Annotated in this window: 50 protein-coding genes and 4 tRNA genes; 27 read left to right on the top strand and 27 right to left on the bottom strand. The window is 39.5% G+C overall.

What is annotated here, in order from left to right; all coding sequences use genetic code 11:
* Window positions 1-96: 96 nt before the first annotated feature.
* From NI469_RS06895 to NI469_RS06905, 3 genes are all read left to right on the top strand, one after another.
* A complete protein-coding gene (locus tag NI469_RS06895) occupies window positions 97-447 on the top strand; it encodes a hypothetical protein (protein ID WP_253174707.1) in 351 nt (116 codons plus the stop codon).
* Window positions 437-595 carry a hypothetical protein gene (locus NI469_RS06900; protein WP_253100029.1) on the top strand — a complete coding sequence of 53 codons (159 nt, stop codon included), beginning with the start codon at window positions 437-439 and terminating at the stop codon, window positions 593-595. Before NI469_RS06895 ends, NI469_RS06900 begins: the two co-directional genes overlap by 11 nt.
* Window positions 596-757: 162 nt before the next feature.
* On the top strand, window positions 758-1,138 hold the full coding sequence (locus tag NI469_RS06905) for a hypothetical protein (RefSeq protein ID WP_253174708.1): 381 nt from the start codon (window positions 758-760) through the stop codon (window positions 1,136-1,138).
* Window positions 1,139-1,240: 102 nt separating this feature from the next.
* On the opposite strand, the gene tehB is transcribed toward NI469_RS06905, so the two are convergent.
* The 7 genes from tehB to NI469_RS06940 all read right to left on the bottom strand — a co-directional run bounded on the left by tehB (window position 1,241) and on the right by NI469_RS06940 (window position 5,270).
* Window positions 1,241-2,104: an SAM-dependent methyltransferase TehB gene (tehB, locus tag NI469_RS06910; RefSeq protein ID WP_253174709.1), complete on the bottom strand. Its 864-nt coding sequence runs from the start codon at window positions 2,102-2,104 to the stop codon at window positions 1,241-1,243.
* A 216-nt stretch (window positions 2,105-2,320) separates the two neighbouring features.
* Complete coding sequence (locus NI469_RS06915; RefSeq protein WP_004278649.1) at window positions 2,321-2,593, bottom strand: hypothetical protein; 273 nt, start codon at window positions 2,591-2,593, stop codon at window positions 2,321-2,323.
* Between the two features lie 109 nt (window positions 2,594-2,702).
* Window positions 2,703-3,452, bottom strand: a complete 750-nt coding sequence (locus NI469_RS06920; protein ID WP_253174710.1) for a hypothetical protein — start codon at window positions 3,450-3,452, stop codon at window positions 2,703-2,705.
* 226 nt (window positions 3,453-3,678) lie between these two features.
* The gene (locus tag NI469_RS06925) at window positions 3,679-4,176 is read right to left on the bottom strand and encodes a hypothetical protein (protein WP_253146706.1); all 498 of its coding nucleotides are present in this window, start codon (window positions 4,174-4,176) and stop codon (window positions 3,679-3,681) included.
* A gap of 224 nt (window positions 4,177-4,400) precedes the next feature.
* Window positions 4,401-4,476 (bottom strand) — tRNA-Phe (locus NI469_RS06930).
* Between the two features lie 137 nt (window positions 4,477-4,613).
* Window positions 4,614-4,689, bottom strand: a tRNA-Phe gene (locus NI469_RS06935).
* A 203-nt stretch (window positions 4,690-4,892) separates the two neighbouring features.
* Window positions 4,893-5,270, bottom strand: coding sequence for a GNAT family N-acetyltransferase (locus NI469_RS06940; protein ID WP_004278652.1), 378 nt, complete (start codon window positions 5,268-5,270; stop codon window positions 4,893-4,895).
* 96 nt (window positions 5,271-5,366) lie between these two features.
* Here NI469_RS06940 and hisB point away from each other — a divergent pair, with 96 nt between their 5' ends.
* From hisB to NI469_RS06975, 7 genes are all read left to right on the top strand, one after another.
* Entirely contained in the window at window positions 5,367-5,960 is a 594-nt protein-coding gene (gene hisB, locus NI469_RS06945) for an imidazoleglycerol-phosphate dehydratase HisB (protein WP_004729244.1), read from the top strand.
* Window positions 5,960-6,577 (top strand): imidazole glycerol phosphate synthase subunit HisH, encoded by a 618-nt coding sequence (gene hisH / locus NI469_RS06950; RefSeq protein ID WP_086044210.1) that lies wholly within the window; start codon window positions 5,960-5,962, stop codon window positions 6,575-6,577. The genes hisB and hisH overlap by 1 nt, the downstream gene beginning before the upstream one ends.
* Before the next feature lie 161 nt (window positions 6,578-6,738).
* Complete coding sequence (locus NI469_RS06955; RefSeq protein ID WP_005173134.1) at window positions 6,739-7,272, top strand: DUF805 domain-containing protein; 534 nt, start codon at window positions 6,739-6,741, stop codon at window positions 7,270-7,272.
* A gap of 103 nt (window positions 7,273-7,375) precedes the next feature.
* A complete protein-coding gene (locus tag NI469_RS06960; RefSeq protein ID WP_253174711.1) occupies window positions 7,376-8,035 on the top strand; it encodes a 3'-5' exonuclease in 660 nt (219 codons plus the stop codon).
* 8 nt (window positions 8,036-8,043) lie between these two features.
* Window positions 8,044-8,208, top strand: a complete 165-nt coding sequence (locus NI469_RS06965) for a hypothetical protein (RefSeq protein WP_253174712.1) — start codon at window positions 8,044-8,046, stop codon at window positions 8,206-8,208.
* A gap of 145 nt (window positions 8,209-8,353) precedes the next feature.
* Window positions 8,354-9,088 (top strand): 1-(5-phosphoribosyl)-5-[(5-phosphoribosylamino)methylideneamino]imidazole-4-carboxamide isomerase, encoded by a 735-nt coding sequence (gene hisA, locus NI469_RS06970; RefSeq protein WP_180180839.1) that lies wholly within the window; start codon window positions 8,354-8,356, stop codon window positions 9,086-9,088.
* Window positions 9,089-9,153: 65 nt separating this feature from the next.
* Window positions 9,154-10,083 (top strand): DMT family transporter, encoded by a 930-nt coding sequence (locus NI469_RS06975; RefSeq protein ID WP_253174713.1) that lies wholly within the window; start codon window positions 9,154-9,156, stop codon window positions 10,081-10,083.
* Between the two features lie 59 nt (window positions 10,084-10,142).
* On the opposite strand, the gene NI469_RS06980 is transcribed toward NI469_RS06975, so the two are convergent.
* The 3 genes from NI469_RS06980 to NI469_RS06990 are packed head-to-tail and all read right to left on the bottom strand — an operon-like array spanning window position 10,143 to window position 12,160.
* On the bottom strand, window positions 10,143-10,538 hold the full coding sequence (locus tag NI469_RS06980) for a DUF4870 family protein (RefSeq protein WP_044111390.1): 396 nt from the start codon (window positions 10,536-10,538) through the stop codon (window positions 10,143-10,145).
* Window positions 10,539-10,558: 20 nt separating this feature from the next.
* A complete protein-coding gene (locus NI469_RS06985) occupies window positions 10,559-11,185 on the bottom strand; it encodes a DUF1294 domain-containing protein (RefSeq protein WP_180180837.1) in 627 nt (208 codons plus the stop codon).
* 27 nt (window positions 11,186-11,212) lie between these two features.
* A complete protein-coding gene (locus NI469_RS06990) occupies window positions 11,213-12,160 on the bottom strand; it encodes a homoserine kinase (RefSeq protein ID WP_253174714.1) in 948 nt (315 codons plus the stop codon).
* 113 nt (window positions 12,161-12,273) lie between these two features.
* Between NI469_RS06990 and hisF the strand changes: the two genes are divergently transcribed.
* On the top strand, window positions 12,274-13,032 hold the full coding sequence (gene hisF / locus NI469_RS06995) for an imidazole glycerol phosphate synthase subunit HisF (RefSeq protein WP_004647284.1): 759 nt from the start codon (window positions 12,274-12,276) through the stop codon (window positions 13,030-13,032).
* 286 nt (window positions 13,033-13,318) lie between these two features.
* On the opposite strand, the gene NI469_RS07000 is transcribed toward hisF, so the two are convergent.
* Complete coding sequence (locus NI469_RS07000; RefSeq protein WP_243474898.1) at window positions 13,319-13,975, bottom strand: sterol desaturase family protein; 657 nt, start codon at window positions 13,973-13,975, stop codon at window positions 13,319-13,321.
* A gap of 108 nt (window positions 13,976-14,083) precedes the next feature.
* Here NI469_RS07000 and NI469_RS07005 point away from each other — a divergent pair, with 108 nt between their 5' ends.
* Window positions 14,084-15,094, top strand: coding sequence for an AraC family transcriptional regulator (locus NI469_RS07005; RefSeq protein ID WP_005250402.1), 1,011 nt, complete (start codon window positions 14,084-14,086; stop codon window positions 15,092-15,094).
* Between the two features lie 277 nt (window positions 15,095-15,371).
* Here NI469_RS07005 and NI469_RS07010 read toward each other — a convergent pair whose 3' ends face one another.
* Together NI469_RS07010 and NI469_RS07015 are read right to left on the bottom strand one after the other, a co-directional pair.
* Window positions 15,372-15,617, bottom strand: coding sequence for a hypothetical protein (locus NI469_RS07010; RefSeq protein WP_005105385.1), 246 nt, complete (start codon window positions 15,615-15,617; stop codon window positions 15,372-15,374).
* Between the two features lie 78 nt (window positions 15,618-15,695).
* Window positions 15,696-16,778, bottom strand: coding sequence for a DNA/RNA non-specific endonuclease (locus NI469_RS07015; protein ID WP_253174715.1), 1,083 nt, complete (start codon window positions 16,776-16,778; stop codon window positions 15,696-15,698).
* A 264-nt stretch (window positions 16,779-17,042) separates the two neighbouring features.
* Between NI469_RS07015 and NI469_RS07020 the strand changes: the two genes are divergently transcribed.
* Complete coding sequence (locus NI469_RS07020; RefSeq protein ID WP_253174716.1) at window positions 17,043-17,693, top strand: hypothetical protein; 651 nt, start codon at window positions 17,043-17,045, stop codon at window positions 17,691-17,693.
* Window positions 17,694-17,774: 81 nt separating this feature from the next.
* On the opposite strand, the gene NI469_RS07025 is transcribed toward NI469_RS07020, so the two are convergent.
* The gene (locus tag NI469_RS07025; RefSeq protein ID WP_253174717.1) at window positions 17,775-19,655 is read right to left on the bottom strand and encodes a potassium transporter Kup; all 1,881 of its coding nucleotides are present in this window, start codon (window positions 19,653-19,655) and stop codon (window positions 17,775-17,777) included.
* Window positions 19,656-19,776: 121 nt separating this feature from the next.
* On the opposite strand from NI469_RS07025, the gene NI469_RS07030 reads away from it, so the two are divergent.
* From NI469_RS07030 to NI469_RS07040, 3 genes are all read left to right on the top strand, one after another.
* A tRNA-Ser gene (locus tag NI469_RS07030) sits at window positions 19,777-19,867 on the top strand.
* Between the two features lie 460 nt (window positions 19,868-20,327).
* Window positions 20,328-20,555 (top strand): hypothetical protein, encoded by a 228-nt coding sequence (locus NI469_RS07035; protein WP_004647282.1) that lies wholly within the window; start codon window positions 20,328-20,330, stop codon window positions 20,553-20,555.
* A 204-nt stretch (window positions 20,556-20,759) separates the two neighbouring features.
* Window positions 20,760-20,835: transfer RNA gene (locus NI469_RS07040), tRNA-Thr, on the top strand.
* Between the two features lie 76 nt (window positions 20,836-20,911).
* On the opposite strand, the gene NI469_RS07045 is transcribed toward NI469_RS07040, so the two are convergent.
* From NI469_RS07045 to ahpC, 3 genes are all read right to left on the bottom strand, one after another.
* Window positions 20,912-21,760, bottom strand: a complete 849-nt coding sequence (locus tag NI469_RS07045) for an SAM-dependent methyltransferase (protein ID WP_253174718.1) — start codon at window positions 21,758-21,760, stop codon at window positions 20,912-20,914.
* Window positions 21,761-21,763: 3 nt separating this feature from the next.
* On the bottom strand, window positions 21,764-23,071 hold the full coding sequence (locus tag NI469_RS07050) for an FAD-dependent oxidoreductase (RefSeq protein WP_253174719.1): 1,308 nt from the start codon (window positions 23,069-23,071) through the stop codon (window positions 21,764-21,766).
* 621 nt (window positions 23,072-23,692) lie between these two features.
* A complete protein-coding gene (gene ahpC, locus NI469_RS07055; protein ID WP_004647278.1) occupies window positions 23,693-24,256 on the bottom strand; it encodes an alkyl hydroperoxide reductase subunit C in 564 nt (187 codons plus the stop codon).
* A 329-nt stretch (window positions 24,257-24,585) separates the two neighbouring features.
* Between ahpC and NI469_RS07060 the strand changes: the two genes are divergently transcribed.
* Window positions 24,586-25,964, top strand: a protein-coding gene (locus tag NI469_RS07060) for an IS3 family transposase (RefSeq protein ID WP_420909174.1) whose coding sequence is annotated in 2 segments (ribosomal slippage) — window positions 24,586-25,060 and window positions 25,060-25,964 — 1,380 coding nt in all. Because the reading frame shifts where the segments join, the coding sequence is not laid out codon by codon here.
* A gap of 74 nt (window positions 25,965-26,038) precedes the next feature.
* On the opposite strand, the gene ssb (NI469_RS07065) is transcribed toward NI469_RS07060, so the two are convergent.
* Window positions 26,039-26,617, bottom strand: a complete 579-nt coding sequence (gene ssb, locus NI469_RS07065) for a single-stranded DNA-binding protein (RefSeq protein WP_253174721.1) — start codon at window positions 26,615-26,617, stop codon at window positions 26,039-26,041.
* A 183-nt stretch (window positions 26,618-26,800) separates the two neighbouring features.
* On the opposite strand from ssb (NI469_RS07065), the gene NI469_RS07070 reads away from it, so the two are divergent.
* From NI469_RS07070 to NI469_RS07080, 3 genes are all read left to right on the top strand, one after another.
* Window positions 26,801-27,088 (top strand): hypothetical protein, encoded by a 288-nt coding sequence (locus tag NI469_RS07070; RefSeq protein WP_180074839.1) that lies wholly within the window; start codon window positions 26,801-26,803, stop codon window positions 27,086-27,088.
* Between the two features lie 517 nt (window positions 27,089-27,605).
* Window positions 27,606-30,566 (top strand): P-loop NTPase family protein, encoded by a 2,961-nt coding sequence (locus NI469_RS07075; protein WP_253174722.1) that lies wholly within the window; start codon window positions 27,606-27,608, stop codon window positions 30,564-30,566.
* Window positions 30,556-33,126, top strand: a complete 2,571-nt coding sequence (locus tag NI469_RS07080) for a DUF7017 domain-containing protein (protein ID WP_253174723.1) — start codon at window positions 30,556-30,558, stop codon at window positions 33,124-33,126. The genes NI469_RS07075 and NI469_RS07080 overlap by 11 nt, the downstream gene beginning before the upstream one ends.
* Window positions 33,127-33,280: 154 nt before the next feature.
* Here the strand turns inward: NI469_RS07080 and NI469_RS07085 are convergent.
* Together NI469_RS07085 and NI469_RS07090 are read right to left on the bottom strand one after the other, a co-directional pair.
* Window positions 33,281-34,356, bottom strand: a protein-coding gene (locus NI469_RS07085; protein WP_253174724.1) for an IS3 family transposase whose coding sequence is annotated in 2 segments (ribosomal slippage) — window positions 33,281-34,104 and window positions 34,104-34,356 — 1,077 coding nt in all. Because the reading frame shifts where the segments join, the coding sequence is not laid out codon by codon here.
* Between the two features lie 56 nt (window positions 34,357-34,412).
* Window positions 34,413-34,940 (bottom strand): HAD family hydrolase, encoded by a 528-nt coding sequence (locus NI469_RS07090; protein WP_253174725.1) that lies wholly within the window; start codon window positions 34,938-34,940, stop codon window positions 34,413-34,415.
* Between the two features lie 162 nt (window positions 34,941-35,102).
* Here NI469_RS07090 and NI469_RS07095 point away from each other — a divergent pair, with 162 nt between their 5' ends.
* Genes NI469_RS07095 through NI469_RS07120 form a run of 6 tightly spaced genes read left to right on the top strand, consistent with a single transcriptional unit; the run spans window position 35,103 to window position 44,161 of the window.
* Entirely contained in the window at window positions 35,103-36,602 is a 1,500-nt protein-coding gene (locus NI469_RS07095; protein ID WP_253174726.1) for a type I restriction-modification system subunit M, read from the top strand.
* On the top strand, window positions 36,599-37,777 hold the full coding sequence (locus tag NI469_RS15920) for a restriction endonuclease subunit S (protein WP_253174727.1): 1,179 nt from the start codon (window positions 36,599-36,601) through the stop codon (window positions 37,775-37,777). The genes NI469_RS07095 and NI469_RS15920 overlap by 4 nt, the downstream gene beginning before the upstream one ends.
* Before the next feature lie 14 nt (window positions 37,778-37,791).
* Entirely contained in the window at window positions 37,792-38,541 is a 750-nt protein-coding gene (locus NI469_RS07105) for a DUF4850 domain-containing protein (protein ID WP_253174728.1), read from the top strand.
* 54 nt (window positions 38,542-38,595) lie between these two features.
* A complete protein-coding gene (locus tag NI469_RS07110; protein WP_253174729.1) occupies window positions 38,596-42,039 on the top strand; it encodes a DEAD/DEAH box helicase family protein in 3,444 nt (1,147 codons plus the stop codon).
* Between the two features lie 16 nt (window positions 42,040-42,055).
* A complete protein-coding gene (locus NI469_RS07115) occupies window positions 42,056-43,108 on the top strand; it encodes a restriction endonuclease (protein WP_151839328.1) in 1,053 nt (350 codons plus the stop codon).
* Between the two features lie 33 nt (window positions 43,109-43,141).
* Window positions 43,142-44,161 carry a hypothetical protein gene (locus tag NI469_RS07120; protein WP_151839329.1) on the top strand — a complete coding sequence of 340 codons (1,020 nt, stop codon included), beginning with the start codon at window positions 43,142-43,144 and terminating at the stop codon, window positions 44,159-44,161.
* 313 nt (window positions 44,162-44,474) lie between these two features.
* On the opposite strand, the gene ssb (NI469_RS07125) is transcribed toward NI469_RS07120, so the two are convergent.
* The 7 genes from ssb (NI469_RS07125) to NI469_RS07155 form a co-directional block, all read right to left on the bottom strand.
* On the bottom strand, window positions 44,475-45,062 hold the full coding sequence (ssb, locus tag NI469_RS07125) for a single-stranded DNA-binding protein (RefSeq protein ID WP_253174730.1): 588 nt from the start codon (window positions 45,060-45,062) through the stop codon (window positions 44,475-44,477).
* Window positions 45,063-45,128: 66 nt separating this feature from the next.
* Complete coding sequence (locus tag NI469_RS07130) at window positions 45,129-45,737, bottom strand: hypothetical protein (protein ID WP_253174731.1); 609 nt, start codon at window positions 45,735-45,737, stop codon at window positions 45,129-45,131.
* Between the two features lie 66 nt (window positions 45,738-45,803).
* The gene (locus NI469_RS07135) at window positions 45,804-47,621 is read right to left on the bottom strand and encodes a site-specific integrase (protein WP_228152246.1); all 1,818 of its coding nucleotides are present in this window, start codon (window positions 47,619-47,621) and stop codon (window positions 45,804-45,806) included.
* Between the two features lie 9 nt (window positions 47,622-47,630).
* The gene (locus tag NI469_RS07140; RefSeq protein WP_104498141.1) at window positions 47,631-49,703 is read right to left on the bottom strand and encodes a site-specific integrase; all 2,073 of its coding nucleotides are present in this window, start codon (window positions 49,701-49,703) and stop codon (window positions 47,631-47,633) included.
* Window positions 49,696-50,820: a tyrosine-type recombinase/integrase gene (locus NI469_RS07145; RefSeq protein ID WP_104498142.1), complete on the bottom strand. Its 1,125-nt coding sequence runs from the start codon at window positions 50,818-50,820 to the stop codon at window positions 49,696-49,698. Before NI469_RS07145 ends, NI469_RS07140 begins: the two co-directional genes overlap by 8 nt.
* Window positions 50,821-51,012: 192 nt before the next feature.
* Window positions 51,013-52,377 (bottom strand): MFS transporter, encoded by a 1,365-nt coding sequence (locus NI469_RS07150; protein ID WP_035340698.1) that lies wholly within the window; start codon window positions 52,375-52,377, stop codon window positions 51,013-51,015.
* 153 nt (window positions 52,378-52,530) lie between these two features.
* Window positions 52,531-53,619, bottom strand: coding sequence for a DUF475 domain-containing protein (locus tag NI469_RS07155; protein ID WP_004729211.1), 1,089 nt, complete (start codon window positions 53,617-53,619; stop codon window positions 52,531-52,533).
* A 222-nt stretch (window positions 53,620-53,841) separates the two neighbouring features.
* Here NI469_RS07155 and tenA point away from each other — a divergent pair, with 222 nt between their 5' ends.
* Window positions 53,842-54,513 (top strand): thiaminase II, encoded by a 672-nt coding sequence (gene tenA, locus NI469_RS07160; protein ID WP_004729210.1) that lies wholly within the window; start codon window positions 53,842-53,844, stop codon window positions 54,511-54,513.
* Window positions 54,514-54,670: the final 157 nt, after the last annotated feature.

The following is a 54,670-nucleotide window of genomic DNA, read 5'->3' on the forward strand; positions in this document are numbered from 1 at the left end:
CATCCAAGGATTATCTCTTGAATTAAATAATTTTGCTGATTAATTTAAGATCAAATAAATTGTACGTTTTTTGATTTATGACGGAAGTCTAATGTTTTGAACTCAAAAACAAGTTGTATTAAACGTAGTATTGAATCAAGAACATTAATAATTGTAGAAAATGCAACAGCAGAACTTAATAAGAATTCTAGTTCTAGATGTTATATAAATGGGATGACTCCACTCAATGAAAGCGGCTCACAAATATGCTTCCCTATTTTACACCCTATTACGAATGAGGTAATTTATGTATTAACTGTTTCATGCAATAAGCAAAATTCATTTAAAAATGAAGATTTTGAATTCTATCAATGGCTTTTAGGTGTTTTCACTCAAAGACTATTATTAGAAATATCCCTAGAAATTTTGAAAAATAATTTTCAACGAGAAAACAGTCATGCAGCATAAAAATGAATTAGAAAATAAATCTCAAAAATCAACAAAGCCTGAAGAAACAGCTATGCAACAATTAGAGATTCAAAATTTAAAGAAAAGAATAGAGGAACTTAATAAAATTTTAGAACAGTTCTCTAAAAATAATGCTAAATCTAAATAACTAATATAGCTATAATCTTTGAAAATAAAAATTAATTTAGCTTTGTTATCCCTTTGTAATTTCAGTTGAAAAATCAACCAATAAAATCCTATTTATGAAGCACTTAATTTTTATAAATGTATGATCAAGCCTCTTTTTTCCTATTTCCTTAAAAGAGTTTATATGAACATGCTTAAAACAATGATCGCAACTGCAATCGTAGCGACTTCTGCATCTGCAATGGCAACTGAAGTTCAAGTTGCGCCAGCAACTGTTGTAACCAAAACAACCCAAACTGTTGCCAAAGAAGCTGCTGCACCTGTACAAGCGAAAGTTGAAGCGACTCAAGCGACTGTTACTGCAACTCAACAAGCGGCTGAAACTAAAGCTGAAGCAGTAAAAACAGAAGCGACGACTCAAGTAGAAACGGCTCAAGCTACAGCAGAACAACACGTTGAAGCTGCGAAAACTGAGGCAGTAGAAACCAAAGACGCGGCTGCTGAAAAAGCAGAAGTAAAAGCTGAGAAAAAAGGCTGGTTCTCTTGGTTTAAAAAAGCGGCTTAAGCTTTTTAAAAGCATAAAAAAAGATGTCAGCCTGACATCTTTTTTTGTTTTGGAGTGTCTTATTTAAGCTCAAGAATTTAAAAAAAATCCTCAATCTTTTATTTAAACCTTCTGCGCCAGCATCGTGGCAAAATGCTGTTTAATCCGCTGGCCCTGCTCATCGACACGGTATAGCTCACCGATATCTTCATTGTATTTCACAATATTCCAGCCCTCATAATACCCTCGCAACTCCCCCGGCTGAAAAGCAAATGGAAAATCGGCTTGTGCCGGAATATCTGGCGTATCCATGGCACAGACAATCAGGTTATAGCCACCCGGCACAGTCGCCTGCTGCATCTGTGCAATCAGCGGTGGAATGGTTTTCGCCTCAAGGAACATCATCACCACGGTACAGTAGATAAAGTCATATTGGCCTGCAATACTGGTATCCGTGTTAAGGTCGCGGCGCTGCACCTGCACATGATCAATCTGTTCCGTCTGTACAATCTGTCTTAAAGTCTGCAAACTGTTTTCGTTGACATCCCAAGCATCGACATTAAAGCCGTTCTGGCTTAAATAAAGCGCATTACGCCCTGTACCGCAGCCGACGTCCAGCGCACGACCACCTTTTAAATAGGGCATGGCGGCCAGCACTTCAGAATGGGGAGGATTCAACTGATATTTCTTGATGAAGTAATCCTCAGGCCGGCAGTAAAAACGCAGCTGGCATTCGACATCTTCACTGGCAGAGACAATTTTGTGCCAGGCCTCAGGCTCAATAAATGGCGGTTGCTGCTCTGGTGTAAACACATGCTCGGATTGCACTGCACCAGATTCTTCCAGCATGGCAAAATGCAGCTCACCTTTTAATACTGTCAATTTCGCCCAGGTACCCGCTTTGGTATTGTGCTGATTCTTGAAGTCCTGAGGAATGCTCTGCTGGGTCCAGACTGGAAGTTCCTTATAACATCTCAACTGTTGCATAATTTTTTGCCCTCCATATCATCCATGCTCCGCCTGTCATTCTTTTGGCAGCGGTAATTAATTCAGCATAGCCTGTTCAAATCGAAATTGGAATCAGCGCCTGTTCGCGCTGTGCCGATGCAACAGCAAGATCAATACCAGTTTTTTATCAAAATAAAAAAGCTGCCTCTCTTGAGACAGCTCGGTTATCTATCAACGAGGAATATGACGATTCGATTAATGCAGCAGTTCCGACTTTAGCCAGTTGATATATTTATCCTGATCCATAAAATCCGGTGCGCTCCCCAGATCCAGACTGAAATACTGCTGATTGAACTGAATCACAATCTGTTCGGTATAGTGCCAGTCCTCGATCAGCGTGAAATATTGATCCAAGAACAACCGGTTCTTGTCCCCGTTATTCATCCTTTGTAATTTTGGACATGTTTTATTTGCGACAAACTCACCGTACACCTGCTGAATATCAGCAAAAACCTGAATTGTTTGCATGACTCACCTGCTTAAATGTTATGTCGTGATCTGTGCGACCCTTTCAATTTAGCAAGCGAGTTTGAACAGCAGATGACAGTCCTATGGCAATCCTGTCATCTCAGTCAGGCTACAACTTGTTTTCAACCGCTTTCTGGTTAGCGCTCGCCACTCGTTCCGTCTGTTTATTCAGGTGCAGCATTTCTTTATACAGCGCATTAAACTCTTGCACGGCTTTATCGTCATAGAACATAAAGGTGTTATTTTTCTTTTGCCATTTATGCTTTTTCAGTACTGCAAATAAGGCATCAGCCTTGGCCAGCGTCTGTTTTTCAATTTCAAAAATGACATGTGCATTACTATTTTGCTGACTGTCTTTCAGGGTCAGGCTCAGTTGCTGGCGATAACGGTTTTTAATATCCAGTTGTTGTGCCTTGTCGATCAGCTCGGCATCGCGCTGCTGGATTTTCTGCTGATAGCTGTTCACAATCTGATGGACTTGCTTGAGCATGGCTTCAGTTTCTTTATAGCCTTGTGCCTGATCCTTGGTCAAGCGGTCGATATTCAGAAAATTCTGCCAGTTGGCGGCTTTTAAGTCGCGTAGATACTGATTGCGTTCCTCGGCACTATCGCGCAATTGCCCCAGCATAAACTCAGCCATGATGGCATAGTCACCATCCAGACGGTCATCTTCAAGTTCAATCTGAATCGGTTTAGACCAGTCCTGTGCCTGCTGCGCAATGCTCTCGGTTTTTTCTTCGAGCACGGTTTCATATTCGAGCAGCTCGGCCTGATGTTTTTGCTGAACCGAATTCTGATAAAACAGCCCAATAAAAATTGCCAGTGTCACAGCGGCTACAATCATAAAAACACGCGGCATGTATACGCTCCAGCTCTGTCAGTCAGATCTTGTTGATTTACATCCACTATGCTTATTTTTTAAACACAATTCAAGGCATTTGATTTTTCCAATAATATGTCTAGCTTAGACAGAAATTGCTCCTCTCACAAAGCCATCCTTTCCCAGAACACTATTTTGTCGATCTCGTTGCATGACAGCTTGAATAAGCTTGTTAAACAAAATTATCTAGACCGACAGGCGCACATTATGGGGAATTAAATGGCAGGCTCAGATTCAGCCGGTTCGGATCGAATTGTTCCCGAACAATATTCACATTGGTGGCATCGCGGTTAATTCCAAAAGGTTGCAGCAGTACATATACCCCATTTCTTGGGTCTGAAGACTGCAAGCCCTGTGCGATGGCCAATACATATTCACGGAACACCACAGGCAGGCTATCCAGATCAGGGTCGGCAGGTGCACGCATCACATCAATATTCGCGACCACATCACCATCCACGCTATAGGCCTGAATTTCACGTTCAATTTTCATCAGGCGCATTTGCAGGGCCTTACGCTGGCTGTTCTGTTCCTGATAAGGCAACATTTTTTCAGTCACGGCGCGCAGTTCCGGTTCCGCCATGACGGTCAGAGTCGGCAAGACGACAGAATCAGCAGCAGGCGCAGCATGGCTTAATATCGGTAGGCTAAAAGCAGTACAGGCCGTAAGAAGGCCGAGTTTAATTGGTGTTAGGAGATTCATCATTTTCACCCTCGTTTGGAAAAGGGAAAGCATCAAAGCTAAATCTTACAAATAATGCCCGTGTCTATTGTTAAGTTTGATAAACGGTCAATCAGGAAGAAAAAAGCAGGAAACGTCGAAAAAGAAGAAGTTGAAACAACTGAAAAATAGAAAAGAATAATGTTGATCTGGCTTTGGTGCAGGCAAAAAAAATCCCCAAACCAAGTTTGAGGATTTTTTGAATATGGTGGCGAGACCCAGGATCGAACTGGGGACACACGGATTTTCAATCCGTTGCTCTACCTACTGAGCTATCACGCCGATGCGGTGTATTAAGCCGTATCTGGCCTCATTAGTCAATCAAAATTATGAAAAAAATATTTGAGTGGCTGATTTTTGGCCTAAAAAAAATCCCTGATGGGATCAGGGATTGAAAACTTTGAAATCGTTTTAAAATATGGTGGCGAGACCCAGGATCGAACTGGGGACACACGGATTTTCAATCCGTTGCTCTACCTACTGAGCTATCACGCCGATGTCGCGTATTAAACAGTTTCAGCTGTAAATCGTCAAGAGCAGACAGAATAATTTTTATCAAATGTTTACTTTTCCATCAACTCATGTCTATTTGAGTCATAAATCGAACAATGTTTACCAAAGACCTCAGCAATAAAACAGATTTAAGCGCTTATTTACATAAAAAAGCAGCCTAACGGCTGCTTGATATTGCTCTATTTTCAGATTTTTTCCAGATTGGCCAGACAACGATGAATGGCCCCACAGCCCGGCACAAAGTTTTTCACGCCTTTTTCTTCTTCCATGCGGCAAACTTCGCTCACCAGCCTTTCTGCAACGCCACGACCACGGTTGGCCGGATGTACGACGATATTTTCCAGAATCCGGCTTTCACCCTGTCCGGTGCACCAGATTGCCCCAATAATTTTGCTATTAAATTCTGCGCTATAAACTGAGGTATACTGTGCAAGGTTTTGCTCTAGTTGTTCCATGGCATCTGCCCCGTCACTAAATTCAGGGCTCGTGTCATACAGTCGCTCAAGCTGGCTGCGCACTTCGTCATTTTCTAAAGAAGTATAAGCATGTACGGTGATAGGCATTGATAAACCCTCCTGAGCAATCTAATATGCGGTGACTTCGTCACGGCGAAAATATTTTCTACATCAATCATTTTGACGTATTTGAGGAACGTGTCTATGACAGATCGTATCAGTGAAGTGGTAAGAAATACCAACGAAACCAAAATTCGAGTTCGTTTGAATCTCGATGGTACTGGTCAAGGCACCTTAAACACGGGTATTCCCTTTTTAGATCATATGATTGATCAAATCAAGCGTCATGGCCTGTTTGATATTGATATTCATTGTGATGGCGACCTGGAAATTGACGACCATCATACTGTGGAAGACTGCGGTATTACGCTGGGTCAGGCATTTGCACAGGCATTAGGCGATAAAAAAGGCCTGAAACGCTATGGTCATTTCTATGCGCCACTCGATGAGTCTTTAAGCCGTGTCGTGGTGGATCTGTCTGGTCGTCCGGGTCTGTTTATGGATATTCCATTTACCCGTGCCATGATCGGCCGTTTTGATGTGGATTTATTCTCTGAGTTTTTCCAGGGCTTTGTAAACCATTCCTTGATGACGGTGCATATCGACAACCTGAAAGGCAAAAACAGCCATCACCAGATCGAAAGCGTATTTAAAGCATTTGCGCGTGCGCTGCGTATGGCCTGTGAAGTGGATCCACGTGCTGCCAATACAGTAGCTTCAACCAAAGGTACACTGTAATGACCCGTATTGCCCTTCTTGATTATGGCATGGGAAATTTGCACTCTGCGGCAAAAGCATTAGAACATGTCGGTGCCACAGTTGATGTGACCAATGATCCAAAACTGATTGCGCAAGCAGACAAGATTGTCTTTCCGGGCGTAGGCGCGATGCGTGACTGCATGCAAGGTATGCACGAAGCCGGGATTGATGAAGTGGTACGCAATGCCGTATTTAACAAGCCGGTACTGGCCATTTGTGTGGGTATGCAAGCCTTGATGCAACATTCTGAAGAGAATGGTGGTACCGATGCACTGGGTATTTTCGAAGGTGCGGTCAAGCACTTTCCGGAAATGGCGGGCTTAAAAGTGCCACATATGGGCTGGAACCAGGTGCATCAGGCTGATCCAGAGCATCCGATGTGGAACAATATCGAACAGGATGCGCGTTTCTACTTTGTACATAGCTATTATGTAGAGCCACAAGATTCAGACCTGGTGGCAGCTACTTGTACCTATGGCATTGAATTCTGCACCGCGATTCATAAAGAAAACTTGTTCGCGACCCAGTTCCATCCGGAAAAGAGTCATACCGCCGGTTTGCAGTTATTGAAAAACTTTGTGGACTGGAAAATCTGATTTTCCTTTCGCCTAAAAAGCTCGCAGATTGCGGGCTTTTTTTATTCATTTAGATTAGTTCACTGCTAGTGATTCTGACTATTTTTTAGTCATTAAAATTGTTATGATGTTGAAGTAACTCATTATATTTAAAAATAATTAAACTCAGGGGAAATACAATAATGAATCCACACTATCCAAGCAATGAATCAGCTTTAAGCCCAAATGGTCGTTTTGGCCGCTTGTCTTATCTCGGCTGGAACATGCTAATGACCTTTTCGCTCCTGATCATCATTGGGATCATTGCAGCTTTTTCACCTGGCCTATTTATGGATAGCTCTGCCTTGGCAGGCTCATCCATGGTTGCAACTGTTCTCATCGGACTCGCTTACTTGGTCATGCTTTATTTTAGTTTTGTTTTTACTATTCGCCGTCTACATGACCGCAATCATACTGGATGGTTATCGCTGCTGATCTTGGTTCCGCTACTCAATCTGATTTTTATCCTTTATCTGATTTTTGCCAAAGGTGATGACAGAAGCAATCAATACGGCCCGCGACGTACCACCAAAGCTTGGGAAAAGGTGTTGGGATTGATTTATGTACTTATTTTTCCAATCGGTATTTTAGCCGCGATTGCAATCCCAGCTTATCAAGACTATGTGACGCGTGCTCAACAGGCACAGATGGAACAGAGTAGCTATCACACTGATTAATCCTATTTAAATTTTGTATAAAGCTCATTCTTTATGGGCTTTATTTTTGCCTAGAGCTGGAAAAGTGATTAAGCTGAACGCATTCATTTCATGATTAATGCGTATGGAACAGCGGCTGGAAATTTTACCAAGCAAGGAACAAATTCAGGCCTTTCCTGTATTTAAAAATCTTCCGATGCAACAGATTCAGGTGATTAATCGCCTGGAACAATGTCATGCCCTTGAACAGGAGCTAAAAAGCTGTGCAGTTCTGGGTTTCGATTCTGAATCCAAGCCCACCTTTAAAGTCAGTGAAGTCTCCACTGGGCCACATCTGATTCAGCTGGCGACTTTAGACAAAGCCTATTTATTTCAAATGAACCCAGCCATCTGGACATTTCTCGCGCCGATTTTTGCCAGTCGTGATCAGATCAAGGTCGGTTTTGGCCTGAAAAATGATGCGCACCTGTTCCGTAAAAAAGGAATTGAGCTGAATAGTGTGATTGAACTGTCCAAATGTTTTAAAGCTTTTGGTTTAAACAATCCGGTCGGATTAAAAAATGCCATGGCATTGTTGTTTCAACTGAATTTCCCCAAATCCAAACGGATTAGCACCTCGAACTGGGCCAACAAGAAGCTCAGCCCGGCACAAATTGACTATGCAGCCGCAGATGCCTATGCGCCCATGCTGGTATTTGAAGAATTACTGCGTCGGGATTTATTATCCAGAGAGATTCCCAATACTTCATTAAAATTAAGAATCCGCCCTTCATCGACGGCTTAATCGCTTGCATGGCCTGCTGGTACTGGCAACTTGATGTACGCATGAAAGCTGTAATGAGCGTGGTCGATGAGAGAGCTGTGACTTTAACAGGTCTTACAGCTTCGGTTATCGACCAGCTCAGTACACGACCCGTTGTGGAAAATCTGATCTCCATTCAAGAGATGGATCATTAAAACCATTAAAATAAATTACCTCACTGCTACCTATCTATAGATAGGTTTTCTTTATTCATACCGTTTAAGAGTTAGAAATTTCGACTTTATTTGCTAAGATGAATACACTCAAATTCATTCTAAAGATTAAGCAAGGAGCGAAAGCATGCTGATCATCCCTGCAATTGACCTGAAAGATGGCAAATGTGTCCGTTTAAAGCAAGGTCGTATGGAAGACGATACCGTATTTTCAGACGATCCGGTCGCAACAGCACAGCATTGGGTAAATGAAGGCGCTCGCCGCTTACATTTAGTAGATTTAAACGGTGCTTTCGCAGGTACACCAATCCATAAGCCAGTGGTTGAAGCCATTGTCCGATCTCAGCCTGATTTGCCGATCCAGATTGGTGGTGGTATCCGTTCTCTGGAAACCATCGAGCATTATCTGCAAGCTGGTGTTTCTTTTGTGATTATTGGCACCAAAGCAGTTCAGAATCCTGAATTTGTTGAAGAGGCATGTCAAAAATTTGCTGGTCACATTATTGTTGGGATTGATGCCATGAATGGCATGGTGGCAACAGATGGCTGGGCCAATGTGACTGATGTTAAAGCCACTGACCTGGCGAAACGTTTTGCCGATGCTGGCGTATCAAGCATTGTCTATACGGACATCGCACGTGATGGCATGATGCAGGGTGTGAATATTGAGCAAACCGTGAATCTGGCGCAATACTCAGGTTTACCTGTGATTGCATCTGGTGGTGTGACCAATCTGGATGACGTACGTAATCTGAAAGACCAACCGGGTATTTTGGGCGCAATTACCGGTCGTGCGATTTACGAAGGTACATTAAGCTTGCGTGAAGCACAGTTGTTGCTAGATGAGCAACAAGCGCTATAATTAAGCTTGCTGTAAAAGAGGTCTTCGGACCTCTTTTTTATTTTTTAATTTTCTGATCTCCTGGCATGTCTACACTTATTTCCAAAAATCATTCCGGCTGGATGGTGAAAGCGCCGCAACTCGCCCTGATCCTGATCACCATTATCTGGGGTGGCAGTTTTATTACTGTGCAATACGGGCTAAATTTTAGTAGTCCGATTATGTTTGTCGGCCTGCGTTTTGCTGCGGCAGCGCTTGCCGTCACCCTGATTTCACTGAAGTCGCTAAAAGGCATGAACCTGAAAGAGGTGTTCGCTGGCGCAGTGATTGGGATCATGATCGCCATCGGTTACGGCACCCAAACTGTGGGCTTGCAGACCATTAGCAGCAGTGAGTCGGCTTTTTTAACCGCCTTATATGTTCCACTGGTTCCGATCCTGCTCTGGCTCATGTTCCGTAAAAAACCGCATGTCATGACCTGGATCGGAGCGCTGTTTGCCTTTATCGGTCTGGTGTTTTTGACAGGCAATGGCTTTGCTGCAATTCAGCTCAGTTTCGGGCAAACCCTGACGTTGCTCGGTTCCATCGCGATTGCACTGGAGATTATTTTTATCAGCCATTTCGCCGAGCAGGTGAATGTACGCCGGGTCACGGTGCTGCAACTGATTTTTGCATCCCTGTTCTGCTTTATGATCGCGCCCGTGTTAGGTGAATCTCAGCTACCTGAATTTCACTGGCATCTGGCAGGGATTTTAGTCGGTTTAGGCATTGCCAGTGCCTTGATACAACTAGTGATGAACTGGGTGCAGCGCATGGTCGATCCATCACAGGCAGCAATTATCTATGCCGGCGAACCGGTATGGGCAGCCCTGTTTGGCCGTCTGGCCGGAGAACGGCTACCTGCACTCGCGCTAGTCGGTGGATTGATGGTGGTGCTTGGCGTGATTGCCAGTGAATGGAAACCAAAGTTTTTAAGAAAAGAACCCACAGAAGAATTAAAGCAAGATCTTTCTTAATTCCGCTAAATCCCCCTTAAAAAAGGGGGATTTTTTTCTCTAAGGAAATACGGCTAAAATTATTTGCTATACATCGGTCTATTGTCATTTAAGCGCATGATGCCGCGAATCGCCCGATACACAATCCAGATCCAGGCCAAAACCACCACCACTAAACAGAACGCCGATGCGCCAAATGCGACCCCTGCAAACAGGTTAGGATCTTCGCCGGTAAAGAACAAAAAGAAAAATGGAATAAAGGCGACGATATTCCAGAACAGATACCACCAGAAACTGCGGATCTGCCAGGTAAAATGGCTTTCAAAGATGGAACCGCGCACATCGCGCCGTTTCACATAGTTAATGATTAGCGCCACGAGAGCCAGCAGGCCAGCACTAAAAATGGCCACAATATATAAAATGTACAGTGCAAAAGTCAGTGTACGGTTTGAGTCTTTATCAATGGAATAGTTCACGTCCCCTCCTGGTACTTCCCCTAGATATTTAAACTATTCAACGGGGAAATCAGCCATATAATCAAAATGATGTTAAAGGCTATGGTACAAAAATATATCTGCCGGAAAGGTTGTTTTTGTGTTTTATGCCGTAATTTCTGCTGTGCCAGCCAGGCTGCCGGCCAGCCGCCTAAGAAAGCCACCACATGCAGAGTGTTTTCCGGAATACGGCGATTACCCAGCTGTGCCGCTTCCTTATCTTGCGCATAGAGCCAGTAGCTGAGCGCATTCATCAGGCTGACCAGCAACAACACCAGTCCACTCAGTAAACTACCCAAGGTCAAAGCCACCAGAAAAAGAATATAGAGCACACAGGCAATCTGCATCGGCTGTAATTTCTGTGTCTGCTGTGGCTTGGACGGTTTGAATTTTGCTTGCAGGCTTTTGGCTTGTACTGCTTTCAAGTACATCACTTGTTGCGCACGATAACGGCCGCGTTCATCCAGAATCACCAGATAATCCAGCGCACAGCCCACGATTGGACGTGGGCCAGGCTTGGCAAAGTCCTTGATATGCAGAAATACGCGATCTTTGGCCGGATCACTGGGCTGGATAAAACCATAGCCTTGGTCATCAAACCATTCCACTAAGCGTCCCTGATCGCGCATATTCCCTATCCCTGTTGATTTGATTGTTTAAGCGGTGACGAATTTTAAGCGTTCAATCAGCATATTACGCATTTCGTCCGGATTTTTTTGCAAAATATCTTCGCCAGTACGGCCTAATGCTGCATTACGCTGAGCCACCTGCAGACGCATCATCCAGAACCGTCCTGCTGCCATAGCCAGATACAATTCCAGACAAGCGCGTTCATCACTGGTTAAAGAACGAATCGTTTCATAGGCATTTAAAAAGGCAATCGCTTTTTCTTCGTTTAAGATTACGTCAGGATATTCGGTACAGAAGTCATTTAACGTAATGGCGATATCAAACAACCACTCATCTTTATTCAGCTCATAAAAATCCAGAATGCCATTCAGCTGATCGCCATCAAATAAGGTATTGTCACGGAACAGATCCGAATGAATGAAACCACGTGGACGATCCGGATATACCGCCGTCAACGCCTCATATAAACCTAATAATTTACCGAGCAAGACTTTATCTGCCGGACTTAAACTTGGTTTAATCTCTTGAGAAACGGCCAGCCAATAGGCATGATCACGCACAAAATTACGTTCTAATTTAAAGTCTTTGAGTGCCACATGCATTTTCGCCTGAGCCACTGCAATCGCTTCAACCTGCGCGACGGTAGATGGCATCGGATGTTCACCCATCAGGCGTGGTGCAATCTGTGCCGGTTTATCTTTAATGCTGTGAATGGCCTTGCCTGAATGCGATAAAGGCACCGGAACAGCCAACCCGGCCTGACCCAGATGTTCCAGAACCGGAACCAGTTCACCTGCCGCCTGCTCATCCATATCTTCAAATACCGTCAGCACATATTGCTGGTCTTCGCAGACTAAAAAGTAGTTGGTATTTTGAATACCGCCTTGAATGGGAATCAGATCAATCGCCTTTAAACCATAAGGCGCTGCAAAATCCTGAACTTCCTTTAAAGTCAAAGTGGTATAGACCGACATAGAAAACCTGCGAAAAAACTTACATAATTTTGCTAGAATACCGTTTCCATCTGCCAAGGTGTAGCGCTTGCGTGGGTGAGTTTCATAATCGGCTGTAATAATTGGAAAAATTTATGCTAGCTAAACGTATTATTCCTTGTCTGGACGTGGATAACGGCCGTGTGGTCAAGGGTGTCCAGTTCCTTGATATTCGTGATGCGGGTGACCCGGTCGAAGTGGCACGCCGTTATAATGAACAAGGTGCCGATGAAATTACTTTCCTTGATATTACCGCTACACATCATGGACGCGATACCACTTACCGTACCGTAGAACGCATGGCCGAATCGGTTTTTGTACCCCTGACTGTCGGTGGTGGTGTCCGTAAAGTCGAAGATATCCGTCTATTACTCAATGCCGGTGCAGACAAAGTCAGCATCAACTCGGCTGCGATTTATAATCCTGAGTTTGTGCAGGAAGCATCTCAACGCTTTGGCGCGCAGTGTATCGTGGTTGCAATTGATGCCAAAAAAACCGGTGACCATAAATGGGAAATTTTCACCCACGGTGGCCGTAAAGAAACCGGGATTGATGCGATTGAATGGGCTGTGAAAATGGCTGACTTCGGCGCAGGTGAATTACTGATTACTTCGATGGATGCCGATGGCACCAAAGCCGGTTACGACATTGCCCTGATGCGTGCCATCAATGACCGCGTCACGGTACCGACGATTGCTTCTGGTGGTGTGGGTAATTTACAGCATTTGGCGGACGGCATTATCCATGGTGGTGCTGATGCAGTACTGGCAGCTTCAATTTTCCATTTTGGCCAGCACACCATTCCGGAAGCCAAAGCCTATATGGCAGCCCAAGGTATTGAAATGCGCCTTTAAGCCGTTTTAGATGATGATTTAATTAAAGAGTGTTTTTATAAACACTCTTTTTTTATGCCTTAAATAAAACAACACAGCAAATACGGGACAAAAAAAAGGAGTCTTTCGACTCCTTATAAAACCAAGATAAGACTACAGCACTTGGTATTCAAAATAACTCATTACACCCAGAAACATTATCAGTATGAGGCTTTGCTCACCGACAGGAGCAAATATAAGTGAAATCCACAGGACAATATTGACAATACAATCGTATTTTATTGACAAATCACGACAAAGCCCTATTTTACTCCATAACCTGCGTATTTAACTGCTTCATTACCGTATTTTTTGCAGTATTTTTTGTCATTTTAGAGGAAGCATCGGCCGATTTAACCGGAAAATATTGTTCTGCCCAGCGGTTGAGTTTTTTCGAGATCGGTGCAGGCAAGCTCAAACCTAAAGGATTCTGTTCCTGCAAATCTGCCGAGGAAATCACCCGGGTACCGAGCAGATAGTCAAACCAGGGCTTGGTGACGCACCAGTTGGCATCCTGATTGCTATTCATATGATGATCATAATGCCAGGGCAATTTCTTTTTGGCCCATTCTGGTTCCAGATGAGCCCGGCGATGTAAATAATAATAGTTGCCTGCACTATACAGGGCGGCCAGTGACATGCCTTTGGAGAAGGGATAAAAACTGAGTCCAAAGACGGTCGCAACGACTGCCAGTGAGGCAATTTCATTGCGGGTACGCCAGTTGTCCAATCCTTCTACATAGCCGAAATCGGAAAATTCCGTTTTTCGCACAATCCGGTGATGCTCCCAGTGTGAGCGCATACTCTCGGGTACCGGACTATAACGGCTCTTTCCCGGCCGGTGAACACCATGCAATACATATTTATGCGCAAACCATTCAAATCCATTTGCGACGACAAGTCCTGCCAGAAAACCTTTCCACATAATCTTTTACCTCTTGGTCTATTTTTAATATAGGCTAAATAAAAGACTAGATATTGACCAAAATATTCAATATGATTGACAAAATACGACAAAATAAAAGAATTAAAAATGCTGGTTCTAAAAAACTACGTAGGTTCAGTATACGGTGGTTTAGGACATTTACTTTTGGACTATTATCAGTTGAAACAGCTTGAAGTCCCTGAGAAATTATTGGCCATTCAAAATCTGGAACGCTTTGATTTCGCCCTGTGGCGTGATCTGTTAACAACACTTGATCAACAGCTACAGCGACCGGCTTTAGGCCTAGAAATCGCCCAGCTGGTTGAAGCTAAACACCTCGGTATTATTGGCTATCTGGCACTCTCAAGTGAGACCTTGGGTGAAGCCTTTATGCGCTATCATGATTATCATCGTCTGATTTATGATGGTGGCCCCCTTCAGCTGCAGTGGCAAGGCGATTATCTGTCGATTGGCTGGGTTGAAGTTCCCTTTCATCTGAATACCCAACTGACCGATGAAATCGCGATTGCGCTAATGACGGAATTCGTGAAAGCCAATGTTCAGAACCCGCACGGGGTTCAGTTATATGAAGTGCATTTCCAGCATGCAATGCCTAAAAATATTGCACTCTATGAGCAGTATTTCGGCTGTAAAGTCCGCTTTTCTCAAGCCAGAAATCAGGTATTGATGCATGTCAGTGAACTGTCCAGACCGCTGAAACAGGGCGACCAGACCTTGCAGAAACTGCTGATGCAACAGGCCAAAGCATTGCTAGAAAAATTTCCGCACTCCACCCTCATTGATCAGCAACTGCAACAGGCAATTCTGATTGGCCTGCAAAAAAACCTGTTCCAGATCGAGCATATTGCCGAGCAGATGAATTTTTCCGTGCGTCAGTTACAACGCCATTTGCAGAAACAGGGCAAAACCTATCAGCAATGTATGCAGGAAATCCGCTGCATGATGGCGATGCAATATCTGAAAGATCCGCACTTGAGTTTGCAGGAAACTGCCATGTTACTCGGTTATTCTGAACAGAGTGCGTTTCAGCGTGCCTTTAAGCAATGGACCCAACTAACGCCGCAGCAGTGGCGCCAACAGAATATGTCAGCTGCTTAAACCACCAGCATGTTGGTTTGATATACGGGCTTCAAGCAGCGTTCATGACTTAAATCCCTTCTCCCTATGACCTGATGATAAATATAAAAATAAGGGCTTAAAATATGGATAAATATCTTGCCGAATTACTCGGCACGTTCTGGCTGGTGTTTGGAGATATTGCGGGAGCAAAAAAATTAGGCTTTTCAATAAAAGCCATCTAAAAAGCCATGATTTCTAGATTCTATTTTTCTGCATGTTTTACATGGAACATGCAGATCATCGCGTTTAAAAACGCTTATAAAAATGGATTTTCAATTTCATCCAGGTCATCACGCTGAATTTTTTCTGGCAAGTCCTGCGTGTTTTCCAGTTGTTGTACCACATCATTCAGAAAAGCCTGCAAGGCTTTGGCCACTTTCAGTCCCTGCTGATCCTTGGTGATTTGCAAGTTGCCATACAGGCTGACGCAGTCCAGATCATTTTCCAAAGTCAGATCATGAATGGCATGGGATTCGCTGCCATTTTCAAATGCTTTAAACATATCCTCTTCACCTGTCTTTGTTATTTTCAATGAACGTCTGATGTCGATGCTACCCGAATCCCGGTTTTTTCAGCAAGCTTATTTCAACAGCTGCAAAATATATTGCAACAAGGCATCAATCAGCTGTTTCACAATGGCATCTTGCGTTGCATTGTCTATCGCACCGCCAGTCGCAGAGGAGGCCGAACTGCTTGAACCGGAAGACTTAAACTCGCGTTGTAATGCCTGCAGGTTTTCTTCAGAAACCTCTTCGGCACACTGACTTTCTGCATCCCAATTAGAGTATTCAATTTTCTGGTTGGCTTTTACGGCATTTCCAGTCAGTGGCAGCTTATAGGTATTGCGTTTCTGTTCTTCGGTAAGCTGCGGGAACAGGTTAATTCCAAGCTGTTCTTCCAGATAGCAGACACTGACAATACGCACTTTCAGTGAATTGTCATTCGGTGCATAGTAAGCACCAATAGCACCGGTTTTCGGCATATAAACCGCCTTATAGACCGCGGTTGGCACAATCACGCCATTGCCAATGGTTTTCAGCTTCTTCCCGGCAAAGACCGGCCCGGTTACCACATAAACATCCTGTTTCTGCTTGGTCACAATGGCACGAGTGGCTTCTTCCAGCTCACGCCAGACTTGCTGATTATTCTTGGGCGCTTGCGGCACCATATTGGCCAATGAAAAACTGTCAGACTGCGCAGCCTTGTTAGGCATATCCGCATTCGGCGCCATATGACCGCGGTCATAACCTGAACCGCGATAATCCGCCAATGTGGCACGATGCTTCGCACTGACCCGATCTTCTTCATGAAAATTATCTTCACGGGGAATTTTCTGGCTTAAGCGTGCTGGCGTTAAGGCTTCTGCAACCCAAAGTGGCGTTTTAGATACCCCGGAATAACCGACATTAAAGCCATTAAAACACAGCGAATAACTGTCTTTTTTCAGGCTGTCTTTCATCAAATATGGCGGCACATCCCGATAAAACTGGTTCAGACAGGCAGAATCACTGGAAGAGGATAGTGACACCCACTGACTGATTTTTTCCTGACCAAAAGCGATGGCGAAGCTGCTCGAAGCCACCACGCCCAGAATGACTTTAATACTATTATCATTTAAAAACTGAGAAAAAGAGTTCTTGGATTTACGCTGCTTGTTGGCCATTCTTACACGTACTTTTTAGATCAATACAGATTTTGACCGAGCTTAACAAGCTGTATAAGTGAAGTATATCTTGGCCCTACCATTCGTTTACTAAATAAACAATAAGTATCTAAAACCCCGGCTAGTTGTAACAAACTGTCTAATTTTATTTCTTTTTAAATGAGGTTTCTCGGTGTTTGCGTAGCTTTGTTTAGCCCAGTGGATTGAGTATGTAAAGCTAACGGCCTATCTCAATTCGTAAAATTATTAGCAATGGTGTCAATCATGAATTCCAAACTCTCTAAAGCATTAGGTTTAGGATTATTCACAAGTGTGATCAGCGTAGCGGCATTTGCCGAGCCACCAGTTCAACCAGGTGAAACACTTGAAAGCTTGTCTAAAGCTAAAATTAGTACCAAGGTGAATGGTCAGGAAGCCTCTTTAGAAAGCTTGGTGAACTCTGGTCAGATTCGTCTGGTCGATCCGCGTGCAGCAGCACCGCAACCAGCCATGCCAAACACACAGGCACCAATGCCCAATGATCCAGCAATGACTCAGGCACCAAATTCAGGTACTGTTTCTCCTCAACCACCTGTCACAGAACCAGGTATGAATGAAGCAGAGGTGCCGGCCAATCTGGTTGAACCAGCCACTGAATCAGAAGTAGAAGCCAGCACGTCTATCACGATGCCTCAACAACCAACACCGGAAGAACAACAAGCAGCTGTACCAGCAATGTCTGAAGAGCAACAGCAAGCAGCTATTGCTTCAGAACAACCGATGCCTGAAGCACAGCAACAAGCGGCTGTGACTGAAGCAGATGTGAGCAATGAACAAACTGAAATTGCAGCTCAATCTGATGCAGAGCCAGTACTGATGGAAGAACCTTTGAATGCTGCACCTGAAGTGCCGGCTGCGGTAGAACTCGAACAATAATCTGAAACTCATTTATTTATTGTTTCTCTCATAAAAAAACCAGAGTGTGCCTCTGGTTTTTTTTTATGCTTTTTATTTTATTTACATCTGAATCTGGCTGCCCAGCTCGACCACACGGTTGGGTGGAATTTGATAGAAATCACTGACCGGACTGGTATTGCGCTGCATAGAAATAAACAGCTTTTCCCGCCACGGTACCATGCCCTCACCCACAGTATGCATAATCCGTTCACGTGAAATAAAGAAACTGATCTGCATCAGGTCATATTCAAAATCCCATTGCTCATAGGCCTGTTGTAAAGCTTCCGGAATATTCGGCTGATCCTTAAAACCATAATAGATAAACACCCGGTAAAAATGCTCACTCAGTTTTTCCAGTTCAATCCGCTCCTGCCTGTCAACAAAAGGAATATCCCGGGTAATCACCGTCAACATGATATTGCGTTCATGCAAGACCTTATTGTGCTTAATATTATGCAACATGGCATGCGGAACAATATTTGGTGTACCGGTCAGGAAAATGGCATCGCCTGGCACAAACTTGGTGCCTTCCCCCATCGAAATACTTTTAATAAACAGATCAATCGGCAAGGCATCCTGTTCCAGCCGGTTCAGTACCAACGCACGCCCGTCTTTCCAGGTCATGAGAATCGTAAACAGTACCGCACCAATCAGAATTGGCACCCAGCCACCCGAAGCGATTTTCAAGGACGTTGAGGCCACAAAGACTAAATCCAATGCCAGGAATGGTACAGCAAATAACGCTACTTTCCAGACCGGCCAACGCCAGAAGCCATAGGCCAGAATCGAGATCAAAATGGTGCCGCAGAGCATGGTCATGGTCACCGCAACGCCATAAGCACTGGCCAGATTGGCACTATTTTCAAACAGTAAAATCAGGATCAGCACCGAGATAAACAACATCCAGTTAATGAAAGGCAGATAAATCTGGCCACGCTCCAATGCAGAGGTATGCTTGACTGACAGGCGCGGCAAATAACGCAATTGAATGGCTTGATTGACCATAGAAAATACCCCAGTAATGACCGCCTGTGAGGCAATCACCGCCGCTGCAGTCGCCAGTCCAATCATAGGGAATAAGGCCCAGTCTGGCAGTAGCATATAGAAAGGATTCGCCAGGGCTTCAGGACTACGCAGCAACAAGGCGCCTTGCCCGGCATAATTCAGCAATAAACATGGCAAGACAATAATGAACCAGGCCAGCCGAATCGGTAGGCGGCCAAAATGCCCCATATCGGCATAAATCGCTTCACCACCGGTCATGGTCAGAATCACTGCCCCCATGGTCAGAAAAGCCACATAAGGCTGATCGACCACAAAATGATAGGCCCAGTAGGGATTCACCATCCAGAGTACAAATGGGGTCTGGATAATGCTCCACAAACCAAAACCGCCAATGGACAAAAACCAGAGCATGGTTAAAGGCCCAAAAAACTTGCCCATAGTGGCTGTGCCGTGTCGCTGTACCATAAACAGTCCGGCCAGAATCCCGATGGATAAAGGCACCAGCCACTGATTGAAAATGGGCGTGGCAATACTCAGGCCTTCAATGGCTGAGAGCACGGAGATTGCCGGGGTAATAATCCCGTCACCGAAAAATAGCGATGCGCCGACAAAACCCAAAGCGATCAGGAATATTTTCTTTTGATCAGAGATTCGTGTGGTACGCAGGTTTAATGCCAGTAGTGACATGATCCCGCCTTCGCCGTTGTTATCGGCACGCATGATCACCATGACGTATTTAAAGCTGATGGTAAGCATCATGCACCAGAAAATCAGGGACAGGATGCCGAGTACAGAAGCTTCGCTAATGGCAAGGTGTGCGGTGAGGAAGCATTGGCGCAGTGCATAGAGCGGACTGGTACCAATATCTCCGAAAACCACCCCAAGCGCAGCCAGTGTAATCACCGGGAGAGCTGCCTTTTGTGCAGTGCTTTGCATATATTGTCTTCGTTTTTAACAAGCATTTTTGCGAATCATAGCACCGCATTAAAAGTTTTTCCGCAAATCAATTGTTTCAGCTTGGCACAGCTGGTTTTTTTCGCTATTATCCTCGGCCTATGGTGAGGTGTCCGAGTGGCTGAAGGAGCACGCCTGGAAAGTGTGTAAACGTTTATAGCGTTTCGAGGGTTCGAATCCCTCTCTCACCGCCAGAATTTAAAAACCCGAATCACATGATTCGGGTTTTTTTATATTTAATCTTATCCATTATCTAGCCAGCAAAAAAAATCATCTGCTTAGATCTTAAAATATTGTTATCCATCGTCTTAGGTAAATCATTGAATTGATATCAAGCCTCGTTCATAAAAACCTTTTGCAACACAACACTTACGCTTAATTCTATTTTTTAAAATTTTCATTTTTCATCAGCCAAAAAACTGATGAATTGTGCAGTTTCTGTACGCCATTCATTTCAGGTTTTTATTTATGTATTCAAACAAAAAAACTGGCATAGAAATAGCTTAATTTTATTGTCATCAAAGCTATGTTATGTTGCTTATAAATTAACTAAAAGGAGAATAAAAACCACAGGATAGAAAGAAATAACCAAGTAAACCGAGCCATTCAAATTTGAAGTTAAAAAATAGATACACTGCTATTCGGAGAGTGAACATGAATAACAGCGCAAACTATGCCAAACAGATTAAAAATGCAAAACGTGGCGGTTATACCCCAACCATTGCCAAGGACATCAATAAACATAAAATTCAAAAAGCCTTGAGACTCATCGAACAGTGGAGAAGCCTCGCTCAAGAACTCAAACCTCAAATGCAGTTTGATATGGCCTTTACTTTAGAGGAATGTGCACAAGAATTAGATCGCATCCTGAAAAACAGATAAACCTTATAACCGACTCATATCCAGAACCAATCCTGTGCTTTCACCCTCGCCCATATCTTCACATATGGGCGATTTCTTTGCGCATAGCCCAAAACAGAACTTTTCATCCATCGGGTCAAAATAAACAAATCCTGCCGAAACAGTTTAAACGGTTATTTTTTGGCTTGCGTGACCAAAAAAAATCTGTAAAATGCACTCCACCATGCCGGCATAGCTCAGTTGGTAGAGCAACTGACTTGTAATCAGTAGGTCCACAGTTCGAATCCGTGTGCCGGCACCATATCTTAGCCTCGCTTTTTAGTGAGGCTTTGATGTTTCTGGGTTTTGGTATTTTCAGCTGAGTCTTCTTGCACTTTCTAGTGCTTCGATTGTGCTGTTACTTGCACATATCTCACGATCCCTTCCTGATATAATTTTCGGCATAGTTTCGCTGTCATCTGAATTTTAAAATGATCCAGTTTTGAGCCTTGAGCCTGATCATCTGATGGTTTTGAATTCAAAGTCTGTTGCACATAATCAGCAAAGCCGGAAAATACTGGTTCGGACAGATCCTGAATCTGGATATTTTTAAATTCAAAACGATCCAGACAGGCATACAATGCCCCCACTGCCATTAAGTCTTTTAAATTCACATCGGCAGATTTCAATAAAAACTGATATTTACGCCGTTGTAATGCATTTAAATTTTCCCAGCGCTCGGACAACACCAGATGATGAAAACCAATCCGCGCATTTGAATTTAAAACACTGCGAACCTGCTCCAAGAATACAGGTACAGGGCTGTGATAGGCTGCATCTAGGCACAACACCACATCAAAATGCTGGGAAAACGGCAATTCTTTTAAACGCAAAAATGATGCCTGATAAATAGCATTCAGTTCTGGCAAATGCTGCTGAATATTAGCTACACAAGCAGCCTGTAGTTCGACACCAGCCAGATATTGCACCTGATAATGTTGCTGCCAGTACAGCAAGCTGGCGCCCTGACCGCAGCCTAGATCCAGCAGTTTATCTTTTGAATTTAAATTTACAGTTTGTGCAAGGTGATCGGCCAGCATAAGACAGGCAGCCGCATAATCCTGCTGACCTGCTTGCCAATACCCTAAATTGCTCCAGGGCAATTGCGCGTGATCGCCTAACACAGCGGCATCAATCGCATACTTGTGCTGGGGAAGACGCTGACGAATTGCCTGAAGCCATTGCATGGATTAATAACCCAGTTGCGGAGCCACCTCGACCACAGGTTTTAAACCTTGGAATGGTAAAGGTGCACCAAAAATTTCCGCAATTTTCATCGCTGAGGTCACTGCTGATTCCAGAATTGGCAAACCATCACATGACCATGAACCGCAGAAGAAGACTTTACGATTGGCATCCAGATGACGTTGCTGCAATTCCTTATTCAGTGCCACGGTATTGGCATCGACCACTGCACGCGTTAGCATCACCGATTTGATCACTTTTTTCGGATCAATGTCGGTCACCGGACGCCAGGTCTGAAATACGGCCGACTTGCCGACCAGAGAAGGTTCAATCGAGTTAAGCCACACGGTAAATTGCTGACGGGTAAATTTACGATCCATCATATAGCTGAGTACGGCCCAGTCTTTACGCTTTGGCGGCATCACGCTGGCATCGGTATGGATGACCAGTTCACCCTGTTCGAATTTGAATTTCTTCAATAATTCAATTTCACTGGCAAACTGTTCTGGATCCAGGAACTCCTCAATTTTGGTGGTCGGTGTCGCGACAATCACCCGGTCAAACAGTTTTGAATAACCGGCCGCATTTTCAACTTTGACCTGATCGCCCTGCTCTTGTACCAGTGTAATTGCTGAACCGTCTTCAATATGAATGCCTTCAATCAGCTTGTCGACCAGTGCCGGTGTACCGCCTTGCAGACGCAGTAAAGCATCACCATCGGTCAGTTGGCGCAGAAAAATTAACAACGGTTTAGCTGGCCATTCACCAATGGTTTTCGGATTGCAGGTACAGATGGTATATAGCACCGGCATCACCGCACCGTGCCAGAACACTTCTTCAATCTCGTTACGATTGATAAATTCTGCCAGGCTGATGTCCTGATTTTTTGATTTAAAGAATTTGGTCAATGCAACTTTTAACTGCAACAGGCCTTTGACCAGACGCCAGCCATATTGTTGCAGGCCTTTCCGGTTATTGATGATCGGGATATTGCCAATTCGGCTACGCGATGTGGTCAGCCAGGTTTCAGTTTTATCTTCAAATAACCAGCTGCAGGCCATATAGGTCCGCACCGGATAAGTTTTAATGCCCAGATGTGTGGCTAGACTCAGGGTGTTTTTCCACAGATAGGGGTTCATCACACGTAAAGGTGCGTCAATCAGGCCCCCTTCAAATTCAAGGCTATGACTGTCCATGCCGCGACCTGGAAGTGCTTCAAAAATCGTGATGTGATGCCCTGCGTCCTGGAGAATTCTGGCTGTAGCCAGTCCGGCCATGCCACTACCAATTACTGCGATATCCAAACTGATCATCCGTCATTGAAAAACTACAGAAATTATGTACCATGCGCCAATCAAACAGGTTATTAAAATCTTCCAGAATATATGTTTTTCGTAAAGGCCTTTTTGTTCAATTTCACCTGCTTTTTATTCATTTTTCTGCCTTAGTTAAAATTCCATCAAATCTAAGATTTTATTCATATTTTTATCTAAAAACTTGAAAATTCGCTTTAAAAACAAATAATTTAATTAACCATTTTTATAATCCTTGGTTGACAAATACTTTTTAAATACCTATGATTCGCAGCATAAGAAAACCATAAATTCATCCGGTTCCATTCAGATGCGTTTATGCGAAAATTGTTTAAAACGACAAGAAACTACAGCGCCTTATAAAATAAAAGCCTCTGCGAAAGCAGAGGCTTCTTTGTTTTCAGCCCTAGTTGATCATGCAGCATGGTACTGAGCTTACTTGATTGCCTCTAATATGCCGCTTAAAAAGCATAGAGTGCAATTCATCAATCCTCATTGTGTTCTCAAATCGGAATCAAACAGCATGATGTTTTTGTCTAGAATTCATAAATATCTAAACTAAAAAAATAAAAAATCCAGCAACTTGTGCTGGATTTTTTGCTTCAAAGCATTAGGTTTGAATTAGATTTTACCCACCAGGTCGATTGATGGAGCAAGTGTTGCTTCACCTTCTTTCCATTTTGCCGGACAAACTTCACCTGGGTGCGCATGTACATATTGTGCAGCTTTCACTTTACGAAGAAGCTCTTGTGCATCACGGCCGATACCACCCGCATTGATTTCAATGATCTGGATTTTACCTTCGGGATCAATTACGAAAGTACCACGATCTGCCAGACCTTCAGCTTCAATCAGTACTTCGAAGTTTTTAGACAATGTCCAGGTTGGATCACCAATCAATGGATACTGGATTTTACCAATCACGTCAGAGGTATCATGCCAAGCTTTATGGGTGAAATGAGTATCGGTAGACACGCCATAGATTTCTACACCCATTTTCTGGAATTCAGCATACTGATCAGCAAGATCGCCTAATTCAGTTGGACAAACAAAGGTAAAATCTGCAGGATAGAAAAACACCACTGACCATTTACCTTTCAGGTCTTGCTCAGAAACTTCAATGAACTGACCATTGTGGTAAGCAGTTGCATTGAATGGTTGGATTTCAGTATTGATTAAACTCATGAGATATTTCCTCTGGCTTATTTCTGGGATTGCTTATCTTGTGAAGCTAGAATACGAAAAATTTCGAAATAGGTAAAACCGCAAGTTTTTATAAAAATGATCGCTTTTTTAGATCATAAATTTCTATGAGTATTGTTCATCTTATTTATTTTCTCGATGTAGAGCTGTTCTGATCAAAATAACGCCATGCTTTAACACTTCTTAATATTTTAATAAATCATGGGCTTATATAAACTTAATACCAATCTTCAAGACATAAAAAACCCACCGTATTTAATCTGCACCCCGAAAGTTGGACACTCTTAGTCTAATTTGAAGGGTGCTTTTTAATGGCTAAATATTCTCAAGAATTCAAATTAAAAGTTGTTGAACATTACTTGTCTGGTCATGGTGACTCTGTGACAGGTCAACTTTTTAATGTTCATAGATCAGATGTTCAAAAGTGGAGTAAAGCATTTAAACTTTATGGTCTGGTAGGCTTAGAACGTAGAAGATCTAAAACAACTTTTACGGTTGAGTTTAAGTATCAAGTTGTCAAAGTAATACATGAAGAAGGCATTTCATTAAGAGAAGCTATGCAACGCTTTGATATTAATGAAACAAGCACGTTAAGAGATTGGTTGAAACAATATAAAGAAAATGGCATAGAGGGTTTGCAACCAAAGCCTAGAGGAAAACTTAACAGTATGCCGAAGCCTAAGATGCCCAAAGCTAAGACAATTAAAGCAGATCAGGATAAAACCCATGAGGAACTGCTTGAGGAGTTGGCATATCTACGTGCTGAAGTTGCTTTCCTAAAAAAGCGGAGAGCCTTGATTCAGAAGCAGAAAGAACAGGAAAAAGTCGAACAGCAACAGCTGCAAGATTCATATCTGAATTAAGGCAAAACTACCCACTAAAGCATGTGCTATGTGCAGCTAAGATGGCGCGTAGTACCTATTTCTATCATCAGAAGTCATCAAAACTCAATGATAAATACAGTGATTTAAAACAGCAAATCAAAGTGATCTATCATCAGCATAAAGGGCGTTATGGGTATCGCAGAATTACGCTTGCATTGAGAAATACAGGCTTGATCGTGAACCATAAGTGTGTACAGCGATTGATGATATCTATGAAGCTTAAATCACGTATTAGGGTTGTGAAATACCGTTCGTATAAAGGGCAAGTGGGTAAAATTGAAAACAATGTATTGCAGCGTCAATTCAAGGCTGAGCGACCTAATCAAAAATGGGTTACTGATGTGACTGAATTTAATATTCGGGGTGACAAGCTTTACTTATCTCCCGTCATGGACCTGTTTAACGGTGAAATCATTGCATTTCAAATGGAACGTAGACCAGTATTTGGACTGGTCAAAGATATGCTTAAAGAAGCTATAGAGACACTCAATATAAATGAGAAGCCAATGATCCATTCTGATCAAGGTTGGCAATATCAAATGAGATTTTACCAGAAACAATTAGCAGAACGAGGGCTCACCCAAAGTATGTCACGTAAGGGGAATTGTTTAGATAATGCTGCTATGGAGAGTTTCTTTGGAATACTTAAATCTGAATGTTTCTATGGAGAAGAATTTAAATCAGTTGATGAATTGGAGCAAAAAGTGAAAGAATATATTCACTATTATAACCATGAGCGAATCAAGGTTAAATTAAAAGGACTGACCCCTGTAGAATACAGAAATCAGTTCTTAGAAATTGCCTAACTTACTGTCTAACTTTTGGGGGTCAGATCAATTCAGGTGGGTTTTAATGATGATTTACCTTTTTGACCTACATCTCAAAATGGTAAGTCATCATCTAGATCTGCTGCAGGCGCTGCTGTTGGAGCAGGTGCAGATTTCGGCGCAAAACCACTCGGGTTATTGTTGCCATAACCGCCGCCCTGATTGTTGTTAAAACCGCCTTGCTGTGGTGCTGAACCATAACCCGATTGCGGGTTATTGCCATAACCGCCCTGGTTGTTGTTCGCCTGATTATTGTTATTAAAACGTGGCTGGTTAAAGCTGCTCTCGCCCTGATCATTTTGAGGACGGCTAGAGTCTAACATCTGCATTTGTTCACCACGAATTTCCGTCGTATAGCGTTCCTGACCATTCTGGTCAGTCCACTGACGGGTACGTAATGAACCTTCAATATATACTTTTGAGCCTTTACGAAGATATTGCTGCGCAATTTCACCTAAACGGTTATGCAACACGATACGGTGCCATTCCGTTTGTTCTTTACGTTCACCGGTACTTTTATCTGTCCACGAATCGCTGGTTGCGATCGAAAATTGAGTGAGAGAGCCACCATTTGCAAAAGTTTTGGTTTCCGGATCTTTACCCAAAGTACCCACTAAGATGACTTTGCTCACTAATCTTTACTATAATTATTTTTTAATTTTTTTATATCAATTAATTAAAGTAATTTTTTATATTTTAACTCTATTTATATTTCTGTAACAATAAGAGACTATTTTTTAAGCACATAACTCATTTTTTGCCAAATTATCTTGTTACAAAAAAACTATTAGATAGTTACAAGTAATAAATTTAATATGCAAAATAAGTTAACTCTAAATAAAGAACGTACGCTAATGGCATTAGAAAAAATAGAAACATTGACTTCGATAAAGACCTCTGATGGTTTAGTTGTAACGAATAAAGTCGTCACATCATCAAATGGTGATCTAGAAACCTATTATTTCTCTTATATTATTGATGATAAAAGGAAAGTATTCGTTTCTGATGAGGTACGTTCAAATCTAAAAAAATTGGAAATTGAAAACGTAGTTATTGGATTTTTAGCACACCCTTTTGTTTTAGACAAAATAGTACCAATATAGAGCTATATTTATAATCTGAACCGTACCGGGTTTGTCGGAGACTTTTTTATTTAAGTTAGGCCACCTGACCTAACGGGTTAATCTTATCATAGTACATTGCTTCAAACTCAAAAGGCGATACATAACCCAGTGCACTGTGTACACGCTTTTTATTGAACCAATCTGATGATGAGTTTAATGGGTGGTTACAAAGGATGGAAAAGATACTCAATCTTTGAAGTAAACTTACTTTAATCATTGCAAAAAAACTAGGAATAAATGTTTACACTGTACATCTCTAAAGTTAACTTTACGTTATCTTTAGAGCGGCGATGAGTCCATTATTTTGGCTAGGATCATTTGTTCAATTAGGTTAATTTTACATTTCAAGTCTTTGTCTAACAAAACCTCTCACATTAGTAATGTTATACAATACGCTAATCAAAGAATCATTTTAAAATTCAACCGATAAAGTATAGATCAATAAATGATCATTATTTTATTTTTGCTACCCCAACTCAATTAAGATAACGCAAGTATGCTTAAAGTATTTAATAACAGAACTGAGCACACCCACGAAAACGAACAATTCCGTAGAGTTGCTGAAATAATTGAGATATCTTTTAATAAGTATGGATACAATGGAATACTTATTGGGAATCCATTTAACGAAACCTATTATCGTTTCCGTGCTGATGCTATATTATACTATAGCAACGGCCTCATACTTATTGATTTTAAAGATTATAAAGGAATAATCAAATTACCCCAAAATTCAAACGAGTTCAGTTCGAACAAATGGTATAATGAAAGTATAAATGATAGAAGTAGGTTGGAGATAAAGGCGGGTGCTAGTTTTATCAACCCATTTAGACAATTAGTTTCCTATCGTAATGCTTTTAGAGAAATATTAGAAAATAATAAATATTTGAATGGAATAAACCCAGCAAGAGTCTGTATTGCAAATATTTTTTCTGGACCAATCGAAGTTCACAATGAGGTTCCAAGAAATCTCCCCTACTACAAACTAATCCAAGAATTAGAATTAGCTAATTTTATTTATGATTTTGCTAGTGATAATACTTACGAGGAAGACATCGCAAAAGTCTTGAAAAGTATTTTCCCTGCAGAAAGATGGGATAAAAGCTTAGAAATTTCTATCCCTGAAAAAATAATTAAAAAAGAGATCATTAGAATAGACAATGATATAGAGAAAAATATAGTTGATTTTCTCAAGGAAGAAAATGGAGGGATTCTTGTTTTAGAATCTATGAACGTTGATGATAGAGATTCTTGGTTGCGATTTATAGCAAACGAAGCAGTAAATCATAATATTCCTCAAATTGAAAAATGGTCGCACTCTGCGCGAATCAGTAAGAAGATCCAAATACGAAGTGATATTGAAACAGAAGGAATTTACAATGTTATTTATGATGGCTCTGTTATTGAAGAGCAAACTCAAGATTTAGAAAAAGAGGAACAAGAAGAAGCATTGCAGGAAGTTATTTCTTTGAAAAAAAGCAATGATATCGATGAAAAAGCTTTAATTATTATTGCTGAAGCTCATTTGATAAGTCGTAGCCTTAGTCAATCAGAATTGTTGCGATTTGGTTCTGGTCGATTATTAGAAGATATCATCAAATTTATAGGTACTGAAAGTAATCGCAAGGTTGTATTTATTGGAGATCCTTATTCTTTAACTTTTGGAAAAAATGAAGATTCTGCATTGAACTTGGAAACCTTATCTGAGTTATACGATAAAGAAAAAATTAAGCACTTTCGCAAGTCTATAGATAAAAACTATTCAAATGGAAAAGAGAATTTGAGAACTGATTTGGCAAACAGCATTGAAAATTCACTTTTTAATAATTTGAACTATAGTTTTGATCAAACAACTTTAATTGATTTACAAGACAGTAATCAAAGAATCCAAAATCTACATTCATGGTTTGCTAAACCATTTTCAAATGAACCTGATAAAGCTGTTTTATTCTACTCAAAAAAAGATTGTTTGAAAACGAACAAGTGGATTAAAAAACAATGCCTGAAAAATGGAGAAAATTTGGCAACGGATGATTTGCTCATTGTAAACAACAATGTTTCTATTCCCGATGAAAGCGGTTTCCAAATTCCAAGACGAATTGTAAATGGAATGTTTTTTACTGTTCTTGCTATTAAAGAAACAACACAGGAAACTATTCCAATAAAGCAATCAAAAAATCCAATAGTTCTATCTTTTACAAAAATATTTGTCAAATGCTTGAGTGTGGTTGGTTTGCCTGAAACAGATGTTTGGATATTGGATAACTTTTTCAATAGCGAAGATGATTTATCAAGAGAAGAACAGATTGCTTTCAGAGTTTTTGTAAATAGAAAAATAAATGCTGAAAAATCAAAGAAGAAATTTATTGACAGTCAGGAATATCGTCAATTATTGGAAGATACCCGCTACAAAGTGCTTTCAGAAGAAGATAAACTGTTCATTAAGAATAATCACAGCGATTTACGAAAATTTAAGAAAGAGCAAGACGAGGCAAAAAATGTTCTCAAATTCTATAAGCAAAAGTATGATAGAAATATATTTTTCCACGTAAAAGACACCGACCCATTTGTAAATGCAGTATTTGTAAAATATGGTTGGGCAATTACAGTTCATAAAGCAATAGGTTCTAATTATAACGAAGTTATTATAAAAGGACACCGTAAAGAAAATGACGGAATTACAAATGATAGTTATTTCCGTTGGTTATATAGTGGTGTTACAGCAGGAAAAATCGTTAACATAATTTCTCCTCAAATAATAAATCCTTTTATGAATTGTGTTTTTGAAGACAATTCCACAAATGGAGTTTCAATAAAATCAAAACAATTTTTGATTTTTGAAGATTACAAAGTTGAAGCAAGATTTGTAGAAAAAATACAATCAATTGTAAACAAAAATGTTGTTGGAGCAATTTGTGAAATTTCCAAGTTGATTGAACAAAACGGATATTTACTTGAAAGCACAAAAAAGTTTACTGAATACTTAACAAAAGCCTATTATTCAATTCCTCAAAACGAAAATCAGCAATTGATTCTCAACATTGACAATAAGGGTTCAAAAGACAATTTTGCAGTTGGTAATATTCGTATTGAAAATTTAAATGGTGCGGATGAAAATATCATAAAAAAATCTATTGAAGATTGTCTAACTCAAAAGAAAAGCGTTAGTTCAATAACAAATGACAACCCCGAATTACCATCTGATTTTAGACAAGCAATTTATTCTAATTGGTTTGAAAAATGTGAAAATGAAAACATTGCACTAAAAATTATGCAAAGTCATAATAATCAAGATATTTTTCGTGCAACTTGCGATAAAGACAGTTTAACTTTTAGGGTTTGGTATGGTACAAGTGAACAGAATCACACAAAAGGTTTTTTCTCAAAAATTGAAATTTTGGAAAAATCTTCTGAAACCATTTTAGAAAAAGTAAAAGGTTTAATTTATGGATTCTAGAACTATTTTTGAATTACGCAAAGAATCGCAGAATTTATCCGGAATTGAAAAACTGAATAAATTGAATAGTGCTTTAAGTGTCGCAAGAAACTTATACTCGGAAGAGCCGTATGATGAATGGATTCAAAAAGCATTTGCTTGGGTTCTAATAGACCTATGTAAATTTTATGTAGCAGAAAGAAATTTACACCAAGCAGGAATTTGTTTTAACGAACTTAATTCAATAGACTTTCAAGGCTATGAAGACGATATAATTGAAAATCAAAAAAACTTTCTTCGTCCTAAGATTGACACAAATTATTCGGAGGTTCAAAGAGCGGAAGAATTAAGCAAAAACGGTAGTAATAAAGAAGCATTAGCGATTTTTAAAAACCTGATTGCTCAAAACAGACTAACAGAACTACATCACGAAAGTTACGGTTGGGTAATCTACCGATACATAAAAGCAGAAGAAAGTAATCTTTCATCGGTTGAGGTAAGAACGTTTTTTAGAGATTATATGAACTTAAAGAATGAAAGACCGTCAATGCTTCATTCTATGATTTTAAATTTTGCTTTAAACTATTCTAAAACACACAGCGACTTTAAGTTTTACAACTTTTTTCTTTTGTGGAATCCTGACAATTTTCGCCACGAAGATTTACACGATGGACATAAAGACGGAAAAAGTATTCCCTCACTTATTTCACGCATTTGCAGAGAGTTTGTAAACTCCAACACCGAAATACACATAGAGGAGTTTTTAAGCAAAATAAAACTTAACAAAGAAACTGTTTTAGACTTTTTCAGAGAAACCATTTTTTGGAACATTTTCAATGCACACAAGGAAAATAAATTTTCTGAATTGTGGAATTTATTTGAGCAATACAATAACAATTATTCCAAACACGGACAATCAAAATGGCATTCCGAAATTTTAAATCTTGCTGAAAGGTTTATGAAAGAAAATGACGAATGGCGTTTTCTCCACTTTTTCAAAAATTGGAATCCAGAAAATTTAAGAACTGACGATTGGAAGGAAACAAAAAAAGACGAACACACATACAAACCATTAGCAACAAAAGCACTTAAAAAGACTTTTGAAATTCTGAAAACTCAAACATCTGAACAAGATTTATCTTGGCTAATCAAACCGTATGAAACTGCAATCAAATTGTTTCTTGATGATGAGTGGTTGTTGAGAGAAAAGGCATTACTTCATTTCAAAAACAATGAATTAGAATTAGCAATCAAAATATACAAGCAACTTGTTTTGGAACTTTCCAATAAACATTATGTTTGGCAAGAGTTTTCAGATTGTATCATTTCCGATAATTCTTTGAAAATCGGAATGCTTTCAAAAGCATTGCGTTTAGAAAAAAACGAAGATTTTTTAGGCGATATTCATTTAGGTTTAGCAAAAGTGTTAATTGAAGAAAATCTATTAGATAATGCACTTGTAGAACTTGAAACGTATAAGAAACATAGAGAAATAAAAGGTTGGAAATTGTCGCCAAGCTTTGAAGAATTATCTCAAAAAGCAAGTTCGGTTAAACAAAGTTTAAAAGACAATCAAGAACTATACAAAAAATACATCCCTTTTGCTGAAAACTTCGCCTATGCTGATTTTGATTGGACAGAAGTTGTTTTAGTAGATAAGTGGAAAGACGACAAAGGTAAAGACCGTTTGGCTTTTACTGATGGCAAAACAATAGAATTTGCAATTAGTAAAAATCGTTTTGAAGTCTTGAAACAATCAGAATTAGGACAAATTTTGAAGTTCAAATTTCACAAACAAGAAATCAAAAAAGAAGTTGAAAACAGATTTTCTTGGTTTGGTAAAAACGTTATTACAGAATACAAGTATATTCCGCTTATTGCTGAAAAATCAGAAAAAAAATATTGGGAAATATTAGAAGATACTTTTGCTTTTGTTGATTACATTAACAAAGAAAAAGGTATCATTCACGCAATCACAACAGAAAATAAAGAAGTATTTTTTCCTCAAATAAAACCTGAACTACAAATTGGAGATTTTGTAACAGCAAAAAGTTACATCAAAAAAGTAAAAGAGCAAAACAGAACAGAACTGCGACAAATTCAGAAAATTGACAAAGGTTCTGTCATTGCAAAATTCCAGACTCAAATTGCAATCGTTGATGGTGTGAACGAACAAAAGCAATTATTTCACTTTATAATTTCGCCCAAATTACAAGGAATTGTCAAATTCACAGAAACAAATCTAAGACCAAAAGAAGGCGATTTTATCAAACTTACATTTGCTACAAAAATTGACAAGGACAAAAAATCAAGAGTAAAAATATTGTCTATTGAATTAACTGAAGGAGTTAATCCCAACTTACGAAAGGACATTACTGGCTTACTGGAAGTAAAATACAAAGGTGATTACGAAGAAGAAGATTTGCCTGATTTTGCCTTCATTGGAGATTACTATGTTCCCAAATACCTGTTAGAAAAACACAGCATAACTGAAGATTGCAAGGTAAATGCAAGAGTAATTTATGGAGAGGATAAAATGCTACGACCAAGATGGAAAGTGATAAAAATTCAAAAAATATGAGATTGATCCTTAAAATCCAAATCAGATACATATTTTTCAAACCGCTCAACATTGTAGGCTAAATAGAATAGTAACGAGTCAATGTCAAATCTCGTGTATGACAAATTCAGGTAACGGTAATCCTCCCATAAATAACCGAAGTTAAAAGTAGAGGTTAAGCAGCCATTAGAGGTGGCTTTCCTTTGTTAGCTTGATGTGGTCTTTCATGGTTGTAATGCCACAACCAGTTTGTTGCATAATCTTGTACTTCATCCAAAGTATCAAATAAATGCTTGCTCAGCCAACTATAACGTATGGTCCGATTATAGCGTTCAATATACGCATTCTGCTGTGGCTTACCCGGTTGAATATATTCAATACGAATACCGTGCTCAGTAGCCCAGCGCACAAATTCGTGACTGATAAATTCGGGACCATTATCGCATCGGATCACTAACGGTTTTTCTCTCCACTCCAGCAATTGATTCAACGTACGAATAACCCTGATTGTGGGCAATGAGAACCCTGCTTCAATGGCTAGGCCTTCGCGGCGGTAATCATCAATCACATTCAATAATCGAAACTTGCGACCATCGGAAAGCTGATCATGCATAAAATCTAATGACCAAACCTGATTTTCTCGGATTGGTTCTTTCAATGGTTCAGGCGCATGCCGTTTTAGTCTTCTTCTCAGTTTAATACGTAGATTCAGTGCCAACTCACAGTAAATGCGGTAAACCCGCTTGTGATTCCAGCAGCAACTCTCAACATGCCGTAAATACGAGAAGCACAAACCAAAGCCCCAATCGGAATTTTCCTCAGTGAGTTCAATGAGCTGTTCAGCAATGAGTGCATTGTCATCGCTGAGTTTGGCTTGATAGCGGTAGCAGGTTTCACTAATGCCAAATGCTTTACAAGCCAAACGAATACTAATGGCATGCTGGGCAACTGCCTGTTGTGCCATCTTACGCCGGCAAGATGGCTTTACCACTTTTTTGCCATCGCTTCCTGGATGATTTCGGCCTTTAATCGCTCTTCCGCATACATCTTTTTAAGTCTGGTATTTTCGGCTTCTAGCTCTTTCAGTCGAGCCATTAATGATGTATCCATACCACCATATTTGGCACGCCATTTATAAAAGGTAGCATTACTCATGCCGTGTTCACGGCAAAGGGTCGCTACAGGTGTGCCAGATTCTGCCTGTTTCAAGATGGACATGATCTGACTGTCAGTAAATTTAGATGTTTTCATGCAGAATCTCCTGCTCGTATCTTAAGAGAAAATTCTACTTTTAGATCCTATTATTTTTAGGGGGGATTACCCACATCTAAAAGAGGATTATCTCCAATGAATAGCATATCTGGCATTTGGCAGGCTAATTGCTCTCGTATTACTTCATAGATGTGATGTTCAGGTTTTATTGCTCCTACCTCGTAACTCAAAATAACCACATCAAATAGATTAGGAAGCAGTGTTTTAAGTCTTTCGCCATAAGGCATTGCCAGGTTAGAACAGAGCGCGATTTTGAAGCCAAGGTTTTTTAAACTTCTAAGTGTATGAACAGTATCTTCGTATAGTTCGATTGTATTTACCTCAAACTGTAGATCATCATTAATTTCATTCAAAAGTGGTGCTGGAATCACTTTTCCAAAGAGCTTAGTCAATTGCTCAATATCAACAGCATTAGACATAATAATATTGGCGTCTTTTGTGCCTGGTTTTCTACCATTATCTTTCAACCATTTCATCAACTTACGATATGGAGATCGGCTCTCACCAATTTTCACAAGAGTTCCAAAAGCGTCAAAAACTATTACTTGGGGGAAATCATTCATAAAATTTAAATGGTAGCATTAAGAGTTATTGCTAAGTTTATTCTGATTTACTTTTAAATATCATCTAATAACGCCAAGCCTTGTCGCATCCCTTTTAATTCAAATGGCTTTTTTTCTTGATTTCTACCACAATACCCTCAAAGAAATTTGAGAGTCATCTACGTGATTACAGGCGAGATTAAAAGCAAAATTGACCAGATTTGGAATGCATTTTGGAGTGGCGGTATTTCCAATCCTTTAGAAGTCATGGAGCAAATGACTTATTTGCTGTTTATTCGCCGACTCGATGAAATTCAGATTACGAAAGAAAAAAAGGCAAATAAACTCAGTCAAATTAAAAAGCAAACAATTGCTGTTGAGCATCCAATTTTCACGCCTGAGCAAGATCATCTTCGTTGGTCAAAGTTTATTACTTTAGGCGATGCTGCAACGTTGTATAACACGGTTGCCAATGAAGTCTTTCCTTTCATTAAAAACTTAGGTGCAGAAGACGAAACCACCTATAGCCATCACATGAAGGATGCACGTTTTACCATTCCTACGCCTGCGCTACTCACCAAAGTGGTGGATTTGGTTGCCGATGTGCCAATGGATGATAAAGACACCAAAGGCGATATTTACGAGTACATGCTCGGTAAGATTGCATCGGCAGGTCAAAATGGTCAGTTCCGTACTCCTCGCCATATCATCAAGATGATTGTGGAGCTGATGCAACCAAAACCAACCGATACCATTTGTGACCCTGCGTGTGGTACAGCGGGCTTCCTTGTCGCTGCAAGTGAATATTTAAACGATCATTACAGCACTGAGATTTTTGCCAATCCTGAAGCTGCAAAGCGTTTTAGTGAAGAAACTTTCTTTGGTTATGACTTTGATAGCACCATGCTTCGTATTGGTTCAATGAACATGATGCTGCACGGTGTTGAAAACCCACGTATTGAAAACCGTGATTCTTTAAGTGAAGCGCATTCACATATTGCTGAAAAATACAGTTTGATCCTTGCCAATCCCCCATTTGCAGGCAGTTTAGACAATGAAAGCTGTGCCAAGAATATTCAAGCTGTAGTCAAGACCAAAAAGACTGAATTACTGTTTTTAGCCTTGTTCTTACGTTTGTTAAAAACTGGCGGTCGTGCTGCGGTGATTGTGCCTGATGGTGTGTTATTTGGTTCATCAAAAGCGCATAAAGATTTGCGTCAAAAGATTGTGGAAGAGCAAAAACTTGAAGCCATTATTTCGATGCCGTCAGGTGTATTTAAGCCTTATGCAGGAGTTTCAACTGCCATTATGATTTTTACCAAAACCATGTCTGGCGGTACGGACAAAGTTTGGTTTTATGATATGCAGGCGGATGGTTACTCGCTGGATGATAAGCGTAATGAGCTAGACAGTTCTAAGCACGACAATAATAACATCCCTGACATTATTGCTCGTTTTAAAAACTTGGAAGCGGAAAGCACTCGTAAAGCCACAGAGCAAAGCTTTATGGTGGATAAAGCCGATATTGCTGCCAATGGTTATGACTTGTCGATTAACCGTTATAAGGAAGTGGTGTATGAGCAAGTAGAATATGAAGCACCAAGTAAAATTTTGGCGGATTTGGAAGTGCTTGAGCAGGATATTTTAAAAGGAATGGCTACGCTTAAGGAGATGCTTAAGTGAGTTGGGAGCAAGTTAAGTTAGGTGATATTTTCGAAATTGCTCGTGGTGGTTCTCCACGTCCGATTGATCAATATATTACAGATGATCCTAATGGATTAAATTGGATTAGCATTAAAGATGCATCTAATAGTTCAAAATATATTTATAAAACTGAAAAAAAGATTAAACCTGAAGGTCTGCATAAAACTCGTTTAGTGCATCCAAATGATTTTCTATTGACTAATTCGATGAGTTTTGGTCGTCCTTACATCATGAAAACGACTGGTTGTATTCATGATGGCTGGTTGGTTTTAAGTGCTGACAAAACAAAAGTAGATACAGATTATTTTTATCACTTATTAGGTAGTGATTTTATGTATCGAAAATTCAAAGGCTTAGCAGCAGGTGCAGTCGTAAAAAACTTAAATACAGAATTAGTTAAATCTGTATCTGTCCCACTCCCACCACTTTCCGAACAATGCCGCATTGCGTCAATTTTAGATCAAGCGGATGAGTTACGCCAAAAACGTCAGCAAGCGATTGAAAAGTTAGATCAGCTTTTACAAGCCGCCTTTATTGATATGTTTGGCGATCCTGTGAGTAATCCTAAAGGGTGGGAAAAAGTTAAATTTGAAGATGAAGTTGAATTTTTAACAGGTTTTGCATTTAAAAGTGCTGATTTTAAGGATTCAGGAATCAAGTTATGTAGAGGTATTAATATTTTACCAAATACATTAGATTGGAATGATACTGCTTACTGGAATGAGAAAGAACTTGAAAAATATTCAAGATTTAAAATTCTTCAAAATGATATTTTAGTAGCTATGGATCGTCCATGGATCTCAACTGGATTTAAAATAACTTTAGTTAAAGAAAATGACCCTAATATGCTTTTAGTTCAACGTGTTGCTAGGTTAAGAGTTAAAGAAAGTTTCGGAGCAAATTTTCTTTTTCAAATACTTTCTATGCCTGAATTTAAAAAACATTGTCGAATTACTGAAACTACAGTCCCACATATATCTCCAACGGATTTTAAGTCATTTGATTTAATTAAACCTGCTAATCATATGATCGAAAAATTTGAGAAAATTGCCAATTTAATTAACATTCAAAAAGATAAAATGCGTGATTCTGAAGTGCAGAATGACAATCTTTTTGCATCATTACAAAACCGAGCATTTAACGGCACTTTATAAATACAAGGACAGTTATGAAATTTAAATTAATCGTAGCCGTTGGCTTAAGTTTTTTTTCAACTGCTAGTTTTGCTGAAAAATATACATTTTCTCCTGTAAGAATAGATATCAGCGTAAATGAACAAAGAAAAATGCATCCTATAACGGCTATAGGTACAGCAATATTTAAAAATGGTGTGCAAGTCCCTGCATATTCGATCAGCGTCCCTAGGGGTGTGGATGAAACTGATGCACCACATAGACCTACAGCAAGTTGTAATAAGTCAAAGTGCTATTTCGCAATGGATTTACCAAAAAAACTTGCTGCCAGCATGAGGGTATATAACATTGCTGAAACAGAAGAATGGATCTTAGCACCTGCTGAATGGACACGATTGAAAGGTGCTATTGGTGTAAACGGCAACACCGTTTTAGCACTTGCATCAGCAGATCAAAAGTCAAACCTAAGTTTATATGCTGTCCCTGCTTGTGTCGGTTGTGGACTTGATGCCGCAACACCATTTTTCCCAGAAGCTGCAAGGCAAAATCATCAACTATATGGTACTAAGTTTAGTGGGACAACACCACCTGTACACATAGTAAGAGCGAATCAACAAACTGTTTATTATCAGTATCAATTAAAAGGACAATATCAAACCAATGGGGTCGCAAAATTTCGGCCAAATGAAGACAATATTTATGATGGACTTAGTGTTACAGTTGCATCAGATAAAATGGAATATGCTCGAATAATGTTAAACTTTTTTTCTTTAACACATAAGTAAATTACTTAATATCAAGAATCTATAAAATTTAATTTAAAATTTGAGGGTATATACATGAGCAACTTCTCGTTTTTAGAACCTGAATTTAAAAGCTTGGCAGCGACTGCCAAAGAAGCCGAAAAGCTCACGTATATATCCCCCCAATTTGCTCTTGCTGCTGCTCGTACCTCACTTGAAAACCTCGTGCTGTGGCTGTATCAATACGACAAAAAACTGACCCAACCTTATGATGCTTCACTACATAACTTACTCAACGATCTCAAATTTAAAGACCTGATTCCGCCCTATATTTGGGACAAAATGGACAACATCCGCATGGTCGGTAACAGTGTCGTACATGGGAAAAAGTTCAAGCAGCTCACAACAGAAGAAACCGTTAAACACATTAGCCATTTATTTCTGATGTATGTTTGGTTTGAACGAAACTATGGCTCACCCTCAAAAGATCGCTCTCAGTCGATTTTATTTAACCCAAAACTAATACCAAATGCTGACAATACTCAGCAAATCACCGCCAACAAAGAACAACTGCAAAAAGAAACAGAAGCTAAAGAAAAACAGTTTGCGGAGCAACATAAAGCTTTACGGGAACGTGAACAAAAACTATTTGAACTGTCCGCAAGTTTAGAAGAGCGTGAAAAATTACTTGCAAATATAGATGCTGAACTTGCACAAAAACGTGCAGACGTTGAACAAGCCAAAATTGCCAACAGCAAAATCGAAGACCATACCGACTATAAAGAAGACGAAACTCGAAAACTTAAAATTGACCTCATGCTTGAAGAAGCAGGTTGGGAAATTGGCACAACGGTTCGAGAGGAAGTTGCTGTTACAGGCATGCCGAGCCCATCGGGTAAAGGTGCAGTGGATTATGTGCTGTATGATGCCAATGGCTTGCCTTTAGCTGTTGTTGAGGCTAAACGTACATCAACTGACCCTGATATTGGACAACAACAAGCCAAGCTCTATGCAGACTGTTTAGAGCAACAAACAGGACAACGGCCTGTCATATTCTATACCAATGGTTACAAAACCCGAATTTGGAACGATGTGCAAGGTGGTCCACCACGCTTAGTTCAGGGCTTTTATACGCAGGCAGAACTCAAACGTCTGATCGAAAGACGGAAGAACAACCCTGATTTAAGTAGCTTCCCGATCAATGCAGACATTGTCGAGCGTTACTACCAAACTCGTGCTATTAAAGCCATGCTGGCAGCCTATCAACGTAAAGAGCGTGCAGGCTTACTCATCATGGCAACAGGCACAGGTAAAACTCGTACTGCTATTGCACTTGTTGATGTATTGATGAAAGCTAATGTGGTGCAAAAAGCTTTATTCCTTGCAGACCGCACTTCATTGGTCAATCAGGCACACAACGCTTTTAAAGCTAATTTAAAAGATGCCTCATTTGTCAATTTACTTGACGATAAGAACCAAGTGGGTCGAGTCTATTTCTCTACCTATCAAACCATGATGGGCTTGATTGACGAAAAAAATGCCGATGGTACACGCCAATTCGGTACAGGTATGTTTGACCTGATTATTATTGATGAAGCACACCGTAGCGTATACCAAAAATTTGGCGAGATTTTTAAATACTTCGATAGCTTACTTGTCGGTTTAACCGCAACACCACGAGATGAAGTGGATCGTGATACCTATGCACTGTTTGGTTTAGAAAGTGGTGTACCAACCGATTACTATGATCTTGACCAAGCCATTGCCGATGGTTATCTCGTGCCACCCAAAGCCTATTCAGTTCCGCTTAAATTTATGCGTGAAGGCGTAAAATATAACGAACTTTCCGAAGAAGAAAAACAACATTGGGATAGTCTAAATTGGGGCGATGAAGATGCACCTGAAGAAGTCTCAGCCTCTAAAATCAATACAGAGCTGTTTAATACAGGCACCATTGATTTAATGCTGAAACACTTGATGGAAAATGGGATAAAGACCGAAGGTGGTGATCGTCTAGGTAAAACCATTATCTTTGCCGTCAATCAAAAACATGCACAGTTTATTGCTGACCGCTTTAATGCCAACTATCCTCAATATGATGGTAAATTTGCTCGTGTGATTACCCATGCAACGAAGTATCCACAAAGCCTGATAGATGATTTTAGTAAGAAAGACTTCCCTGAGCCACAAATTGCGATTTCAGTCGATATGCTGGATACAGGGATTGATGTGCCTGAAGTGGTCAATCTCGTGTTCTTTAAAGCTGTACGCTCTAAAGTGAAGTTTATGCAGATGATTGGACGTGGTACACGACTCTGTGAAGATCTATTTGCTCCTGATGATGATAAAAAAGAGTTCTTTATCTTTGACTATTGCTCGAACTTTGAATACTTCAATGCAAATCCAGATGGTGCGCCTATTTCGACCACAGAACCATTGGGACAACGCCTATTCAAAGCTCGTTTGAATGTTTTGAGTTTGCTTAATTCACCCGATTATCAAACTGAAGAAATGAAAGCTGTACAGCAAGAAATGCGTCAGAGCTTGCAGACTGAAGTGAAGTCGATGAATAAAGACAACTTCATTGTTAAATCTGAAATTGAGCATGTTGAATACTTTAAAAGTGATACTGCCTGGGACAATTTGGATGACCTTGCAATTGGTACATTACGAGAACACATTTCAAAACTTCCGAACGAACTAGAGTCTGAACCACTAGAAGCCAAGCTGTTTGACATGCTTTGCTATAACATTGAACTTGCTGTGCTGGAAAAAAATACCAAGACAATTCAGGTTTATGCCAATAAAGTCATCGAAATCGCTTCTAAGTTGGAAACTAAAGAAAATATTCCTGTGGTAGCGGCACAGATTAACCTGATTCAAGAAATACAAACTGAAGCCTATTGGGAAGGCATCACTGTTCCAATGCTGGAGTCGATGCGTAAACGCATTCGGGGATTGGTGAAGCTGATTGAGAAATCTACCTCAACGATTGTGTACTCGATGCTTGATGATGAAATTGGTGAAGCAACAGAAGTGGATATTCCTGTGGTTTCCAGTGGTGTAAACATTGCTCAATACCGTAAACGAGTTGAAAGCTTCATCAAATCAAATGAAGATCACATCACCATTGCCAAATTGAAGCGTGGCTTAGCTCTTACCCCAACTGACCTGAACGAACTAGAACGATTTGTGTTTGACGCTCAGGAAGTGGAAAGTAAAGAGAAGTTTGAAGAATGCTTTGGTACTGAGAAACCGTTACCACTTTTCATTCGTTCTCTTGTTGGTCTGGATCGTCAGGCAGTACAACAGGCTTTCTCTAAGTATCTACAAGGTTCAACTTATAACGAAAAGCAAATTCGCTTTATAGAAATGGTGATTGAGCACTTGACCATACGGGGAACGTTAGAAGCATCGCAGCTTTATGAACCACCATTTAATCAGATCCATTATGAAGGGATTGATGGTGTATTCGGTGATGCAGATGCTGACAACATATTTGGGGTTGTTGAAGCGTTTAATGAAAGTGCTGTGGCGTAAATAGGAAAAATATTATATGGCTGTATGGTTGGTAAGAGCTGGTTCACAAGGTGAATATGAAGAAAGGTTTTTGAGTTCATCTAGAATTTATGTAACTTGGGATAACTTACATTTAGATTTAAAAAAAATTGTTAATCGAGGGGATTTAATTGCTGAACTAGCAAAAACAGACCTTGATGCTAAGCCTAGAAAGCTCTCAAATCATGCCAGTCAAATTTGGCCATTTATTCATACGATGAATATTGGTGATCGAATTATTCTACCCTCTAAACTACAGCCCGTTATTTATATAGGAATTATCACTTCTGAATATTCCTATGACCCTGATGCTATTGATCCATTTAAACATTCACGTTCAGTGAAATGGTTAGCTACTGGAATTCCAAGATCTCATTTTTCTCAGGATATTCTTTATAGCTTTGGGGCTTTCATGACTATTTGCCGTATACAGCGAAATAATGCTGAAGAACGTTTACTGGCAATGGAAAAAAACGCATGGCAACCAGAAAACATACATCAGGTAATAAAATTTGAAGGAGTTCAAAAAGACATTGCCGTTGAAGATGCTTCAGATGAATCTAGTTCAGTTGATTTGGAATTTATAGGGCAAGATCAAATTAGAAAAGTGATCGAATCGAAATTTAAAGGTCATAGATTAACGTTATTAGTCAAAGCAGTATTAGAAGCACAAGGATATACTTGTTGGCAAAGTCCAGAAGGTGCCGATGGTGGTGTAGATATTTTAGCTGGTGATGGCCCCATGGGATTTGGGCAACAGCAAATTTGTGTAGAAGTCAAATCAGGAGATGGACAGGTAGATCGTCCAACAGTAGATAAGTTAATTGGAGCGATGACAAAGTTTAATACTAAGCAAGGCTTATTTGTCGCTTGGGGTGGCTTTAAATCTAATGTACAAAAAGAATTAGCCTCTAGCTTCTTTAGAGTTAGGCTTTGGACACAGAATGATTTGTTAAACCAAGTTTTTCTAAATTATGAAAAGTTGAATGATGACATCAAGGCTGAATTACCATTAAAGCGTATTTGGATTATCTCAAATGCTGAAGGTTAAGCTACGTAGAGTTTAATTTAAAAAAGTAAGGTTATGAAACATATAGATAAAAACAAAGATATAGCAGATTATACGCTCATTCAAGAGAATATAGTCTTGAAGCTAGATACCAAAGCAAAAGAACTGTTGGGATATTTCTTTGATGCTTTAAATTATATATATTCCGAAGTTAAGAAAAGTAATAATATTCAAAATATTAATTTTTTCTTACTAAGTTTAAAACCTAAAATTGATTGCATTATAGGAACAAAAAATAAAGAAGTAGTTTATCAGTTACTCAATACTGCTATAGCACAATGGTTTAAAGAGGATATCGGTTCTGCTTACTTAAAAATTGATAAACCTAGTAAGGTTTTGAAGAATAATAAGATATCTTTACCGCTACCACATTGTTCAAATGTCGACTTTATTAGCCCTGATCTTTATAAAAAGCACTTAGATTCCTACTATGATCCGTATATCTATGTATTAAAAATTAAAAATATTTTTATAGCACAAATTAATTTTTATCGCGCCCCATTACGTAAAAAGAAGTTTTATGTATTAAAAAATAAAGAGACTATACAAGTTGCGGGTAATTATGAACGCATTAATTCCTCCAAACTGAAAAAGAAAGCATATGATGACTTAGCAAGTCATGAAGATAGCAAACAAACAAATTACAGTCATAATTTATCGAGGTATAAGAAAAATCCAAAAATTAATGACTTGCGTAAAAAAAAGTATAAAGAAAATTTATCTAAGATGGAGCAAGGTCCTGTTATTACCTCGGGAAATAAAGGTAGTGATGAATCAATTAATTATGAAGCATGGAAACAATATTTTGAACGCTTTAAGAGTACTAACAACATTGATGTTGAAATAGCTTCAGAAATTCTAGAGGCCTTTAAGGAAGTTGATTCAAAACGCAATGAGAGTAATCGAAAATATTTACAAGAATATTATGAGAATGGGAAGCTAGGAAAATTTGGGTTACCACAGGCAAAATGGAGACATGGTACATATGGGATCAGCTCAAAAGAGCCAGATTTTTTTAGTAAGATAAAAGATTAGACTGCTATCTAATATTGAAAATAATTTGAGTCTGATGAATTGATAAAATTTATTGATTTGGTGAACTGGTGAACTGGTGAACTAATGAAGGAGAAACTACTGTCCAAGTAGAATAAGAATCAGTGTTCAATACTACGTACCACTAGGTGTCCATTCAGATAAGAATATGCATCTAAGTATAGCTGATTTAGGTGATTTAAGGCTGGAGAGATAATCTACCCTAAAAATACAAGTTTTTTTATAGTAAAAAAAGAACCTGATTAAAATCAAGTTCTTTCTTTCATTTAAATACAATATTTACATATTGTACAAGTTAGAATGGCAGATCATCATCTAAATCAGCAGGTGCAGTGCTTGCCGGAGCCACTTGTGGTTTCGGTGCAAAATTTCCTGGATTATTATTTGGGTAACCACTACCACTAGGTTGCGGATTGCCATACGTATTATTGTTAGGCTGCTGATTGCCATACGTATTATTGTTAGGCTGCTGCTGATTACGGTTCATCCCATTTTGATTAGGATAACCACTGTTGTCACCACCTGCGCTCTGTTCAGATTGCTGACGATTGTCTAACATTTGCATTTGATCGCCACGAATTTCTGTAGTGTAGCGTTCTTGTCCACTTTGGTCTGTCCACTGACGGGTACGTAAAGAACCTTCAATATAAACCTTGGAACCTTTACGTAAAAATTGCTGGGCAATTTCACCTAAACGATTATGTAATACAATACGATGCCATTCCGTTTGTTCCTTACGCTCACCAGTACTTTTATCTACCCATGAATCGCTAGTAGCAATAGAAAATTGTGTTAGCGATCCGCCATTAGGAAAAGTTTTAGTCTCTGGATCTTTTCCTAATGAGCCAATCAAAATGACCTTATTAACAGAACCTCTAGCCATCATAACCTCTTGAATTCAATATATTTAACTTAAAACTAACCAACTATAACTTACTATATAAGGTTATCAGCGATCCTTAAAACTTTCCGTAATGGAAATAATTTTAGAACATTCTATATCATTTTTCATTGTTTGAATTTGATCTTTTGCTTCCTTCAATCTTTCACTTCCAAAATACTTAACCTCAAAATTTTTTATTATATGATTCAATTTCTTATTTCCTCCAATTTTTTGATTTAACAAAGAAGTTACTATATACAAGTTTGTTTCAAGATTCTTTATACAATTTTCATCATTCTGATGAACTGTATTTTCTAAACTATCCTCTAATTCAGTAAATTGAGCCAATAATCGACTATTCTTTAGCTTGAGTTCTGTAATCTGTTTTGTTTTTTCTTCAATGATTTGCTTGGATGATTTTTTTTTCTCATTCTGTGGCTTGTTTGAAGCAATGTCTGCAATTTTTTTATCTAGCTCTTGTAGTAACTCAGCATGTATGTATGCTTTTGTCACACTATTTTTCGCATACAAAGTAGTCTGACCAACAGAAGAACCATCTTCAAATTTAGCATTGTTAATAATTTCTGCTTTGGTAATTTTCTTTCCACCAATATTTTGAAGTTGCTCAAATGACTCTCTTATAGCCCTTTCAAATTTATCTTTACTGTTTGCCACAAATGATCCTACTCAAGTTATCCAATTTAATATATCCAAGTTTAATCCTTAACACTTCCCATAAAACTATGAGGTAACTTTCGATTTCTCAGCCAACTGAATGGAATTTAACATCTTCTCTGCTTGAGAAATAAATATTTTAGAACTTTCAACAAGTTTTTTATTTTTACTAGAATCAATAACATCTTGATGTAATTTGATTCTTCTCTCCCAGTGAGCTTTACGAGAGTTATCAATAGCAAAATTAGGACACTTTAAACATAAAGAGTCTGTTCTCTTTATTGGATCTAAGCCTATACCATCAGTCCGACATAAAGCTTTGTCTAATCCTTTATTATTGATGAAACAGTATCCATCTGAATGAGCAACTACACGCATGTCATTGGTTTGAATAAATTCATCCACAAAATCAGCAATAGCTGTGGAGTCCAATAATTTTGATTTAGCTTGAATTAGTCTACTATACCTTTCAAGGGTTTCACTGATTTGTCCACTTAGTATAATTTTCCCTTGGAAAGCTCTATTTAATAGATCAAATGCTAAATCTTGCTCTGTCTCCCCCATAAACTGCCAAATGTCTTCATCATCCGTATATTTCTTTGTAAAAGCCGTACTATTATGTTTCAACATCAAGGATAATTCTTCCAAATCTCCTATCTCAAATCTCCAAGTCCACAACATTGCATATGCTCGTCTAAACATATGAGGTTTTAATTCTATTCTTTCAAATTTTGCTGATTCCGCAAAATGCCTTAAAATGACATATAGTCCATTTGTAGTAAGGTAAAAAGTTTTATCACCTTTTCCACTGTCTGAATGACCAAAAGGTAATTTTAGTAAGATTGTTTCATTTTTTGATTTTTCTCGATTATATGAAGCCAATTCTAAAATAACGCCAAGCGCGTCTTTAACTTCTTGAATAACAGCCCGTTCTGTTCGTTTTCCTGTTTGTGTTCCCGCAGTTTTTTTTTCTAACCCAATAAGAATATCAAGTTCAGTATTTAATAGCTCTAAAACATCAGCTTCTTTAGTAAGTGATAGTTCATGCTTTCGCTCAGCCAATAACATCAAAATGATTGTTACTGCCGCACCGTATAGAGCACGGACTTTACTTTGTAGTTCACTCGATTTAATACCTGTTAGCTTATAAAATTTCGCGTACATTGATCTATGATATATAGAACTATCTGCATGTATCTCCATATATTGTTTAAGTAAACTCAAAGTATATTCAGACTCTTTTACCAACTTAAGAGCATGATTTAATAAAGCAAAAATTTCTTGAGGATAAAGTGTAGGGGTATGTCCATTTTGAACTGAATAGGCTTTTGCTAACAAGTATATTTTTTTTGTTTTAAAAGGATTAAAGCTTAATGATTCTTTTAAATATTTCCTTAAAGAATAAATATGTGAAATCACTGTCAACTTCATTAGAACAGAGTTTTGCGTTAATCCTCTTAGCGATATATGTTCGCAAAATGAAATTATGTCATCCTGTTTTACTTCTGATAAATCAAAACAATTTCGCTCAAAACACAACCATTCGTAAAATTCTCGGATACTACGGCAACTTATAGCTAAAGTGCTAGTGGTGTTACATTTGCTTTCTGAAGCCTCCATTATCCAATATGCAAGTTCTTTTGCGGCATTCTTCCAATAATCCCATCTATGAAAAATACCCTTATAGTTTTCTAAAGTGTAAACATTCCAGCTAATTGTATATCTTGACTTATCATCAGTAATAATATGAGGTTTTAATTTCCAAACATCATCCTCATACTTATTTTTTAACCAAGCTATTTCATGATTTATAAGATTATCATGCTTTTCTCTATCATTATCTTGTTGCGCTGAAATGGCATACGACTTTAAATTTTCAATCATATATAACTCTTAAGATAAGGGGGGAAGCTTAATAGTTTCAGCTAGTGTTAGAGCAGATTTTTTATCAATCTCCAGAACATTTTCTAGTAAACTCTGATACTTGACCAACCTTGGCAACCAGTATTTTTCCCATCTTATTGGATTTTGAAACTTCAATTCATTCTCAGAATCACTTATGATTTTTTCCCATGCAATCCACTCTGCAATTATCGCATCATCTTTAAACCATATTCTCTTAGCATCACAATTGATCCATTCATCTACAGCATCTTCTATTGCTGTATTTAATAGCTGTCGGTTATTAGAAGAATCATTTTTTAATGCATTTTCAACAAGGTAGTTCTGAAATTTTTTAGATTTACTCAATATCATGGATTGCGTTAATACACGCTCAGTATAGATTTTCGTTGTTTCGGAATTAGAGTGATTCAGTAATTTTTGAATTACCCTCGTACTTTCTCCACACAATTTTTGAATCAATACTATGGTTGGTCTAAAATTTTGTCCAGTACATCCACCTTCTACTAAAGGCGAAATAAAGGGATCTTCTTTAGCTAAATCAGCTAAAAATCTCTTAACAATATTTACTACTGTAGAGCTATCTAAAGTATGGATATCTCTTCTTGCACTCATAGTATTGCGTTGTATAAATAATGGGGTCTTTTTTTGTAGAATTAGACTATTTGACTCATTAGTCTGAATACTCTTCAATACAGAAATCATTCTTTCAGAATGCTTGATACATAATGAAATCATAGGATCTGTTGTTTTTATATCTTTTTCTATTGGCTTATTTGCTCTAGGTTTGTCCATAAAAACATGTGTTTTTCCTTCTTTCGAACTAGGCTTAAAACTTGTTAAATATGTATAAAAAGCAACACAATCAACATTTGGTGCAATTTCAATATGAGAAAGTAAACCCACAATGAAAGGAGCTAATGTTTCTGGAGTTGGAAAAAATGCTGAATGTACCCTAGAAGAACCCCATTTTCTATATTTCAGATAGTCGCTTATACCTTTAGGCCATTTTATTGATTCTGGTAAAATACGTCCATAGTGTGCATAAAGAATCGACAATGCTAGTTCAATAGTCCTAGGATCATCCCTTCCATCTGAATCAATATAGTAAGTTTCAACTTTATTAAATTTTTCTTTTTGTTCCAATAACAGATTGTTAATACTTTTATTCAAGATAGTCATATCATCAATATTGGTTGACATCCCATTTAATAAGTTTTTAACCCTGCTACTTTTCCAACCTTTCGTACGAAAAAATTCTTCCATTCCTTTAGGCCAATATTTTACTGCTGGAATATTATCTCCAAATTTTGAATATAATATTTGGAATGCTTCTTCCAGTGTTCTTTCACGTCTACGATAAAAAGAATTAAAATCAGTTACACATCTTAATTTTTCAAGATCATTCTCACTTAGCTGTTCTATTATTTTTTCTACCTTTTCCCAATCCTCTTCCCATTTATATATATCAACAATGGCCTTTTTATGAATGATATCTATTGCGCCTAAAGAATAATTTAGAGCTTTAGCTTGCAAGTGCTCTAACTCAAACCGATCCATGATAACTTTAATATCTTGATGATCAAAATGGCTATCATCCTCAATATAACATCTAGCTATTTCAGCAAAAGAATCTTTTTGATTGCTATTAAAATTTGAGAAATTAGGAGGAATAGGGAAATCTTCAATAATATCTTCACTAATTAAACCTTTAACAAATGCAGAAGCTCTAGAAAATTTTTGGTACTTAGTGGATAAACCATTTTCTACATTAGTATCTAAGGATTTTTTATATTTAATAATTGATTTCTCATCAATTTTTTCACTATGTTTTGAAATAAATCTAAGAAAATTTCTTAATTCCAGAAAGACAGCTCTGCTAGACTGTTGTCCCTTTAAATATATTTTTAAAGCCGTAGCTATTGCATGAATATTCTCTAAATTAGTTAAATCACTAATATCATAGGTCTTTTCTTCAACAGTAATTTCTAATTTAGGAAATTCTATAATAGATTCTTTTATCAATGGTTTTAGTACAATAAGTTCACGCTTTAGCTTAGTCATTCATATCTTCCAAATGAATACTGGCAGTATATATATCTAATGTTGAAGAATGACTATGCCTTGTAAGCGTCTTCGTAACTTCACGAGGGTCACGAATATGCTTGAGCTGGGAAATTTTTTTAAGCTTATCTGTAGCAAATCTATGTCTTAACCCATGTACCCATACGTATTGGTCTTGTGTTAGGTTGCCATTTTCCAAAGCTTGCAGCCATCTAGATCTAAGTTGATTAGAGAATGTTCGACGATGAAGTGCTTGACCTGTTGTAGAGGAAATAAATACCTGTTGTGGTGGAATATATGCCTTACGCTGTAGTCGTGCTTCATTCTTAAATTTTTTTATTAACTGATTCCGTTCAGATTCAATATAGTCCAACGTTTTTTTTAATAAAATTCCACTCACCGGAATCCGTGCTTTCTTTTTTCCCTTTGTTACAGTCAATTCAATAAAGGAATTATTTTTCTCTATAATATTTTGTTCTAGAGTCTCCCTTGACGGTATCTGATCAACGCTTAACGCACATATTTCATGTGCCCGCAATCCACACCTACGTCCCCACTCAACCATCAAATTAAAGCGAATTTCTAAATCTTCAGACTTAAAGTATTCTTCACTTAATACCGTTTCAATCCATTCATCTCTTGGCGCAATTTTAGGTGATGCCCCTTGTTTGTTATAGTATTTAACCAAATTATGGGTGACACCATTTTTGGTCTGAAAAACTTTTATTTTAAATTTAGAAGTTACTCCTATTAGATTTTTACAATAATTATTATTTTCACACCAAAACAAGAAATCAATTACGCTAGATAATAATTGTGATACGTAACCTTCAGAGCCGGGATTCCGATTCGATATTTGATTTGCGTAAGCCTCTAACCAGTACTCATCTATATGATCAAACGAACACTCTTTATTTTCAAGTTCTAACTGAGAAATGAAGTCACATACATGCTTGGTATAGGTATGCAAAGTACCTTCGCTCCATAAAACTCTTTGAGATAGAAAATATTTAAGTGTGAGGCGATTTATAATGTGTTCATTATTTAAAATTAGGGGAAATTTTTTATGAGATTTTCCAGCAAAGATTACTTCATCAGCGTAATCAACATATGCCATATATCCACCTTAACTGTTTGAATGAACCATGATTTCTTAACATAGCACTGAAACGAACATAAATGAATATACAGCATTCTTAGAGTAAAGTATTAGAGTAAACTATTAGTGAGCAATAATAACTTTATTTACACCACGCATTTGCCGTTTACTTCCTATATATTTCTGTATTTTACTTTATAAGAGTTATGCTTAAATGGCTACCTCTTTACCCAACAAGTGCGTTAATTGTTGTCGCGAAGCATCATCAATCTGCTGTTTATCGACTTTTACATAGGCAACTTGCTGTTCAGACATCACCACGACCTCTTCAATACCACGAATCGCCAAAAGCTGAGAAGTCCATTCGTCAGTTTGTCTGCTTTCCGGCAAACGCAACACCAGCGATGACAGATAGCGTGGCTGTGCCAGGCCAAAACTCATCAGCAGCCAGATTATCGCAATCCCTGTCAGGATACTCCAGCCCATCGAGGTATTGTTCAGCAGTAATAATTGTCCGCCAATCATACCGCCAAAGAACGCCCCTAAAAACTGGCTGCTGGCATTTACGCCCATTGCGGTGGCTTTGGACTGGATCGGTGCCGCTTTCGACAACCAGGACGGCAACAAGGCTTCCATCACATTAAAAGCAATAAAGAACAGCCCTAGACCAATCAGCAAGACATATTTGGATTCAAAACCAAATGCCATCACCATTAGGCCCAGAATAATGCCAGTAATGGCCACCAGAAAAATCGCGCGCATTTTGTGGTATTTTTCTGCCAGGATAATACTTGGAAAAGCAAAAAACAGGCTCAGCACCAACAGCGGCAAATATACCCAGCCATGACTGGACAGTGGCAGATCAGCAAATTCGATCAGCTGCGAAGGTACATAGATAAACATCGCGGTGAGCAATAAATGCAGGGTAAAGACCGACACATGCAGACGGTTCAGATCCCCGATTTTGATTACCTGTTTCAACTGTGCCAGATAGCCCTGCTGAAAGTTTTTATGATGCCGCGTGACTTTAGGCACCATCAACAGCATGGCAATCGCCGCCAGGCCCATCACCGTGGTCACCCAGAACAACCCAGAGATACCGACCAGACCCGTCAGCCAAGGCCCCAGACTAAAGGCCACCACAAAAGACAGGCCGATACTCATGCCCATCATGGCCATGGCTTTCATGCGGTTTTCTTCACGGGTAACGTCTGCCAGCAGTGCCATCACCACAGCGGATACCGCACCACCACCAGCGATTGCACGGCCGATAATCACGCCATAAATGGTGTCCGACATGGCCGCAATTGCACCGCCCAGCGCAAATAGTAGCAGCCCTAAAACCACCAGTGGCTTACGGCTATAACGGTCCGCAATCAGGCTGAATGGAATCTGTAACAGTGCCTGGGTCAGACCATAGACCCCGACCGCCAAACCGATCAGTGCAGGCGTCGCATATTGATATGCCTGCCCTGCCACAGAAAATACCGGGATAATCATAAACAACCCCAGCATGCGCAGTGCAAAAATACTGCTCAGGGCAAAGGTTGAACGACGTTCTAAAGCATTCATCATAAATTATGGCGATTGGGTTAATTAATCTGGAGCCCAGATTATAGGACATTCAGCTCATTAATAAGACATGAATTTTATTTGAAATAAAGATGATGCCAATCTAAAAACAAAAAAGCGCAGCAGGAGCTACGCTTTTTATTCAGGAACAGCGCTTTATTTGTCTAAAGCCGCCTGACGCTTTTTGTATTGAATCGAGGCAAATACTGCCCAGACAATAAAGGCTACACCGATCAGACCGGTTACCACTTCTGGCACATGCAGACCGGTTCCGCTGGCAATCATAATGAAAGCCAGTGCACCGATGGCATAATGCGCACCATGTTCCAGGTAGATATAAGCATCCAATGTGCCCTGCTCAACCAGATAAATCGTCATTGAACGGACAAAGATCGCACCAATTGCCAGACCAAGCATGATGATGACCACGTCTGAGGTAATCGCAAAGGCACCGATCACGCCATCAAAACTGAATGAGGCATCCAGGACTTCTAAATAGAGGAAACCACCAATACCCGCTTTCACTACACCCGTCGGTACGCCATTTTCATCATGACGAATCGCATTGCCTTCTTTATCGACTTCTGGTTCACCACCGAGCATATGGCTCAGAACCTGCACCCCGATATAAATCACGATGCCCCAGATCCCGGCCATAGTCACTGCCAGACGTTTGGCTTCATCGACATTGGCTGCCATGATTAACAAAGCCACCAGTGCAATAAACACCGACATCGCCGGCACATTGGCCAGATTGGACAGACGGCGTTCTACGCGTCTAAACCAGTGCGTGTCTTTTTCTTCATCCAGGAAGAAGTTCAGGAATACCATCAACAGGAAAGCACCACCAAAAGCAGCAATTTCAGGATGATGTGCCATTAAACGTGCTGAATATTCTTTCGGATCATTCAGGGCCAGACGTACCACTTCCATAAAGCCCAGGTCTGCAGTCACTGCAACAATGACCACTGGGAAGATCAAACGCATCCCGAAAACTGCAATCAGAATACCGACTGTCAGGAACAGCATTTTCCAGAAATGATCCCAACCCCGTAGGACTGAGGCATTGACAACCGCGTTATCAAAGGACAACGACACTTCCATAATCGCCAGAATAGCGGTAATGGTCAGCGCTGTGAGCATGGTTTGCAGGCCTGCGTCAGGACCATGGGTATAACCCCAATACGCAGACAAACCAAGACACACGATCGAAAATGCAATCGAGAAACCAAAATGTTTCAACATACACAACGACCTTGGATAAATTAAATAAATGTATGGCTGCGAGAGAGCAGCTATACGAATAGGAAAAGTTAAGCTAATTATGAAACTTTTAGCGCATAAACCAAAGCACTTCCTGAGCTGTTTTATCTTATTTTCTGTTTTTAAAATTTGCCGATCTTTTAAACAGCCCGATCTTTGCTATAGTGCCGCATGGTTTAACTTGAACTGCGAAGGATTTTCAGCATGAGTTTTTCACAAGAGGTATGGCAACGTAATCTCGGACTTTATCAGAAGACCCTGGCCCTGCCCTTTAATCAGCAACTGGCGCAAGGTACTTTAAGCCGTGAAGCCTTTAGTCATTATGTGATTCAGGATGCGCATTATTTACTGGCCTATGGCCGTGCACTGGCCGTGTGTGCCGCCAAAGCTTTTGAAGCGGACGATGTAATCCAGTTTGCCGAGGCAGCCAAAATTGCGATTGTGGTGGAACGTAGCCTGCATGATGGCTTTATGCAAGATTTTGGCATTAGCAAAGAGCAATTTGAGCAGACACCGTTGACGCTGGCATGTCATCACTATACTTCTTATCTGACTTCGACCGCCTGGTCAGAAAGCTACCCGGTGGTGCTAGCCTCGTTGCTGCCTTGTTTCTGGATTTATGCCGAAGTTGGTAAAGATATTGTCGACAACTCTGCGCCGAATAATCCGTATCAGGCTTGGGTGGATACCTATTCAGGAGAAGAATTCCACACTGCGGTGCGGAATGTGATTGCGACCGTTGACCGTGTTGCGGCGCGTGTTGATGCCGATACACTAGAAAAAATGCATGCAGCTTATACGCATGCGGCCCGTCTGGAATGGTTGTTCTGGGACAGTGCCTTTGAGCAACGCCAGTGGCCTGGTCTGGATGAATAAGACGGACGAATAAAAAAAGCCCTGTTTAAGATAGGGCTTTTGGGTTATAGCTGATCAAAAAATTTCGGTGGTGTTTCAAAAAGTATGCTGAAACAAAGCAGGTTGAATTTTGATAAAATAGAGAAATGCGAATAACTCTAGAAATCAAATGTCCAAC

Origin of the sequence: Acinetobacter lwoffii (assembly GCF_024129735.1) — a bacterium.
In the GTDB taxonomy this organism is placed as follows: domain Bacteria; phylum Pseudomonadota; class Gammaproteobacteria; order Pseudomonadales; family Moraxellaceae; genus Acinetobacter; species Acinetobacter lwoffii_H.

Excerpts from the sequence above, each read along its gene's own strand:
- NI469_RS07025 (WP_253174717.1), bottom strand. The coding sequence starts at position 19,655 with ATGCAAAGCACTGCACAAAAGGCAGCTCTCCCGGTGATTACACTGGCT.
- NI469_RS07035 (WP_004647282.1), top strand. The coding sequence starts at position 20,328 with ATGAATAACAGCGCAAACTATGCCAAACAGATTAAAAATGCAAAACGT.
- NI469_RS06915 (WP_004278649.1), bottom strand. The coding sequence starts at position 2,593 with ATGCAAACAATTCAGGTTTTTGCTGATATTCAGCAGGTGTACGGTGAG.
- NI469_RS07105 (WP_253174728.1), top strand. The coding sequence starts at position 37,792 with ATGAAATTTAAATTAATCGTAGCCGTTGGCTTAAGTTTTTTTTCAACT.
- NI469_RS07115 (WP_151839328.1), top strand. The coding sequence starts at position 42,056 with ATGGCTGTATGGTTGGTAAGAGCTGGTTCACAAGGTGAATATGAAGAA.
- NI469_RS07150 (WP_035340698.1), bottom strand. The coding sequence starts at position 52,377 with ATGATGAATGCTTTAGAACGTCGTTCAACCTTTGCCCTGAGCAGTATT.
- tenA (WP_004729210.1), top strand. The coding sequence starts at position 53,842 with ATGAGTTTTTCACAAGAGGTATGGCAACGTAATCTCGGACTTTATCAG.
- NI469_RS06985 (WP_180180837.1), bottom strand. The coding sequence starts at position 11,185 with ATGCGCGATCAGGGACGCTTAGTGGAATGGTTTGATGACCAAGGCTAT.
- NI469_RS07110 (WP_253174729.1), top strand. The coding sequence starts at position 38,596 with ATGAGCAACTTCTCGTTTTTAGAACCTGAATTTAAAAGCTTGGCAGCG.
- NI469_RS07120 (WP_151839329.1), top strand. The coding sequence starts at position 43,142 with ATGAAACATATAGATAAAAACAAAGATATAGCAGATTATACGCTCATT.
- NI469_RS06920 (WP_253174710.1), bottom strand. The coding sequence starts at position 3,452 with ATGCCGCGTGTTTTTATGATTGTAGCCGCTGTGACACTGGCAATTTTT.
- NI469_RS07015 (WP_253174715.1), bottom strand. The coding sequence starts at position 16,778 with ATGGCCAACAAGCAGCGTAAATCCAAGAACTCTTTTTCTCAGTTTTTA.
- hisA (WP_180180839.1), top strand. The coding sequence starts at position 8,354 with ATGCTGATCATCCCTGCAATTGACCTGAAAGATGGCAAATGTGTCCGT.
- NI469_RS07070 (WP_180074839.1), top strand. The coding sequence starts at position 26,801 with ATGCAAAATAAGTTAACTCTAAATAAAGAACGTACGCTAATGGCATTA.
- NI469_RS07010 (WP_005105385.1), bottom strand. The coding sequence starts at position 15,617 with ATGTTTAAAGCATTTGAAAATGGCAGCGAATCCCATGCCATTCATGAT.
- hisB (WP_004729244.1), top strand. The coding sequence starts at position 5,367 with ATGACAGATCGTATCAGTGAAGTGGTAAGAAATACCAACGAAACCAAA.
- NI469_RS07090 (WP_253174725.1), bottom strand. The coding sequence starts at position 34,940 with ATGAATGATTTCCCCCAAGTAATAGTTTTTGACGCTTTTGGAACTCTT.
- NI469_RS06990 (WP_253174714.1), bottom strand. The coding sequence starts at position 12,160 with ATGTCGGTCTATACCACTTTGACTTTAAAGGAAGTTCAGGATTTTGCA.
- NI469_RS06940 (WP_004278652.1), bottom strand. The coding sequence starts at position 5,270 with ATGCCTATCACCGTACATGCTTATACTTCTTTAGAAAATGACGAAGTG.
- NI469_RS07080 (WP_253174723.1), top strand. The coding sequence starts at position 30,556 with ATGGATTCTAGAACTATTTTTGAATTACGCAAAGAATCGCAGAATTTA.
- NI469_RS06975 (WP_253174713.1), top strand. The coding sequence starts at position 9,154 with ATGTCTACACTTATTTCCAAAAATCATTCCGGCTGGATGGTGAAAGCG.
- NI469_RS07050 (WP_253174719.1), bottom strand. The coding sequence starts at position 23,071 with ATGATCAGTTTGGATATCGCAGTAATTGGTAGTGGCATGGCCGGACTG.
- NI469_RS07135 (WP_228152246.1), bottom strand. The coding sequence starts at position 47,621 with ATGATTGAAAATTTAAAGTCGTATGCCATTTCAGCGCAACAAGATAAT.
- NI469_RS07045 (WP_253174718.1), bottom strand. The coding sequence starts at position 21,760 with ATGCAATGGCTTCAGGCAATTCGTCAGCGTCTTCCCCAGCACAAGTAT.
- NI469_RS07020 (WP_253174716.1), top strand. The coding sequence starts at position 17,043 with ATGAATTCCAAACTCTCTAAAGCATTAGGTTTAGGATTATTCACAAGT.
- ssb (WP_253174730.1), bottom strand. The coding sequence starts at position 45,062 with ATGGCTAGAGGTTCTGTTAATAAGGTCATTTTGATTGGCTCATTAGGA.
- NI469_RS07140 (WP_104498141.1), bottom strand. The coding sequence starts at position 49,703 with ATGACTAAGCTAAAGCGTGAACTTATTGTACTAAAACCATTGATAAAA.
- NI469_RS06965 (WP_253174712.1), top strand. The coding sequence starts at position 8,044 with ATGGCCTGCTGGTACTGGCAACTTGATGTACGCATGAAAGCTGTAATG.
- NI469_RS07145 (WP_104498142.1), bottom strand. The coding sequence starts at position 50,820 with ATGGCATATGTTGATTACGCTGATGAAGTAATCTTTGCTGGAAAATCT.
- NI469_RS07000 (WP_243474898.1), bottom strand. The coding sequence starts at position 13,975 with ATGTGGAAAGGTTTTCTGGCAGGACTTGTCGTCGCAAATGGATTTGAA.
- NI469_RS07155 (WP_004729211.1), bottom strand. The coding sequence starts at position 53,619 with ATGTTGAAACATTTTGGTTTCTCGATTGCATTTTCGATCGTGTGTCTT.
- NI469_RS07075 (WP_253174722.1), top strand. The coding sequence starts at position 27,606 with ATGCTTAAAGTATTTAATAACAGAACTGAGCACACCCACGAAAACGAA.
- tehB (WP_253174709.1), bottom strand. The coding sequence starts at position 2,104 with ATGCAACAGTTGAGATGTTATAAGGAACTTCCAGTCTGGACCCAGCAG.
- NI469_RS06900 (WP_253100029.1), top strand. The coding sequence starts at position 437 with ATGCAGCATAAAAATGAATTAGAAAATAAATCTCAAAAATCAACAAAG.
- ahpC (WP_004647278.1), bottom strand. The coding sequence starts at position 24,256 with ATGAGTTTAATCAATACTGAAATCCAACCATTCAATGCAACTGCTTAC.
- NI469_RS06955 (WP_005173134.1), top strand. The coding sequence starts at position 6,739 with ATGAATCCACACTATCCAAGCAATGAATCAGCTTTAAGCCCAAATGGT.
- hisF (WP_004647284.1), top strand. The coding sequence starts at position 12,274 with ATGCTAGCTAAACGTATTATTCCTTGTCTGGACGTGGATAACGGCCGT.
- NI469_RS06905 (WP_253174708.1), top strand. The coding sequence starts at position 758 with ATGAACATGCTTAAAACAATGATCGCAACTGCAATCGTAGCGACTTCT.
- NI469_RS07005 (WP_005250402.1), top strand. The coding sequence starts at position 14,084 with ATGCTGGTTCTAAAAAACTACGTAGGTTCAGTATACGGTGGTTTAGGA.
- NI469_RS06960 (WP_253174711.1), top strand. The coding sequence starts at position 7,376 with ATGGAACAGCGGCTGGAAATTTTACCAAGCAAGGAACAAATTCAGGCC.
- hisH (WP_086044210.1), top strand. The coding sequence starts at position 5,960 with ATGACCCGTATTGCCCTTCTTGATTATGGCATGGGAAATTTGCACTCT.
- NI469_RS06925 (WP_253146706.1), bottom strand. The coding sequence starts at position 4,176 with ATGAATCTCCTAACACCAATTAAACTCGGCCTTCTTACGGCCTGTACT.